Below are 57,671 nucleotides of genomic sequence, written 5' to 3' on the forward strand. Positions count from 1 at the left end.
ATCAACTGTTTGTGGTGTACTGCCTTGGTCGTCACTAATTGTAATTGTCCCTGCTGAACCTAAACTAGTTAAATCAACTTCTACTAAAAATTGATCACCATTAGCACAATCGCTAACCGTTGAAAATATTGCCTCAGCGTCTACACAAGTGTTTTCAGTAATTGTTAATGTATATGGTGTACTTTGAGGCGATGGCCATGTTGAAATTACTATATAATAGGTTGTTCCACTTGTAACAGTGTAATTATCTATCAGCATATCTCCTCCGGCAAATCCATTTACAGCTCCTGTTTCACATTGCGAACCTATGTTAGCACAATCTGTATATACAAAGATACCTGTGTAAGTACCTACACCTGATAATGCAATATCAATTGAAGTATCAACTGCTGGTGTATATGAATACACAACATCGTCTCCTCCTAAATATCCTGAAGTTGAACCACAGTTAGCTCCTGGTCCTCCAGTGTAATCATCTCCATAATTAGAAGTATCATCTGTTGTTACATAAGGTAATGGTGTGGTTACCATTATTGGGTTGCTACAAATAGAACCTGCAGGTGGCTCTTCTCTAGTTGTAAAACTTAACTCAGCACATCCCTGAGCATCTCCATTAGAATTATATGGTGTTACATTAACAAAATACTCAGTACTATAAGCTAACGGAGTGCTTGGTGTATAAGTTAACACGTTTCCTAAATCTAGGTCATTTACAATATCGACACCTCCTGTAGATGTTCCTATAGAAATTCTATATCCTGTTGCTCCACCAGTAGCTTGAGTCCAATTGATAGCTGTGTCTTCAAGTACATCAATCGAATCGTCAACTGGAGTGGTAAAAGTAGAACAAGATGGAGGGTCTACTAATTCTACAGCATTAAATGCTGTAACATCAAAATCTAAGTCATTTGGTGATCCCCATTGCCCAATTGCAATGTAAACGGTTTCACCTGCTCCAACATTTGCTAAAACTGTCTGAGACACATTACCTGTTGTTGAACTTGCAGATGCTAAACACCCTTCTAGAGCAGTACCATTACAATCAGAAAAGATACCAATACCATTCCAACCATTTCTGGTAAAAATAGTCATAGATATTTCTTCATCGTTAGCTCCAGCGGTATACCCAAAAAGGTACACATCGTCATCCCAGTAGAATGCATTTGAAGTACATGAATCTGGATTTGGGTCATTCCAATCTTCAATTCCAGCTGTTCCTGGTGTAGTTATCCCGTCAGCTGTATAACCATCGGTTATCATAATAGGGGAATCGCAGCTAAATTGCGCTATTGATGTTTGGCAAAATGCCAACAAAAAGCTTAAACTTAGCCAAATAGTAATTTTTTTCATTTGGTTTTAGCAGTTAATAATTGAACAAATTATTTTATATAATCTCAAGATATTGATTGTTAATACCTTAATACTATGTTTATAAAAATTAATCTGGGGTTATAAACAATCATAGTATTTAAGCAATACCTGATAAGCTACCGAAGATAAAAAAAAAGTATCTTAACAACCCATTAACATTATGATAATAGATTAAATGCATTTATCTCCGATAAAATGATTAAGCACTTTTTTAATATGTTTTTTTTAACTCAATAAATACTGGAAAATGATCACTAAATCCGCCTTTGTATTTTTTTCCAACAAAAGTTCTGTAAGGCTGACCTTTATACTTACCATTATATTGTGTTAAAAATTTTGAGTCAAAAATATTGGCGTCAGAAAATTTTAATGTACTTGGTTTAGTTTCAAGAAAATTTATTGATACCATTATTTGGTCAAAAACATTCCAATTAAAATCATGATTAAGACTTCCTTTGTCAATGCTTCTTAAATTTTGCATTGGATTATAAAGATTTGCACCTGCCACTAACTCTTCAACACTATCGTCATCTGGGTTATCATTAAAATCGCCCATAACAATAATTTTTGAATTAGGGTTCTCTTGTTTTAAACGGTTAACAACTTCAATATTCTTTTGAGCAGCCAACACTCTTTTATATGATGATGCTTCTTCACCTTCTCTTCTTGATGGCCAATGGTTAACTATAATATGTATTTCTTCTTCTCCCAACATACCAGAAACCAAAAGAACATCTCTAGTGAAATCTATTTCACCATCTTCATCTGTGATGAAAATATTGAAGGTTTCAGAAGAATTTACTGTAAATACATCCTTATTATATATAAGAGCAACATCTATTCCTCGTTCATCAAGTGAATTATAATGCACATAATCGTAATTAATGGATTGCAAATCTTTACTCGCAAGCAAATCTTTTAATACACGCTTATTTTCAACCTCAGCTAAACCAACAATTGCTGGAGGTGTAGTATTCTCATCAGTTCCAATCTGTGAAATTACCGATCCAATTTTGTAAATTTTCCTATCGTATTTTTTTTGAGTCCATCTTTTATCCGAAGTTGGTAAAAAATCATCATCATTAGTAAATGGATCATTATGAATGTCGAATAAATTTTCAATATTATAAAACGCTATCGTGTATTGCATTGAATGTAGTTTTGCTTAAAAGAATAGACTAAAGGAAGCTCTAAAAATAAGAAAATTAAACTGCAAACAATTGTGTAACTTTGTGCTTTAAATTAATATATGCTAGAAAAAAAGGACATAACGTTAGAAAAAGCAGTTTTAATAGGTGTAATTACTAAAGAACAAGACGAGTCTAAATCCAAAGAGTATCTCGATGAGCTTGAGTTTTTAACCTATACTGCTGGTGGCGAAGTGGTAAAACGTTTTACCCAAAAAATGGATATGCCAAACCCAAAAACTTTTATTGGGTCTGGTAAAATGAATGACGTACAAGAATTTATTAATGAAAATGAAATTGGTACCGCAATTTTTGATGACGAGTTATCTCCAGCCCAAGAGCGCAACATAAGTAAAATACTTAACTGCAAGGTCTTGGACAGAACCAATTTAATTCTCGATATTTTTGCGCAACGTGCACAAACCAGTTATGCAAGAACACAGGTTGAGCTTGCTCAATGCGAATATTTACTACCTAGACTTAAAGGAATGTGGACTCACCTTGAGCGACAAAAAGGAGGAATTGGTATGCGTGGTCCTGGTGAAACCGAAATAGAAACTGACCGACGTATTGTACGTGATAAAATTGCGTTGCTTAAAGCCAAGATAAAAACCATTGACAAACAAATGTCTGTGCAACGAGGTAACAGAGGTCAAATGGTTAGAGTTGCACTTGTAGGTTACACCAATGTTGGAAAATCTACCTTAATGAATGTTGTAAGTAAAAGTGAAGTATTTGCCGAAAACAAACTATTTGCAACGCTAGACACTACTGTACGAAAAGTAGTTATTCAAAACCTTCCGTTTTTAATGACTGACACAGTAGGATTCATTAGAAAACTACCAACTCAATTAGTTGAAAGTTTTAAAAGTACTTTAGATGAAGTTCGAGAAGCTGATTTATTACTTCATGTGGTTGATATTTCGCACCCTAATTTTGAAGAGCATATTGAATCGGTAAATAAAATATTAGATGAAATTCATAGCTCTGACAAACCTACTATAATGGTGTTTAATAAAATTGATGCCTATGAAGCCGAACCATTTGATGAAGACGATTTAATGGAAGAACGCACTAAAGCACATTACTCTCTTGAAGAGTGGAGAACCACTTGGATGAATAAAATAGGTGATTACGCTTTGTTTATTTCAGCATTGAATAAAGAGAACCTAGAAGACTTTAGAAAACGTGTTTATGATGAAGTTAGAAAAATTCATATCACACGCTTCCCTTACAATCACTTTTTGTATCCAGATTATTCCAACGAAGATTTTGAATCATAAAAAAAGCACGCTAGTTAGCGTGCTTTTTAATATTATATTCTATTTCAATTAGAATTTATAGCTTAATCCTAATGTCCAATAGGTTTGTAAATCATTATCTACATTACCAAAAGAAGGCTCGTCATCTCCAGATAAAGGATCAAAATTACCTAAAGCATAGTTTAACGCTTCTTGTTTGTTGCTTCTTAAACCAAAGTCAAAACCAACACCAATCATTTTCCATAGTGTGTAACCAAAAGAGTTTGTCCATGTCCAGTTAGAAAGGTCAGAACTCTTATAGCTTTGGAACATTGATAAGTTAGATTTAAAGTTTACAGCTCCTATTTGTCTTGTATAGTCTGCTACAATTTTAGCACCAAGAGATGAATCAAAAATTGCATCATTATCAGCAAATACAAAGTTGTAGTTTAAAGGGTGAACAACAACTATTAAATTATCAACAGGAGTCCAAGTAAAACCAACACCTACATCTAAATATCCAGGATCGTTAAAGTTGTTTAAAAGTGTCGTTCTGTACTCTAATAATGCAGAAGCTGCTAATTTGTTGGTGATATTTCTACCATATAAAGATGATAAGTTAAACACATCTGTTGTTGGGTTAAAATCATCATCATCTAAATCAGTATCCTTATCATCAAGTTTAATCCAGTTAAGGTTTGCGGTTAATGCATTTCTCCAGAAATATTTTTCTTGAATTAAATTAGCATAACCGTTAAAAGATACACCTATACTACCTGATGAGTTATTTGGTGTTCCTTGTGCATACCAATTGTTAAAGTTAGAAATGCTTCCTCCAATTGTACCAAAAGCACCTACTCTCCATCCTGGAAGCGCATCAATTTGAGCTTGTAGAGCATTAACTCTACCTTGTATAGCTACAATCGAATCCTTTTTTGCTGCTTGTTCAGCCTTTAGTTCTTCCATTGTTTGAGCGTTAGTTGTAAACGCTACTGTAATTAAAGCAATTGTAAATAATAGTTTCTTCATTATACTTCTTTTTAAATCAAATTTTTACTGTACAAAAATAGTCTTTTTCTTAGACTCAACTTTATTACAAAAGTCACATTTTACCTTTCTTATATAAAGGTACAGTTGAGCAAGCTTCACCATACATAATAGATTTTGCTATAGGTTGTAATTTTGAAATAAGCAATGTGTAAGCAGATTCAGGGATAGGTTTGTTGGCACATCCTTTTATAATAAGAGGTTTTTCAGAATAGTCTGAAACATCTAATTGCGATATAATATCTTGGTAAATTGCTGTTTCTAAAGTCACCAAATCACCAACTACAATTTTTTTGGCATAAGCCGAAACATGCGATGTAATAAGTAAATACGCCCAAGATGGAATTATGGCATCTACCGAACACGTTAATGCTAAATAAGCATCTTGATATTGTGACCAATCGTGCTCCTTAACAAAAGATCTAAAATCAGATTCTTTTAAAATAAGTTCTTGAAACAGCCAGTCTTTTATATCAAATAACACGCGTTGCCCTTTTGGATAGTAGTCTTCCAAATCTATAGTAACAAGTTTACTATTTGCGACTCTGTTTATAATTTCTTCTGCCATACTACAAAGATAAATTGTTTTACTCGATAATCGAGTGTTTAATATGTTGAAAGCTATTGATAACCTTCGGCTTGAAGTGTAAATAATTCAGCATATAACGATTTGTTTGCCATTAAGGCTTCGTGAGTTCCTATTTCAAGAACACGACCTTCTTCTAGAACCAAAATCCTATCGGCTTGTCTAACTGTGCTAAATCTATGCGAAATAATAATGCTTGTTTTTCCTTCGGTAAGTCCAATAAACCTTGTGAACACATCACTTTCAGCTTTGGCATCAAGCGCTGATGTAGGTTCGTCTAAAATCATTACTTCGGCATTTTTCATATATGCTCTTGCCAAAGCTACTTTTTGCCATTGTCCACCAGAAAGTTCCATACCGTTTACAAAACGTTTTCCTAATTGTTGGTTGTAACCGTGTTTTAGCTCTGAAATCACATCATTTGCTAAACTTAATTCAGCAGCATTTTCAATTTTTTCTTGATTGTTCAGTTCGTCAATATCACCAATAGCTATGTTTTCTTTTACAGTAAATTCATACTTAAAGAAATCTTGAAAAATCACTCCAAAAAACTCTTGGTATTCGGCTTTATTAAAGCGATTTATATTAATACCATCTAATAAAATTTCTCCAGAAGTTGGTTCGTAAAAACGTAATAACAATTTGGTTAATGTGGTTTTTCCTGCACCATTTTGACCGACAAACGCTAGTTTTTCGCCAGCTTGTAATATAAACGAAATGCCTTTTAATATTTCAACTTCAGAACCTGGATACGAAAAACGCACATCTTTAAACTCAAAACCTTGTTTAATCTGTTTTGGTAATGGCACATCTTCTTTGGTTTTTGAAGCCACAGAAATATCAACAAAATCAAAATAATCTTTAAGATATAAAGCACTTTCAGAAATACGTGTGAATTTTGAAAAGAAGTCTTGAAGGTTTTTCATAAGCCTATTGAAAGACCCAGAAAGAAACGTAAGTTCACCTAGTGTAATAGCACCAGAAAGCACACGATAAATGATAAACACATAAGCACCATAATAACTTAATGAACCCAAAACGTTAAACACAAAACCTAAAGCTGAACGTTTTATAGCAAGGGTTTTGTTGAGTTCATAGTATTCTTCTGAAAGATTTTTAAACCGATTTACAACAAAATCTGTAAGTCCAAAAAGCTTTATTTCTTTTGCTGTTTTATCATTGGCACCAATAAATCGTAAGTAATCCAACTCTCTACGTTCAGAAGTCCAGCTTCTTGCCAATGAATATTGTTGTTGACTAAAGCGAACTTCGTTAATAAACGACGGAATTATACTCAACACCAACAAGATGATTAAATACGGTTCAAAATAAATTAAACCTGCCACAAGTGTTGCAATAGAAATGGCGCTTTGTGCTTGTCCTAACACGTTAGACATAAGTCCAACACGACCTGTGCTTTGTGTTCTGGCACGTTCTAGCTTATCGTAAAAATCGGCATCTTCTAACAGGCTAATGTTAATTTGATTGGTCTTTTTTATAATAGTAACCGAGGTTGCAATATTATATTCATCGCCAAGTAAACCATCGGTTAGTGAAATAGCGCGACTTACCAAGTCTGATAAAATAACTAGGGTAAATTCTACAGCAACATAGGTCCAAAGTTGGGTGTAATCTGTAACCTCTAATGAGGTTTGAAGAATAATTTCATCTATAATGAGTTTTCCAACCCATAAAATGATAACAGGAAGCAATGCGCCAATTAATCTGCAAAAGGCAGCAAGTATAAAAAGTTTTTTGTTTACGTTCCAGATTTCTCTAAAAAACCTAGGAATGTAAACAAGCGCATTAAAAGACGACTTAAGATTAGGTTTTTTATCGTCTTTTAATGAAGTAGGCGTACGTCTTGGCATTTATAAAACCTTATTAAAGCATACCAAGTTCTAACTTGGCTTCTTCGCTCATTAAATCTTGACTCCAAGGCGGATCAAAAGTAATTTCTACTTCAGCAGATTTTACTTCGTCTATTGATTTCACCTTTTCTTCAACTTCCATAGGCAATGTTTCAGCAACAGGACAATTAGGTGTTGTTAAAGTCATTAGGATTTTTACATCATAATCTTCGTTAACAAAAACGTCGTAAATTAATCCAAGCTCATAGATGTCTACAGGAATTTCTGGGTCAAAAATAGATTTTAAAACCTTTACTATTTTTTCGCCCAAAGCATTTGTATCTATTGTGGTTTCCATATTAATTTAATTGTGTTTGGTACGCAACTGCATACATTTTTAATTGTTTTATCATACTTACTAAACCGTTAGCTCTAGTAGGTGATAAATGTTCTTTTAGTCCAATCTCATCAATAAAATCTGTATTAGCTTCTATGATGTCTTTCGGATGTTGGTTTGAGAATACACGAATTAAAATAGCGATAATACCTTTGGTAATAATAGCATCACTATCTGCTGTAAAAACAACTTTGTCTGCTTCTAAATTGGCATGTACCCAAACTTTACTTTGGCATCCTTTTATAATAAAATCGTCGGTTTTGTATTGTGCATCAATTAGTGGAAGTGTTTTACCTAAATCTATCATGTATTGGTAACGCTCTTCCCAATCATCAAACATTGAAAATTCGTCTATAATCTCGTTTTGTATCTCTTGTATTGTCACAGTCTTTCTTTTATGCAAAAATACGAATAGTTATACAGCTTTTCAATTATTTACCCATTTCGGCAGTTGCCAATAATTTTTCAATTAAAGGCGCAACATATTTATTAGGGTTTCCAGCATCAAACGCAGGTGTTTGATAGGTTTTTCCTTTATATTCAATTATTAATCGACCTATTGGAGCACCATCATATTGATGAGCTTTTGAAGGTGATTCTAGTGTATTTAATTTTTCTAAATCTAATTCTTGAATCAATTTATTTAAAGTAGCTAAATCTTCTTCAGAACACGTTTTTTTAGCTTCTTTTAAATCTCTTCCTTTTAGAGTAGTCATAATACCATTTTGCAATTTTAACGAATTATGAAATCCTCTTGTAGTTGCAGAGTACTCAATTATATAATCGCTTTCTTGTGCAACTTTATTAGACTTTGTTTCGGTTTTAGAAGCTTTTAATATCACTGTGTCTCCACTCATAAAACTCAACTCTTCATTTGCAAAAACCAACGTTTGGGTTTTAGATAATGCACTTAGCATTTTTCGTTCAATTGCATTAATACTGTCCATACAAAATCGCTTTGTAGACATTAGAGGTCCAAAAGTAATTGAATCATTTTCAAACGTATAATCTCCCATAAATTGATTACAACCAGAATATCCTGATACTTTATTTGTCTTATTATCAAAGGAAATGGTCAAATCGTCAGGTAATGTCTCGTTTTCATCAATGGCTACTATTTTATAAGTTCCTGATAACGTCACTTTTTCTCTATTCATAACGTTCTCATTACTATTTGTAAGCGAATCTTGTTTTGATGCTCCACAAGAGTTCAATAGTACTAGGTTTAATATGAGTAAAATTAATTTCATCTTCTACGTATTTTTGGTTTAGATAATTAATAATACAAAAAAGACGCCAAAATTGACGTCTTTTAAAAAATTATATAATTTAAAGGTTTAGTTTACCATAGCACTTCTTGGTCCTCCAGATGCAAAAATTGAACGCATTCTTGATTTTTGCCCTTCAGTGAACATATACATACATGCATCGTCTACATAATCCATATAATTCATTGTCATGTCATTTGAACGACAGTTAACCGTTGGATAAGATGGACATCCATAATTTGGTCCATCAGAAGAAGGAGTATCAGATACAAAATCGTCTTGACGACATCTTCCATCTCCCCAAATATGACGTAAATTTAAGTAATGTCCTACTTCATGTGTAGTAGTTCTTCCTTCATCAAAAGGAGCAGAAAGATATCCTGTTGTTCCGAAAAAATTAGGCCCTACAACAACACCATCGGTAGCAGTTGGTCCACCAGGAAATTGAGCGTATCCTAAAATACCTCCACCTATGTTACAAACCCAAATATTCAAATGTGTTTCAGGAGTTATAGGAGGATAAGTACTTTTAACTAAATCATTAGTTCCCCAAGATGTTCTTGAGTTAGAATGTCTAAACACGCCTGCTAATGAAAATGTGATTTCAGAATCTGCAACAAGACCTGCAAACTCTGTTGGTACTTGACTAGCATCGCTATTTGTTGCTCTAAAATCTTCATTTAAAACATCAATTTGAGAATTAATTTGATTATCACTAATGTTTTCGTTTGAGTTACTATAAACTACATGTACATAAACAGGAATGTTAATTATTCCAAGGTTATCATCACCAGAGCCTCCATCTCCACCAGAGCCTCCTCCGTTTCCATTTCCGTTTCCGTTTCCAGCTCCATCAGGTTTTTTTGCTGCAATGGTTGCTCTTGAATGATATTCGATATTATACATTTCTTTTTCCAGACTAGGATTTTCATTTAAAAGCCTGTTTAAATTCACCATTGAATAACATGCTTTTGAATTACCTTCAGATATTCTTGAAGCCTCATCAGTATCAGCATCGGTATAGAGATAAAAATCACTCATATCAACTTTGGATTGATCGGTATTAGAAACCTCATTTTGATCGTCATTACATGACGTAAAAAGTAAAGCCAAAGCAGCCATACCTAAAAGTGTTTTTTTCATAATTATGTAGTATTTAATTTAAAATATTGCCGAATATATAATTATTTAGCAATTTTTTAACATAATTAATAAAAAAATATTTAATTTTTCGACAAAATACATCACCCTCTTTTAGTTAAAAAAGAGTTAAAACAATGTTAATTAATTGATAATTAATGAATTGTTATTAAGATAACATCATTTGTGCTTTTTTGACACCTTCTACTAAAGCATCAATCTCTTCTTTAGTATTATAAAATGCAAATGAAGCTCTAACAGTACCAGGAATTTTGTAGAAATCCATAATAGGTTGTGCACAATGATGACCTGTACGAACAGCTATACCTAGTTTATCTAGAATAGTACCTACATCATAAGGATGAATTCCTTCTAAATTAAAAGAAACAACTGATGTTTTGTGCTTAGAAGTTCCGTAAATTTTAAGTCCATCGATAGCTAGTAACTTTTCAGTAGCATACTCAAGTAGCTCATGCTCATAGTTTGCAATAGCATCAAAACCTATTGCATTCATGTAATCAATTGCAGCTCCAAAAGCAATGCCTCCACAAATATTTGGTGTTCCTGCTTCGAATTTGTGAGGTAAATCGGCATAAGTTGTTTTTTCAAAAGTAACTTCAGCAATCATTTCGCCACCACCTTGATATGGAGGCAACAGGTTTAACCATTTTTCTTTTCCGTAAAGAATACCAACTCCTGTTGGACCACACATTTTATGCGCTGAAGCGACATAAAAATCAACATCTAAAGCCTGAACATCTGGTTTAATATGTGGACACGCTTGAGCTCCATCAATTAAAACCGCAGCATCTACTTGATGCGCTTTTTCAATGATAGCCTCAATTGGGTTAATGGTCCCTAGTGCATTTGAAATATGATTAACGAACACCAATTTGGTGTTTTGAGACAATAGCTTGTCAAATTCTGACATAACCAACTCACCATCTTGGTTCATTGGAATGACTTTTAGCGTTGCTCCTGTACGTTCACACAACATTTGCCAAGGCACAATATTACTGTGGTGTTCCAAGGCAGAAACAATAATTTCGTCACCTTTTTTTAATAGTGATGAAAACCCATTAGCTACTAAATTAATACCATGTGTAGTACCAGAAGTAAAAATAATCTCGTGAGATTTTTTGGCATTAAAATGCGCTTGTATTTTCAGTCTAGCTTCTTCATATTTGTCAGTTGCTTCCTGACTTAGTGTATGAACACCTCTGTGTATATTAGCATTATAACCACTGTAATAATCAACAATACAATCAATTACCTGCTGTGGTGTTTGCGAAGTTGCAGCGTTATCAAAATACACTAATGGTTTACCATTGACTTTTCTTGAAAGTATTGGAAAGTCTTTTCGTATGTTAGCTACATTTAAAGACATAAACCGTTATAAATCAAACCCAATATTAACGCCTAATTTTTTAGCGATAAGCTTAGTAATGCGTTGTTTTATTTCTGGGATTTTTACCGAATTCAATACATTGTTACTAAATGCATACATTAAAAGCGCTCTAGCTTCTTTTTCTGGTATTCCTCTTGAACGCATATAAAACATAGCACTTTCATCTAATTGACCAATAGTACAACCATGTGAACATTTTACATCATCAGCAAAAATCTCCAATTGAGGTTTAGAGTTTATGGTTGCTTTGTCACTAACTAAAATATTGTTGTTAGACTGGTAAGCATTGGTTTTTTGTGCTTCTTTTTCAACAACAACTTGACCGTTAAACACACCTGTAGCACTATCTCCAAAAATACCTTTGTAATCTTGATGACTTTCGCAATTTGGTTCTATATGATGTACTAAAGTATTATGGTCAACATGCTGCTTATCTCCAATAATTGTGATGCCTTTTAAAGTAGAATCTATACGCTCACCATTTTGGTAGAAATTAAGATTGTTTCTTGTTAGTTTTCCTCCAAATGAAAACGTATGTACAGACACATGACTTTCTTGTTTTTGCTTGATAAACGTATTATCAATTAATGAAGCGTTTTGATTATCGTTTTGTATTTTATAATAGTCAGCAATGGCACGCTTGTTTGCAAAAATTTCAGTTACTGAATTGGTTAATACAGGGTTATCTGTAAGACTTTGATGACGTTCTATGATTTGCACATGAGAATTTTCGTCAACAACAATTAAGTTACGTGGTTGCAACATTAAAGCGGCTTCATTTCCTGTTGAAAAATGCACGATTTGAATTGGTTTTTCAACCAACTTATTCTTAGGAATATGAATGTATGCACCTTCACTAGAAAATGCTGTATTTAGTGATGGTAAACTGTCTTTTGTTGCAGCTTTATTAAAATAGTTTTCAATAACTAATCTGTATTTAGGCTTAGCCAAAGCAGCAGACATTAAACAAACGTCAATACCATCGTGTGTGGTTTGAGACAAATGTGAAGAATACTTACCGTCAATAAAAATAATTTTATAACTATCAATATCGTGGATTAGGTAAGGCTTGATATCTTTATACTCAATAGCATTTTCAGTCTTTGGGAAAAGGCTGTAATCGTGTTTTAAAACACTATTAAGAGAAGTATATTTCCAAGCTTCTTCTTTTTTAGTAGGAAATCCTTTTTGCTCAAATGTTTTTATAGCTTCATTTCTTATATCATGAATTGGAGAAGCATCTTCTAAATGATCTTCAAAAGCAAAAAACGATGAGACTAATTTATCTTTTAATTCCATTTTTTACAGTTTGCAGTTTCAGTTTGTGATATCAACTACCACTTACTGTTAACTGATTACTGGCATTTATGCGCCAACTTCTTCTTTAATCCAATCGTAACCTTTTTCTTCTAGCTCGTGAGCTAATTCTTTTGGTCCTGATTTTACTATTCGTCCGTTATGTAAAACATGCACATAATCTGGAACGATATAGTCCAATAAACGTTGGTAATGCGTAATAACAATTACAGCATTGTCTTTACTCTTTAACTTGTTTACTCCATTAGCAACAATACGAAGAGCATCAATATCTAAACCTGAATCGGTTTCATCCAAAATAGCCAATTTAGGTTCTAACATTGCCATTTGGAAAATTTCATTACGCTTTTTCTCTCCACCTGAAAAACCTTCGTTTAATGAACGTGATAAGAACTTACGGTCAATTTCTAAAAGCTCAGATTTTTCACGAATTAATTTCAGCATTTCATTAGCTGGCATTTCTTCAAGTCCTTTTGCTTTACGTGTTTCGTTGATGGCTGTTTTCATAAAATTGGTAACCGAAACACCTGGTATTTCAACAGGATATTGAAAGGATAGGAAAATACCTTTATGTGCACGCTCTTCAGCAGCTAGCTCATCGATATTTTCACCTTCAAGAATGATTTCACCTTCTTCAACTTCATAGTCTTCTCTTCCAGCAATTACTGATGCCAAAGTACTTTTACCTGAACCATTTGGTCCCATAATAGCATGTACCTCTCCTGCTTTAACCTCTAGGTTAATTCCTTTTAGTATTGCTTTGTCCTCAACACTTGCGTGTAAGTTATCTATCTTTAACATATCTTATTTTGTTCCTAATTTTATAACGTTATTCTCATCTGCTTTAGAAGCAGAAACTTTTAGTATTTCTTTAATTTCTACTCTGTAATCCCAACCTTCCTCATTTTGTGGTTTCGGAATTATTTTCCCTCTAACCTCAACAGTCACATAATCTGTAGCTTCTTTTTTGTATTGTTGAGCCATATCGTTTAGCTCATGCATTTTTTTATCGATAACAACTCCATACACTGTATTTTTGGTTTGAATAACAGCTGCATCAGCATAGTATACAAACTCTCCAACCACAAGCGTCAATCCATCATTTTGCTTTGCTGTTTTACCGTCAACATTTTCGGTAGTTGTTTCGGTAGAACTTGTGTCGTTCTTAGAATCGTTTTTACATGAAAACAATACTGCAGATACTAAAAGTGCTAAAAAGATTTTTTTCATCTGTTTGTTGTTAGTGTTTATCCAACTGAGCCTTCTAAACTTATTTCTAATAACTTTTGTGCTTCAACAGCAAACTCCATTGGTAACTTGTTTAATACTTCTTTGCTAAAACCGTTTACGATTAAGGCGATTGCTTTTTCGGTATCAATACCACGTTGGTTACAGTAAAATATCTGGTCTTCACCAATTTTACTGGTTGTTGCTTCGTGCTCTATTTGAGCCGATTTATTTTTAGCTTCAATATATGGGAATGTGTGCGCTCCACACTCATTACCCATTAGCAAACTATCACATTGTGAAAAATTACGAGCATTGTCTGCACGAGAACTGATTTGAACTAAACCTCTGTAAGAGTTTTGAGATTTTCCTGCTGAAATACCTTTGGAAATAATGGTTGACTTAGTATTTTTTCCTAAGTGAATCATTTTAGTTCCTGTATCTGCTTGCTGAAAATTATTAGTTACAGCAATAGAGTAAAACTCACCTACTGAGTTATCTCCTTTTAACACACAGCTTGGATATTTCCAAGTAACAGCACTTCCTGTTTCAACTTGTGTCCAAGAAATTTTTGAGTTTTTCTCACACAATCCACGTTTGGTTACAAAATTGAAAACGCCTCCTTTACCTTCGGCATTTCCTGGGAACCAGTTCTGAACTGTTGAATACTTTATCTCAGCATCTTCCATAGCAATAAGCTCAACAACTGCTGCGTGCAATTGGTTTTCATCTCTACTTGGAGCTGTACAACCTTCTAGGTAACTTACATAGCTACCTTCGTCTGCAACCACAAGTGTTCTTTCAAATTGTCCTGTTCCTGCTTGGTTAATTCTGAAATAGGTTGATAATTCCATTGGGCAACGTACGCCTTTAGGAATGTAACAAAACGACCCATCACTAAATACTGCACTGTTTAACGCTGCGTAAAAATTATCGGTTTTTGGAACAACCGTTCCTATATATTTCTTTACAAGTTCTGGATGTTCTTTAATTGCTTCTGAAATTGAGCAGAAAATAATACCTTTTTCTGCTAATGTTTTTTTGAAGGTTGTTGCAACAGAAACTGAGTCAACAACAACATCCATTGCTACTCCTGCAAGTTTCTTTTGCTCATCCAAAGAAATCCCTAGCTTATTGAACGTTTCTAATAATTCAGGATCAACCTCGTCTAAGCTTTCGTATTTAGGCTTTTTGTTAGGTGCTGAATAATAAGATATGGCTTGAAAATCTGGTTTTTCGTAGTTTACATTTGCCCATTCTGGTTCAACCATTTGTTCCCAAACTCTAAAGGCTTCCAAACGCCATTCAGTCATCCACTCTGGTTCTTCTTTCTTTTTAGAAATAGCACGAACAACATCTTCGTTTAAACCCACAGGAAAAGTATCAGATTCTATATCTGTATAAAATCCGTACTCATATTCTTTGGTTTTTAACTCTTCTCTTAAATCGTCTTCGGTATACTTACTCATTAGTTATCTCGCTTCAAAAAATTACAGTGAAAATGATTCACCACAACCGCATGTTCTATTAGCATTAGGGTTGTTAAATACAAATCCGCTTCCGTTTAAACCTCCTGAATACTCAAGAGTTGTTCCTATAAGGTATAAAAAGCTTTTTTTATCAACAATTATTCTTACACCATTATCTTCGAAAACCTTGTCTTCTTCATTCTGCGCTTTATCAAACTTTAAATCGTATGATAAACCAGAACAACCTCCACTTTTAACACCTACACGAACAAAGTCTGTTGCTGAGTTGAAACCATCTTCGGTCATTAACTCTACAACTTTCTTTTTAGCTGTATCTGATACTTTAATCATAATTGTTTTAATTACGTCTAAATTGACTGCAAATATACAATATAAGAAGGGTTTTACCATACAACCTAACATTATATTAGCAAATAGTTGCATAAGCTAAACAGATAACACAGCTGCTTACTCATTAATTTATAAAATGGCATAAGTTTTTACTACATAATCTTTAAATTTGCAGCATGATAGAAGATAAAAACCAACAACGTACTCCACTTTCAGAATTAGGAGAATTTGGACTTATAGATCATTTAACAAAACACTTTGATGTTAAACATAAATCAACCATTAAAGGTATTGGTGATGATGCTGCTGTGCTAGACTTTAAGTCTAAACAAATTGTACTTACAACCGATATGCTAGTTGAAAATGTGCATTTTGATCTTAGCTACATGCCTTTAAAACATTTAGGCTACAAGAGTGTAATGGTCAACCTTTCTGATGTGTATGCTATGAATGCCAATGCAACACAAATTACGGTTTCTATTGCTGTTTCTAATCGCTTCCCTGTTGAAGCGCTTGAAGAGCTGTATAGTGGTATTCAAACTGCTGCTGCTGTTTATGGTGTTGACGTTATTGGTGGTGACACCACCTCTTCAACTACTGGTTTAATTATTTCGGTTACTGCTGTTGGTGAGGTTGCAGCTGATGAAGTGGTTTATAGATCAGGAGCAAAACCTAACGACTTACTTGTTGTAACTGGTGATTTAGGTGGCGCATACATGGGTTTACAAATTTTAGAACGCGAAAAAGAAGTGTTTAAAGTGAACCCTCAAAACCAACCAGACTTGGACATGTACACGTACATTATTGAACGTCAATTAAAACCTGAAGCTAGAAAAGACATAGTAAAACTTCTAAAAGACTTGGAAGTAAAACCTACATCTATGATTGATATAAGCGATGGTTTGTCTTCTGAAATTATTCATTTGTGCAAACACAGCGATGTTGGTGTTGAATTGTATGAAAACAAAATACCTTTAGACCCTCAAGTAATTTCAACTTGCGAAGAGTTTGATATAGACAGTACAACTGTAGCTTTAAATGGCGGAGAAGATTATGAACTTTTAATGACGATTTCTCAAGACGATTACCCTAAAATTAAAGCAAACCCAAATTTGAGCGTTATAGGATTTATTACAGAAAAAAGCAGCGGAATGCATTTGGTAACTAGAGCAGAAGCTAAAATTCCAATAGTTGCTAAGGGTTGGAACGCTCTTAATAATCAGGAATAAGCGCTTTTTGTTTTTTGTTGTGAACTCTTCGGTTGTGTATACGCTCTAAAACCGAATTTATTTCTTTGTATTTTGGTGTTAAAGGAATCATTTCTCCTTTACCATTAATGGTCGTTTGTGCATTACAGTTTTTGCACTTGTATTCTTTTACATGATACGTAACTTTTTTAGCTACTTTGTACTCATGACCAAATAAAGAACAGTAGAGATTTTTCACTTGACTTGCTATTTTAGTTATTACTTTAGAGGATTTCTAAATATATGAAAATCAAGTAAAAACTTACAAGCAATTGTTAATATATCGATGAACTGAGTGTTTTTGACTTTAAACGTATCATCCTTCTTGTGTAAATCTCTTCAAGGATAGTATTGATTTCTTTGTACTTAGGCGTAAGCTCAGTTAAATTTCCGTTGCTATTTGTGGTAAGTTGCTTTTTACAGCGTTTACACGTATATTCTTTTACATGTGAAGTTACTTTTTTTGATACTTCATATTTGTGACCAACTATATCACAAACAAGTTTAGAGGCTGGGTTAGTTGTAGTTTTTTTCATGTTATCGAGATTTGGGACTGTTAACTTAGAAAAAAACAAAATAAAAACTGTTTAAAAGCTCTAATTTTCGATAAAATGCAAAATATTGTAAGTTAATTCTTTCGTGTTTTCGATATGACTCATGTGTCCATCAGGAAATTCAACAATTTTTACATCAGAATGTTCAACATGAGATACCGTTGTATTAAACTCTAAAACAGGATCTTTACGTCCAACTATAAGCATTTTGTTTATAGGAAGCGAATTAAAAAACCGTGTTCTGTCTTTACGCGTTTTCATGCCTTCTAATGCTGCAACAATACCTTGAAGCAAAGTCTCCAAAGCTTGTTCTTTAACAAAATCAATTGCTTCTTTTAACGTTTCTCGATTTTCGGGAGCAAACAAATTGGCAACAGACATACTCACAAAGGCTCTATGATTTTGTTTAACTGCTTTTATAGCTCTGTCTCTGTTTAGCTTACGTTCGTCACTATCCTCTTGAGCGGTAGAATTCATTAAACACAAACCTGTAACATCACTAGTGTAGTTTTCTGCATAAGCTAAAGCAACATATCCACCCATTGAATGACCAACAAATTTTGCTTGTTCAATCTGCAAATGTTCTAATACAGCTTTTACTGCTTCAGCCATCATTTCCATAGTATGGATATAACCAATACTATCTGTTTGTCCATGACCAAGTAAATCTATGGTTACAACTCTGTGGTTTTTAGAAATCTCTGGAGCTAAATTAGTCCACATACTAGAGTTTTCTAAAAAACCATGTAACAAAACTACTGCTTCGCCTTTACCTTCATCAGTAAAGTATAAATTTATGTTCTTATATTTTATTGTCATTATTTTATAAAGAAATGCAAAGATAGTGTTATGGGAGAATACTTAAAAACCTTTAATTTTGAACCTATACCTTATTTACTATGAAATCACTTTCGCTATTTGTTCTTTTATCCTTATTAATGTTTAGTTGTTCAAAAAAACCAACCAATCATTTAATAGACAAAAACGCTACTGCTGAAACCATAAACCTTTTTAATAATTTAAAAGAAACTTCTAAAAAACACATTCTCTTTGGACACCAACATGCCACTGAATATGGTCATGGCTGGAAAGGAGATAAGGACCGAAGTGATGTAAAATCTGTTGTGGGTTCTCATCCAGCAGTTATAGGTGTAGATTTTATAAATTTTTCAGGGATTAGCGAACGTAGAACACAACAAGTAATGCATGAATTGAAAAAAAATGTAGAAGACACTTACAATAGAGGAGGCATTACCACAATTGCATGGCATTTTAATAATCCTGTTTCTGGAGGTGGTTTTTATTGGAAGGATTCTATCTCAAAACCTGCTGTAAAATATATTATTCCTGGTGGTGAAGCTCATCATGAGTATAAAAAAATCCTTAAAAGAATTGGGTATTGGGCAAACAACCTAAAAGGAGCTGATGGAAAATCGGTTCCTGTCATTTTTAGACCTTTCCATGAGTTTGATGGTGATTGGTTTTGGTGGGGAAAACCTTATTGCTCAAAAGAAGAATTTATTAGTTTATGGCAATTTACCGTTAGTTACTTGAGGGATGAATTGGGTGTTCATAATTTTATTTATGCTTTTTCTCCTGATAACAGATTTACTACCGAAGAAGAATTTTTAGAACGTTATCCTGGTGATGAATGGGTAGATATGGTTGGAATGGATAACTATGCCGATTTAGGTCGTGATAGATATGATATAGAAACTGCTGCCAAAAAGCTAAAAATTGTTTCGGATTATGCTAAAAAGAAACACAAACTAGCTGCTTTTACCGAAACAGGGTTAGAGTCCATCCCTAACACGACTTGGTGGACAGACACCTTACTACAGCTTTTAAAAACAAACGACTTAGAGCTGTCTTATGTACTTGTGTGGAGAAACGACGAAAACAGTCCTACACATTACTATGCACCATTTCCTGGACAAGTAAGCGAAGAAAATTTTAAAGCCTTTTATAACGATGAATTTACACTGTTTGAAAACGACCTTAAAAAGATTTACGACTAACTTTTTAGACGTTTAATTACCGAAAAGGCTTTGTCAACCACTTCGTCTTCAACCAAAACCGTAAACTCGTTGGTAGTCGATACAACTTCGTACAATGCGATACCTTCCCAAGCTAATCGCTTAAAAATCTGGTAGTACAATCCAGTAACTTTTGAATTGTTCTCAGGAAGACTAATGCTTATTGCTGAAAGATGTTCTTTTAAACCTAGTAAGGTTTCATCTTTAAAACTTTCTTTTATATAAGCATTTTGAGAACTCGAAATGATAATATTACTCTCTAGAATTCCTCTAGTAAACGCATAAAACACATTACTTTGCGCATCAATATGTTGCAAAACCTTAGAATGACTTAGTATAAGCGTTTTAGAATTTTGAAATGTAAAATCACTTAAATTAGACCTCACTGTAATGTCTCCCAAACTTTCAATAACGCGTTTTAATCGTGGTGAATTTCCTAGATCTTTTGGTGGACTATAACGTCTTAACGCCATCATTATCGCTCCTGTTTTTACAGGCTTTCTAAGCATTTCGCTAACAGGATCTGCCAATTCTTCTGCCAAAGCGGAATAGTTAATTATATTTCTAGACAAGGCTTCTTCTAAAAAAGGTTGCGCTACTAAAAGCTCTTCAACACAAGCAGCAATAGTTTTCATTTTGTTAATTATTTAACAGTGTGTGCAAATTTAGTTTAATTTTTTAAATTTCATGTGTTTAAACTCTTTTGAATATAGCTTTGCTTCAAAATTAATTGAACAAGACTATGCAAGTTTTAAAATTTGGCGGAACATCAGTTGGGTCTATTGAAAATATGACCAACGTAAAAAACATTATTAATGATGGTTACAGAAAGATTGTAGTGCTTTCAGCAATGTCTGGAACAACTAATGCGCTGGTGGCGATTTCTGAAGCTATAAAACACAATAATGTCAACCTAACACCTCAACTTATTGAGAATTTACGCTTAAAATATGTTGATGTTGTTAATGACTTACTGCAAGATTCGCAATTGCATAATGAAGCTCAAGCTTATGTTCAATCAGTTTTTAAATGTTTGTGTCTTTTAGCTAAAGAAACTCACACTGAACTTTTGTATAATAAAATTGTATCTCAAGGCGAGCTTTTATCTACTTTCTTGTTTAGTAGATTTTTACAACAGGAAGGTATTAATGCACAATTGATTTCAGCACTCGATTTTATGCGTATCGATAAAAGCCATGAACCAGATAATTTTTACATCAAACAAAACTTAACTCGTTGTATTGAGCAATTACCACAAGCAGACATTTACATTACACAAGGTTTTATTTGTTTGGATTCTGAAGGCGAAGTTGCCAACCTACAACGTGGTGGAAGCGATTATACTGCAACTATTATTGGAGCTGCAATTAATGCTACAGAAGTACAAATTTGGACAGATATTGACGGTTTTCATAATAACGACCCACGTTATGTTGAAGACACGCAAGCCATCTCAAACTTGTCGTTTGACGAAGCTGCTGAATTAGCTTATTTTGGTGCTAAAATCTTGCATCCGCAAACGGTTATGCCAATTAGAGAGCAAAACATTCCGTTGCGTTTAAAAAACACTATGGCTCCACAAGCTCATGGTACTTTAATTACAAATACTATTCATGGTGAAGGTATAAAAGCCATAGCAGCTAAAGATGGTATTACTGCTATAAAGATTAAATCGGCTCGTATGTTGTTAGCTCACGGATTTTTGAAAAAAGTCTTTGAGGTTTTTGAAAAATACGAAACTTCAATTGATATGATTACCACGTCTGAAATTGCAGTATCATTAACTATTGACGACACCTCTCACCTACAACATATTTCTGAAGAATTACAAAAATTTGCCTCAGTTGAAATTGATGATTACAGAACCATTGTTTGTTTAGTTGGCAACAACATTGTGTTTCATCCTGATACCCCTAAACTGTTCCAGATTTTACAAGATGTTAATGTGCGTATGATTGCCTATGGTGGAAGTAATAATAATATATCACTATTGATAAATACTAGCGATAAAGTAGAAACTTTAAAAAAGCTACAGCGTTATGTTTTGGAGGAAAGAGCTGTTGTGGTTTAATGTTATTAGGGTAAAACAAATTAAATACAAGGAGTTTATACAGAAAAGTCAAATTTATAAACTCCGTCACCAAGTAAAGAAACTTCTATATCTGTTCGACCATAGCTTTCCAAATGATGTCTTCTTACAGGTTGTCCAAGAGGAACACCAATTCTATTTCTAATGTATTCACCTAATTCTGCTTTTACAGGAAAAGAACTGATTTGTTTTGGATAAATTACACCTTCAACGGGTTGCGAGCCTTCCAAAAGACCTTCCATAGTTAAACCATCATCCCAAATTATCTCAATAGAATCATTGTGCCTTTGCATTCGTCCTCTACCATCAACTTCAAGCGGGTTAATTTGTTTTGGCGGAAAAAGATTTGGAAAATCCCTAATATGACTTGTTCTTAAAGCTATGTATGCATCGTTTGGTGTTGTATGATTATTAGGGTTTTGTCCCCAATTTAATCCTGCTGCATTTTGAACTTCTCCGTTTCTACCTAATAATGTCATTAAACAATGGTCAAATTGTTCACGTTCTTCTACAACTCTTTCCATTCCAACTTCTAAACAAGAAATTGAGTTGTTTAAAATATGAGCTATGTAGTCATTTAAAGGTCTGAATGTATCAAAGGTGGTTTCAGCTAAAATTTCTCTAAAAGGTGTAGTTAATCCATTGACTGAAAAATTTGCAGAACCAATTAAAGCGTGAATAATATCACCTCTTCTTCGCCATACATAACACTTTGAATGTACTGGTAAATTCGAATAAAATATATTTAGATTATCTACTTCCCCTTGAATGTTTGTTAGTGAATTATGTAAACTTGGTCTTATGCCTTCTGAACCATACATTCCATAAATTACAGTTGAGTTAAATGGCAGTTCTTCCAATCTTGCTACAGGTCTTGGTCCAAGATATCCTGAAAGTACGATTAGTTCATCAGTTTCGTGAAGTTGATGTCTATGAAATATTAGTTCTTCTAAATCTTGGGTATATAACATCTTTAATTGATAATTTCAGTTTCGAGTTTAAAAAGACCTTGTTTTTCAGTCATTTTTCCAATTAGTAATTCGTGTACTACTTCTGCTATTATTTTTGAAAACAGAGGCGGAACAGCATTTCCAATCATTTTGTATTGGTCACCTTTTGAACCCAAAAACTCAAAATCATCATCAAAAGTTTGTAATCTAGCAGCTTCCCTAACTGTTATTGAACGAGCTTGCTCTGGGTCAGGATGAATATGTCTTAAACCGTCTAAAAAGCTGGCATATTCAATGTGACTTGAGTATTTTTATAGAAAAGTTTAATTATGATAAAAATAGGTAGAGCTATAGAAGGAATATCTCTTAATGGCAAAGAATGGTTATTAGACTCAAATAATGAGCTAATGACTTTTGATTCTGTTAATGATGCTAAAGAGTTTCTGAAGGAAAATGGTTTTGACAGCCTTTCAGAAGATGAATTAGAAGATGCTTTTTTCTATGAAGAAGTAGAAGTTAACTGATAAATATTTCTTTCCTGTGAAATTCTAAAAAGTCTTCTCTTGGAAAAAATTTTTCAGGTGTGTTAATGGTGTTACCCTCAAATTTTTTAATGAAGTTTTCAAAACTTGATTTGTCCGAAAGCTTTTCAAGTCTACTAGAAAAAGCAATTTCAAAATTATTTGTAATAGTCATTAAACCTTTATCAAATAGTTTATCATATAATGGCGAAAGGCATATACCATTGGAAGGATTCAATCTTTCTTTCTTATTAGCAGACCAGGGAATAATATGACTAGCAATTAACAGTTCGGGTAAATCAATATTTGAAACTGCACATTTTTGTGAATAAATATTCAGAACCACCGTTCTAAAAAATGATTGATTCACTCGTGTTTTCACAACTCTTGAAATATCCTTACCCTCTTTTAGATTTTCCAGTTCTTTTATAGCTTGTTTTTGCAAAGAATCATTGCCCTCTTTTTCATTAAGTAAAATTTCACTTTCATAAATTAAATCATCCCAGTTATTCGAAAATTCTTGATAAATCTCTCTATCCAACTTTCCGGCATTTTTCATACCACTAACTCCTCTTTTTTGATGATACGGGTCAAGACTTGCAAAATTTACAAGTTTAAAAGCTACAGCGCTAGGTGTTCTTTGTATGAGATTTGCGAGATGGATTACTTCTTTTGTACGTTGATTGTATTTACCAAATGGTATTTTACAATATAGATTAAAGGCTAAAATTAATTCTTCTCTTGTCCAGTTTCTTCTCATTGCTACGCTGCGTTAGGGATTGAAGCAATTGTTTGAGCTCTTTTTGAGACGTTAGGAACAAAAAAGCGAGTGCGGAAAGCCCGACCCTTTAGGGTAACGCCCAAAACAAAATCGTCTGGGAATGATTGTAAACGAGCATTCTCTCTAACACTAGGAACTCTATTCCATTTGTAATGAAAATGATTTCTATGTCCTGTGTCGATTGTTTTTGAAGGTTTTAAGCTATGGTATCTAGTCCAAGCTTCATTGAATTTTCTTGAATCACCAACTCCTGGCGGTAAATCTTTGTGGTTACCACCTTCTGGTACTTGTGAAATAACATTAATAACGTGTTCGGTGTGTTTAGTTCCTAAATGATTATAAAGAACTTTATTACCATTACGCATTGTTTTCTGATAATCACTAAATGCCTTTTTATCATATTCAAGCTTTTCATCACCTAAATCAGAAACTAAATCAGGTAAATCGCCAATTGCATCTTTACAGCAAACATAACTTTCTGGTGAGTGAGTTGCTTCAGGGAATTCAAAAATTCCTAAATCCTTTCTTAATGCTACAAAAAATACTCTTTTTCTTATTTGTGGAACTCCATAATCTGGTGCATAAAGTAATTTTGGGTTGCAGTTATAGCCCATTTTTTCACAAAGTTCAATTATTTCTTTTTTCGCTTTGCCACCATAAAGAGTTAATAGACCTGGAACATTTTCTATAATAATAGCCTTTGGGTTTACTTTTTCCGCAAGTTTGAAAACAGAATAAAAGAGCGAATTTCTTTCATCATTTTCTTTTCTAGAGCCAGTTAAAGAAAATCCTTGACAAGGTGGACCTGCAATGATTACATCTACTTTGTTATTGTTCGTTACTTCAATTATTTTGTCAATTGAAGAATCTTCGTGAAGGTCTAGTAATAATGATTTGGAATTATTGTGGTTTTTCTCGAATGTTTTTAATGCAATTTCGGTATTATCAACTCCAAGTAAAACGTGAAAACCTGCTTGCTGAAATCCATATGAAAATCCTCCGCAACCTGAAAATAAGTCTATTGCTGTAAATTTTTTACTCATTGTCAAAATTGAATTGTCCTTGTTTTGTATTAGTGTTTTTCAAATAATTAGCTGTATCCTCTGCAACGGAAAAAATGGAATCCGAACATTTATATTTGAATGCTTCTCTTGCAAATTTGTCAGCGAAAAATAGGTCGGTTATTAGTTGTAGTTCGATATTAAATAACTTTGAAAGTTCTTTTAGTTTAGATTTGCTAAATTTTTGACTACCATTTTCGATTCGACTTATAGCACTCGTATTTATTCCGATTTTTGCTCCAAATTCAGTTTGTGTCCACTCTCGTTTCTCTCTTTCAGTCTTTAAAAAATGTCCGAAACTTGCCATGTTTATGATTTAATCAAAAAATGATTTGATCTATTTTTAGCAAATGTATAAATAATTTGCGATTTTTAGGTCAACCTTTTTTCTATATTACCTCTTATAAATCGCTCCAGTAGCAAAATCAACAATAAGACCAGGTGCAAAAAGTAGAATATCTGCAATAAGCCATCCCACTCTAACATCGCGTTGTTGTTGTCCTGGTGCAGGTTTTGTTTTTTGACTCGATGAAATTGGTCCACCTAAAATAGTGGCACATCCTGTGGTGCTAAAAAGCAAGCTTAAACAAAGTAAGCCTATGCAAATACGTTTCATATATAATCAGTTTTTGGTTATTATGCGTTCATCAACTCCTCAATCTCTTCTGCTTCAATTGGGATATTACCCATTAAGTTAAAAGGTTCTCCGCTTTCTTGGATTACCACATCATCTTCCAAACGAATACCAAGCCCTTCATCTGGAATATAAATACCAGGTTCTACGGTAAAGACCATGTTGGCTTGCATTGGTTCGTGTAGTAAACCATAATCGTGCGTATCTAAACCAATATGGTGACTGGTACCATGCATAAAGTATTTTTTATACGCAGGCCAATCAGGATTTTCGTTCTGCACATCAGCTTTATCCAATAGTCCAAGACCTAATAATTCAGAGGTCATGAGCTTACCAACTTCAACATGGTAGTCTGCCCAAATAGTTCCTGGAACCAATAGTTTAGTCGCTTCATTTTTTACGCGTAACACTGCATTGTAAACCGCTTTTTGGCGTTCAGTATACTTTCCGTTTACAGGAATGGTACGGCTTAAATCACTAGAGTAATTCGCATATTCGGCAGCTGTATCAAACAGGATTAAATCTCCATCTTTACACTGTTGGTTGTTTTCAATATAGTGCAATACATTAGCATTGTTTCCTGAAGCGATAATTGGTGTATACGCAAAACCTTTAGAACGATTTCTTAAGAATTCGTGCATCATTTCAGCTTCAATCTCAAACTCCCAAACACCAGGTTTCACAAACCCTAATACTCTACGAAACGCTTTTTCGGTAATATTACAAGCCTGCTGCATGAGTTCAATTTCTATTGGGTCTTTTACTGAGCGTAAACGTTGTAAAATAGGATTACTCTTGGCTACTGAATGCGCAGGATATTTATCTTTAAGCCATTTAGTAAAACGGTCTTCGCGTGTTTCAGTTTCTACATTGGCTCTGTAATGTTCATTAGTATTTATATAAACCGTATCGCATTGCGTCATGACTTCGAACATAATTTTCTCTAAGTCTTGTAACCAATACACGGTTTTGATTCCGCTAGTTGTAAAAGCGGCTTCTTTTGTTAGTTTTTCACCTTCCCAAACTGCAATATGCGCGTTGGTTTCTTTTAAGAATAACATTTCACGATGTTTAGGATTTGGACAATCAGGGAAAAGCACTAAAATGCTTTCTTCCTGATCTACTCCACTTAAATAAAAAATGTCTCTATGTTGCTCAAAAGGCATCGTGCTATCTGCACTTACAGGGTAGATGTCGTTACTATTAAAAACCGCCAAACTACTTGGTTTCATTTGCGATATAAAATTTTTACGGTTTTTTATAAAAAGTTTGCTATCTATTGGATGATATTTCATAAGAAAAATTTATTTTTTTATTCCCTTGAAAATGGGAATCTTATTAATATTCAGTTATCTGTCACGCTGAGTTTATCTAACTGTTTTTCTATTAGATTAAAGCTTTAGATTCGACAAGCTCAACTAGACAATAACGTTTCATTTCTTCAAAAATAAGCAAACAAAAACGCAAGCCCAAGCTTGTTATGATATTCTGTTAAACTTTTAATCCAAATTTTGCAACTAGCAGTATTATCGTTAATTTTCATTCCAAGAAAACCAACATCATGAAATTTAAAAACACGCTCTTCTTAAGTACAGCACTTTTTTCACTTTTTTGCTTTAGTCAACAACCCTCAACCAATGCTGATGTTGTTGAAAAAGCGTTTCAACAAAAAAACAAATTAACTCAAAACTCATTGGTTAAAAACATTGTTTTTGAAAACATTGGACCTACTGTAATGAGTGGTCGTGTTACTGATGTTGATGTCAACCCTAATGACCCAACCGAGTTTTATGTGGCTTATGCTTCAGGAGGTGTTTGGCATACAACAAACAACGGTTCAACCTTTACACCAATTCTAGATAATGCAAACACACAAAACGTTGGAGATATTGCAGTAGACTGGAACAACAAAACCATATGGGTTGGTACAGGAGAAAATAATAGCTCTCGTTCATCTTATGCTGGAATTGGAATTTTAAAATCGACTGATAATGGTAAAAACTGGACCAATGTAGGTTTAAAAGATTCTCATCATATTGGGCGAATTCTTATAAACCCTAATAATCCTAATGAGGTTATTATTGGTGTTACAGGACATTTATACTCTCCTAATCAAGAACGCGGAATTTACAAAACTACTGATGGTGGAAATACATGGTCACAAAAATTATTTGTTGACGATATGAGTGGAATTATTGATGTGCAACATTCTCCTAACAACTTCAATATCATGTATGCTGCATCGTGGACTAAAGACAGAAAAGCTTGGAATTTTGATGGAAGCGGAAATAATTCTGCAATATATAAAAGTACTGATGCTGGAGAAACCTGGACTAAAATTTCAACTGAAAAAAGTGGTTTTCCAACAGGAACTGGAGTAGGTAGAATTGGTTTAGCTATATTTAATGACAATGTCGTTTATGCATTGCATGACAGTCAATTCCGAAGAACTTCTGAAGGTAAAAAAGAAACTTCAAACACGCTTTCAAAAGACGATTTTAAAACCATGACCACTGATGCGTTTTTAAAACTTGACGACAAAAAGCTAAACGAGTATTTAAAAACCAACGGTTTTCAAGAAAAATACAGAGCACAAAACGTAAAGCAACTGGTAAGCAGTGGTACTGTAAAACCAATAGACTTAGCAAGATATCTTGAAGATGCTAACTCCATGTTATTTGATACTCCTGTTGTTGGAGCTGAAGTCTACAAAAGTGAAGATGGTGGAGCAACTTGGAAAAAAACTCACAAAGATTACATTGACGATTTATACTATAGTTATGGTTATTATTTTGGAGAAATACGCGTTGACCCACAAGATGTAAATGGTATTTACATTTTAGGCGTACCAATTTTAAAATCAAAAGATGGTGGAGCAACTTTTAAATCTATTAGTGCAGAAAACGTTCATAGCGATCACCAAGCACTTTGGGTAAACCCTAAAAAATCTGGTCATTTAATTAATGGTAATGATGGTGGTTTAAACATGAGCTATGACGATGGTGAAAGTTGGGAAAAACTTAATGTAAATTCAGTAGGCCAGTTTTACACTATCAATGTAGATAATGCAAGTCCTTACAACGTTTATGGAGGATTGCAAGACAATGGTGTTTGGGTTGGATCTCATACTGCAAGAGAAGATAAAAGTTGGCATCAAAGTGGTCAATATCCATGGAAAAGTATCATGGGAGGAGATGGTATGCAAGTACAAATTGACAGTAGAAACCACAACATCGTTTACACTGGTTATCAATTTGGAAACTATTTTAGATTAAATCTAGAAACTAACGACCAAGCTTATATTCAACCAAAACACGAATTAGGAGAAAACCCTTATCGTTTTAACTGGCAAACGCCTATTTTACTATCACCTCACAATCAAGACATCTTGTATTTAGGAGGAAACAAGTTAATGCGCTCCATGAATCAAGGAACCGATTGGCAAGCCATAAGTGGTGATTTAACCAATGGTGGAAAAAAAGGAAATGTTGCCTACGGAACCTTAACAACTATTAGCGAGTCACCTTTTCAATTCGGACTAATTTACACAGGTAGTGATGATGGTCTTGTACAAATCACTAAAGATGCTGGCGGAAGTTGGCAAAACATATCAAGCACATTCCCTAAAGACCTTTGGGTAAGTCGTGTTATTGCTTCGCAACACAAAAAAGAACGTGTTTATGCTACGTTGAATGGTTATCGTTGGGACGACTTTAAAGTGTATGCCTATATGAGTAACGACTATGGAAAAACTTGGAAAAATATCGGTTCAAACATTCCTGCTTCTCCTGTAAACGTTATTAAAGAAGACCCTAAAAACGAAAACATCCTGTACTTAGGAACCGATAATGGAGCTTATGTATCTTTTGATATGGGAAACTCATGGGAAGCGTTTAGTAATGGCTTACCTAATGTTGCTGTTCATGATATTGTTATTCAACCTGAAGCAAATGATTTGCTATTAGGAACGCATGGTCGTAGCATCTATAAAACCAATATTGCGCATTTACAGCAAATGAACTCTAAAATGCAAACCAATGCTATTACCTTATTTGATGTAAACGATGTAAGACACTCTTCGCGTTGGGGAAGTTCTTGGGGACAATGGTACGATACTTTTGAACCTGAAATTGAAATTGCATTTTATTCAAACTCATCTGAACCTAAGAACATAAAAATTGTATCAGAAAATAATTCTGAATTAAATACTATTAAAATCACTTCAAGTAAAGGATTCAATTACGCTAGCTACGATTTAACTATAACCGAAAAAGGTAAAAAAGCATTAGAAAAAGAAAACTCTAGCTTAGACATTAACAAATCTGAAAACGGAAAGTACTATTTACCAAAAGGAACTTATACTGTTCAAATTGATGGCACAAGTACTAAGTTTGAAATAAAATAATGCATGAAAACGAACACTATTTTACTGTAAAACCAAATAATAAGGCTTTACAGCAATACATTGCATATTATTATTTTAATGCCTCTAATACTGAAGGTTTTGTTAAGTCGTACATTTTTTATCCACATTATAGAAATGCTATAACAGTTTACAAGCAATCTAAAATTAGTTTCTCTGGTTCAGAGTCAAGAGTAACGCCTTGTGCAAAACAGTCTTTTGAGATTATTTATACTGGTATTCATTTAACTGCAAGATCAGGAATTATACAAGCGCCTTTTGATAAAATAGGAATTGTGTTTCAGCCTTTAGGCTTAAATCATTTTTTGTCACAACCCTTATCAACAGTTGTCACAGAGACTCCAAAAGTGAATTTTGATTATTTCGGAAAAGACTTTGAGCAAGTACTAACTCAGGTTTACAGCACTAATTCAACCCGTGAAAAAGCAAACCTATTAGACGCTTTTTTCAGCTCTAAAATTACTCATTTCCAAGATGAGCTATTTTTAAAAGCTGTTGATTTACTATTCAAAACAGAGTTAAATATACAAGAGGTTTCAAATACTTTAGGAATCAACCGAAAAACCCTGTTGCGTTTATTTCAAAAACACTTAAACTGTTCTCCTAAAGCGTTTTCTACGCTCATAAAATTTAGAAAAGCTATTGACATTTATCAAAAGCAAAAACCAGCTTTAACCGATTTGGCTTATCAAAACGACTATTATGATCAAGCCGATTTTATCAAACACTTTAAAAAAGTAACTGGATTTAACCCAAAAGCCTTTTTTGGCAATTTATCTCATCTTGGTACAGAAGATACCTTTTGGACTATTTTAAATTCGTAAACATTTCAAAAGTTAAAGATTGAGACACTGTCCCATTTCTACAATTTTTTAATCATAACAACTGCTAGTTTTGCTTTATGATTATAAAACTCATCTCATCAATGAAACGAACAATTGCATTTATTATCGTGCTTTTTTTAAGCTATTCAACGGTAGCTCAAGAATACTCAGGCACTTCAAAAACACACACAATCGCATCTAAAGTTTTTGAAGACGCTCGCGAAATAAGAGTGTTTTTACCCTATTCATACACTGCATCGCAAGAGCAAACTTATCCTACTATTTATTTATTTGACGCACAATTTGACGCCATGTTTGATATGACTAGTGGCATTACAGATTACTTGGCTCAAATTGGTGAACTTACCGAGTTTATAATTGTTGGTATTAAAACCAAACATAGACCTAGAGAGTTTACACCAAAAAGTATCGATGAACGCACTGTTTCCGATTGGGAAAACACTGAAATTGGTAAAGCCTATCTATTGGAAAATTATTTATTACAAGAGGTGTTTCCGCTTGTTGAATCATCATATAGAACAAAGCCTTTGCGTTTAGCTATAGGTCATTCTTTAGGCGGAACTTTTGTGCTGAATTCTATATTATCGCATCCCGAAATGTTCAAAGGCATTATTGCAATTAGTCCAAACGTTTCCTACGATTATGAACAATTAGTGCATCGATTCGATGCTTATTTCAAAACTCATGACACGCTCAACAAATTCATTTTTGTAAGCGCAGGAACTGTTGGAAATATGGAAAATAGATTTGCTGCATCATTAAAAAAATTAGATGATGTTATTTCCTATCATAAACCAAAAGGTCTTAAATACAACTACAAAGTCTTTCAAGATGAAAACCACTCTACTTCACCTTTACCAACAATATCACAAGGACTGATGGCTTTTGGTGACCTTTGGGTAATGAGTGAAACTCAAAAACAAAATTATTTAAACGATGATAAACAAAGCTTTTTAAGTCATCTTAAAGCATTTTATTCTGACTTGTCCGATTGGGCAGGATTTGAAGTTTTGCCCACTGTTGATGAAGCTAACATGTTTGGCTATGATTGTTTAAATAAAGATCCAAAAGCTGCTCTCAACGTTTTTGATTGGGCTTTAAATCTTTATCCAAATGATGCAAACTTACATGATAGTAAAGCTGAAGCTTATGAAAAAAACGGAGACTTAAAAAATGCAAAATTATACTACAAAAAAGCCTTGAACGTTCTAGAAAAAAATAAAGCAACATTGCATCCTGAAGACTATGCGTTTTATCTTGAAAAGTTCACAGAGCATTTAAAAAAATTGGATTAAACGTACTTTTCTTAGTATTTTAGAGTTATAAAGAAAAACCAAATCTCATGAAAACTCTAAATCTTTTTACTTGTTTAATGTGTCTACTATTGTTTGCGTGCAGTGAAGATAATGATGACACTCAACAACCAAACAATCCAAATTTAGTCATAAAACTAAAATTTGACCCAAACCAAGAACGATTAAACAATATTGGAGAACCAGCAACTATTCCATCAGGAAATGCTGCACAGTCGCCAAACGTAAACCGTATGAGTGCCAACTATATTGAATTGGCTCCTGGAGCATTTACAGCGCTTGGTGATGGTGAAGTTATTTTTTCAGGAGACGAAACAACTGCTGGAGGAAACAATGCAATTAACTTCCAAAATGCTCAGTTTGCTGGTGACAATGAAACCTTTTTAACTATCCCTCTAAGTGATGTCACAGCAGGAACTTATGAGTGGGTTCGTGTCTCATTAGCTTACCAAGAAGGAGAAATTGATTTTCTATTAAATGGTACAGATTATACTGGTACCTTAGGTAGTTTTGTAGGCTACAATACCTACATCACATCTTTTGATTTGAATGGTGAAACCATAGACGTAAATGGAAATAGACTACAAGGCTTTTGGGCTTTTGAAGCCGAAGGGTTTGTTACCCAAGGACAAGCTCCAGAAGGTGCTACAACAGTTCCAAACCCATTATTTGACTCATCACCTATACCTCAAGGGTCTTGTGTGGTTACTGGTGAGTTTGAAAATGGATTTACTATAACAGGAAATGAAACCCAAGATATTGTAGTAACATTATCATTTTCAATAAACAACAGTTTTGAATGGACCGAAGTTAACGCTGACGGAAAATACGAACCAAGTACTGGAGAGCAAGTGGTTGATATGGGACTTCGTGGATTAATTCCTATGGTTTCAAATTAATTTCTGTTTAAAATCATTCTAAATACACAATTATAACGTTTGAGCTTTGTCTAAAACAGCAATGTAGCTTATCTTTGTTGGGATAAAAATTAAACTTCAACAATGAGCGGAATTCTAAATTCTTCGATTGGAAGAAAATTTGCCATGGCACTTTCGGCATTCTTCCTTATGATTTTCTTATTACAGCATTTTGCGATTAATATTCTTTCAGTTTTTAGTGCAGACGCATTTAACGAAGCTTCTCATTTTATGGGAACGTTTTGGGCTGTACAGTATTTATTGCAACCTGTATTAATTTTTGGTGTAATCTTTCACTTTGTGATGGGTTTTGTACTAGAAATTAAAAACAACAAAGCAAGACAAATAAGCTATGCTAAAAACAATGGAGCTGCAAATTCATCTTGGATGAGCCGCAACATGATTTGGAGTGGTTTAGCAATTTTAGCTTTTATAGTGCTTCACTTTATTGATTTCTGGATTCCGGAGATTAATACAAAATATATTGTTGGTGATATGTCTGGTATGCACAATGGTGAGTTCAGATACTTTCACGAATTAGTAGAAAAATTCCATAGTCCACTTCGTGTTGGAGCTTATGTAGTAGCATTTGTGTTTTTAGCATTGCACTTACTGCATGGTTTTAATTCGGCATTTCAATCGGTTGGTGCTAACAACAAGTACACAAAAGGATTGAAAACATTTAGTAAAATTTATGCAATAGGTATTCCAGCAGGATTCATCTTTATTGCATTGTTTCATCATTTAACAGGACATTAAAATATCTAATATGGCTTTAGATTCTAAAATACCTCAAGGTCCAATTGCAGACAAATGGACAAATTATAAAAATCATATCAATCTTGTTAACCCAGCAAACAAGCGTCTTATTGATGTTATTGTTGTTGGTACAGGATTAGCAGGTGGTTCTGCTGCTGCAACTTTAGCAGAGCTAGGCTACAATGTAAAAGCATTTTGCTTTCAAGATTCACCAAGACGTGCGCACTCTATTGCGGCTCAAGGTGGTATTAATGCAGCAAAAAACTATCAAGGAGATGGTGACTCTACATACCGATTATTTTACGATACTGTAAAAGGTGGTGATTACCGTTCTCGTGAAGCAAACGTATACCGTTTGGCTGAGGTTTCAGCAAATATTATTGACCAATGTGTGGCGCAAGGTGTGCCTTTTGCACGTGAGTATGGTGGACTTTTAGACAACCGTTCTTTTGGTGGTGTATTAGTATCGCGTACATTTTATGCAGCAGGTCAAACAGGTCAGCAGTTATTATTAGGTGCTTACTCTGCTATGAACCGCCAAATTGGTCGTGGAAAAATAAAAATGTACAACCGTCACGAAATGCTAGATGTTGTTATCGTTGATGGTAAAGCACGTGGAATTATAACACGTAATTTAATTACAGGTGAAATAGAAAGACATTCAGCACACGCTGTTGTTTTAGGAACAGGTGGTTATGGTAACGTATTCTTCTTATCAACTAATGCGATGGGAAGTAATGTTACTGCAGCTTGGAAAGCTCACAAACGTGGTGCTTACTTCGCTAACCCTTGTTATACACAAATTCACCCAACATGTATTCCGGTTTCTGGAGATCATCAGTCTAAACTAACGTTAATGTCTGAATCTTTAAGAAATGATGGTCGTATTTGGGTACCAAAGCACATGAAAGATGTAGAAGCTATTAGAGCTGGTCAATTAAAACCAACACAAATAGCTGAAGAAGATAGAGATTATTATCTAGAGCGTCGTTATCCAGCGTTTGGTAACCTTGTACCTCGTGATGTTGCTTCTCGTGCAGCTAAAGAGCGTTGCGATGCTGGTTACGGAGTAAATGCAACTGGAGAAGCCGTTTATTTAGATTTTGCTTCGGCAATTCAACGTTACGGAAAAGAGCAAGCGCACATTAAAGGTTTAGATGAAAACGATGCAGCTTTGGTAAAAAAGTTAGGTCAAGAAGTTGTAAGAGTTAAGTATGGTAACTTATTCCAGATGTACGAAAAAATCGTAGATCAAAACCCATACGAAACACCAATGATGATTTATCCTGCGGTACACTATACTATGGGAGGAATTTGGGTAGATTATAACTTAATGACAACCGTACCTGGATTATATGCTATTGGAGAAGCTAACTTCTCTGATCATGGTGCTAACCGTCTTGGTGCTTCGGCATTAATGCAAGGTTTAGCTGATGGTTACTTTGTATTACCATACACCATTGGAGATTATCTAGCTGATGATATTAGAACAGGACCTATTTCTACAGACACTAAAGAGTTTGAAGAAGCAGAGAAAAATGTAAAAGATAGAATAGCAAGTTTAATCAACAACAACGGATCACATTCAGTAGATTACTTCCACAAGAAATTAGGAAAAATCATGTGGAACAAAGTAGGAATGTCTCGTAACGAAAAAGGATTAAAAGAAGCTATTGAAGAGATTTCAACACTTCGTAAAGAGTTCTGGGCAGATGTAAAAGTTCCAGGAACAGCTGATGAATACAACGAAGAACTTGCAAAAGCAGGTCGTGTAGCAGACTTTTTAGAGTTAGGAGAATTATTTGCTAAAGATGCTTTACACAGAACAGAGTCTTGTGGAGGTCACTTTAGAGAAGAGTCTGTTGAAGAAGACGGTCCTCAAAAAGGTGAAGCAAAACGTGATGACGAAAACTTTACGTATGTAGCAGCTTGGGAATACAAAGGAGAACCTAAAGATGCAGTGCTTCATAAAGAAGACTTGGAATTTAAAGATATTGAATTAAAACAACGTTCGTATAAATAAGAAAGACTATGAATTTAACCTTAAAAATTTGGCGTCAGAAGAACGCAAGCGATAAAGGAAAAATGGTAGATTATTCAGTAAGTGATATTTCACCAGATATGTCTTTCCTTGAAATGTTAGATGTTTTAAACGAACAACTTATCGAGCAAGGTGAACAGCCTGTAGCTTTCGATCATGACTGTCGTGAAGGTATTTGTGGTATGTGTTCACTTTATATTAACGGAGAAGCACATGGACCAGATCGTGGTGTAACAACGTGTCAGTTACACATGCGTATGTTTAAAGATGGTGATACCATTACTATAGAGCCATTTAGAGCAACAGCTTTCCCAGTAATTAAGGATTTAGTTGTAGATAGAAGTGCTTTTGATCGTGTACAACATGCAGGAGGATTTATTTCTGTAAACACCTCTGGTAATACTATTGATGCTAACGCCATTCCTGTAAATAAGCACGATGCAGATGATGCATTTGCTGCTGCAACATGTATTGGTTGTGGTGCTTGTGTAGCGAGTTGTAAAAACTCGTCTGCAATGTTATTTGTTGGAGCTAAAGTATCGCAGTTTGCATTATTACCACAAGGTCAAGTTGAAGCAACTGATCGTGTACTAAACATGGTGAAGCAAATGGATGAAGAAGGCTTTGGAAACTGTACTAATACAGGTGCATGTGAAGTTGAGTGCCCAAAAGGTATTTCTCTTGAAAACATTGCTCGTATGAACCGCGAATACTTAAAAGCGGCTTTTAAAGGCTAAAAGTGAAGCTGTCAGACTTAGCTTGTCGAAGTCTTCAAACTTATATAAAATCAAAAAATCCCAAGGTAAATTTATATCTTGGGATTTTATTTTGAATAAAAATTTTAAATGCAAGACCCAAATAAATTTTACAGAACTCAGTTAGAGCAGCATAAATCAGAATCAAAACGCATTTATAAAAAAATGAGTTTGTTTAGTGTTTTAAGGTTATCGACTTTTTGCGTAACAATTTTTGGCGTCTATCTAACCTATCAAAATTGGCAAGTTGCAGCAATTATAGCTGTGATTGGTATTGCTGTATTTCTGTTTTTATTGTCTAGATATACAGATCTTAAAACCAAACGCGAACTACACAAACGATTAGCCACTATTAATGAAGATGAAATTAAAATAGCCTCAGGTGATTTTTATGATAGAGCAGATGGAAAAGTATTTCAAAATCCTGCTCATGCCTATAGTTTAGATATCGATTTGTTTGGAAGAGGTTCTTTCTTTCAGTACATCAACAGAACAACTATAAATGAAGGTACACAATCACTTGTTAATTGTTTGTTGGAAAACGATATTACTAATATTGAAGCACGACAAAATGCGATTAAAGAATTAGCTGATGAGCCTGAATGGAGGCAATACTATTCTGGTGTAGCGCAAGGTGTAAAAGTGGAACATTCTGCAAAATCTATTATTGAATGGCTAAAGGGTTACAAACCATTTTTAAACGCAACATTATATTGGTTCACAATAGGTTTTAGTGTAGCTTCAGTAGCGCTTTTGGTCTTAGGATTTACTGAAATTATTCCAATAAAATATGCTGGATATTGGTTGCTTTTAGGCTTAGCGATTACTGGAAGATTTTTAAAATCAATCAATAATGTTGCCCAAAACACCGAAAAAGCTAAAGACACCTTTAGGCAATATGCTTTATTACTGAAAGAAATTGAACAGAAAGAATTTCAGTCTGAGTTATTGCAACAACAGCAACAAAAAATACAGTCTGAAGGTGAAAAAGCCTCACAAATATTTACAAAATTCTCAAAAGCTTTAGACGCCTTAGATAACCGAAATAACTTTATCTCAGCCATTTTTGGAAATGGGTATTTGCTTTGGGATATAAGGCAAACGTATCGCATAGAGCAATGGATAATCAAGTATGCGCACAAGGTTGAGGATTGGTTTGAAGTGGTGACGTTTTTTGATGCGTACAACACTTTAGGTAACTACGCTTACAATCATCAAGACTTTAGTTATCCTGAAATTACTTCAGAAAATATTACAATTAAAGCAGAAAGTTTAGGACATCCTTTACTAAATGCTGAAAAACGAATTGATAGCGATTTAGAATTGTTACAAGAGCAATTCTTTATTGTAACAGGCGCAAATATGGCAGGCAAGAGTACGTTTTTAAGAACCGTTGCGTTGCACATTGTTATGGCAAATGTTGGTTTGCCTATTTGTGCTAAAACAAGCAAATACAAGCCGATTAAACTCATTACAAGTATGCGCACTACAGATTCGTTGACAGATGATAGTTCGTACTTTTTTAGTGAGCTCACACGACTAAAATTTATTGTAGACACTATTGCTGAAGACAAAAACTATTTCGTGATTTTAGATGAAATCTTAAAGGGTACCAATTCAACAGATAAAGCCATTGGCTCAAGAAAGTTTGTAGAAAAATTAGTGGGTCAAAAGGCAACAGGAATTATAGCAACGCACGATTTAAGTCTTACTGAAATTGAAACCGAATTAGAAGCTGTAAAAAACTATTACTTTGATGCCGAAATTAAAAATGACGAACTCTTTTTTGATTATAAACTAAAGAAAGGTGTTTGCCAAAACATGAACGCGAGTTTCTTATTGAAAAAGATGGAAATTGTATAATAAAAAACCCTTTCCAAAAAATTAGGAAAGGGCTCTTAATCAATTTAAAAAAATAACTCAGCGATTATTTTAACTTTAGAGAATCTAAGGCATGATAGAAAAAATCTTGTTGATCATTCATAGACACAAACAATCCGTTTGGAAATTTTTTACCAAGGGATTCTGTTACTACATCGCAACCATCGGTTTCTATCGTTCCTAAGTTTATCGTTTTAACAAAACTATTATCACTTCTTTTAAAAATATTGAAGCTGTGATCTTGCTGGTTGGACACAATCAAAAATCCATTATCTCCACCGTAAGTTGCTATAGCAATACCTTCAATATCATCTTTAAAATATTCACTGCCAAACAATGCTATTTCTTTATCTCCTTGTTTTGGATCAGCGTGGTATTTTCTAATTCCAACACCTTCATCAGAATAATACACATATCCTAAAGCATCGTCAACAGCAATAGCTTCAATTTCTTTTTGTCCACTAAAAGTTCCTAGCTTTCTCAATAAATTAGCATGTACTCCCAATGAATCACTTACCAAAGCATATTGATAAAGATAACCTTGAGTTGGTCCTGCTTTTCTGCTTACAAATGCTGAAACTTCACCTGTTTTTGGGTTTTTATAGATTGAAATTCCCATAGGTCTTTTCATTTCTATATTAGTTTCATCAGTAAATACTTTATAACCTCCATTATCTAAAGGTTTCATATCTGGAACTGAGTATAAACGGATTTGGTTTTTCTCTCTTTCAGTAAACATCATAATATCTGTTTCAGTAGAATCAGTCAATTTAAAACCATATTCTATATCAACGTTATTAGGATAGCTAACTCCTGTAAGGCTTTTTTCTTTTATGATTTTTCCGTCTAAATCAAAAGCATAAACACCTCCATTTACCTCATCTTTATCGGTTCCAAAGACAATACTTTGCTCAGGATTTTCACGATTTATCCATATTGCTGGATCATCACTATCGTGTGGTAGTTTTTCAGTTTTTAGTGTTGGCGCCACTTCTGGCAATCCGTTTCCACAAGAAAACAGTACTAAAGCAATAGCGCCTAATATAAATGTGTTCTTCATCTTCTTACTTCTTAAACAAATCATACTTTAAACCAAATGTTAAACGCTTTTCGTAGTATTCCATTTGCATGGTTCTACTACTTACACCTTGATAATAACGTAACGGTTGGTTGGTAATGTTGTTGATGTTAAGGTATAAGCTCAAGTTTTTGTTGATAGCAACATTAGCATTAAAATCTAAGAAAAGTTGCTCATCATAATATCTATCTTCAAACGCATTTCCACCAATTTCATCAATGTAAGCATCAGAATAGTTAGCTGATAAACGTAAACTAAAGTTTTTACCTGCATACCCTAAAGAACCGTTGAACATGTTAGGTGCTGTTTGTGGTAAATCTAAGTCTGTACGCTCTTCACCATCTTCATTACGAATACCATCTGTACTAGATGTTAAGTACGTATAGTTTAAGTAAACACTAAAGTTCTTTGCAAATCCTGGAAGGAAATCTAAACGACGTTGAAAAGAAACCTCAGCTCCAAATACTGATGCATCGTCACCATTTAATGGTTGATATACTTCGAATCCATCTTCGTTTTCACTTTGGAAAGTGTACACAAAATCTTGAATATCTTTATAGAATAATCCACCTGAAATGATACCTACTGATTTAAAATAGTGCTCAGCCATAACATCAAAGTTCATAGATGTTGTTGGGTCTAACTCAGAGTTTCCTAAGAAAATTTCTTCGTCTTCGTTATTGATTTCTCTATAAGGTACTAAATCAACATAATTAGGTCTAGCCAAAGTATTCGTCCATGCAAAACGTAATATTGTGTTGTCGTTAAGGTTATACTTAAAATGAACACCTGGTAAAATATTAGTATATGAGTTTTTGTCTTTTACAACGTTAATCCCTGAAACATCACCTTCAGTATCAAACTCAAGTTCATTTCCTTCACTTTCAATAGAAGTATGCTCCAATCTTACACCTGCTAGTACGCTTAACTTATCTGATAAATCTTGGTTTAACATTGCGTAACCAGCATATACGTTTTCGTTTACATCAAAGTTTGCAGTAATATATTCTTCTGGAAGGTTTTCAGCTTCAAACAAGTTAGAGTCATTTAAGTTTAGACCTCCTAAAAATTCAGGACTTGCAAAATTACCTACTTGGTATTGACCACCTGCAAGAAAATCAGAATCAGAATAGTTTCTTGTTGGCACCATTCCTAAAAACTCTAAAGCTCCAGTCTCGTCACCATATTCTGTAAAGTCGTTTTCACGATTTTTGTTTTTCAATCTGGTTTTTGCTCCAAATTTTAAGAATCCATCCCTACCGTTTACAACAGACATTGGTACTTGTGCATTAACAAATAAGTTAAAGTCTTTTTCTTCGGTATATTGGTTTTCTTCAGTTAATTCACCAAACTCAAAATCTTCATAATTAGCATCAGTTGCACTTACAGGTGAAAACAATGGTTTGTCTTGATTATTATTAAAGTTAACTGCATATTCACTTTCATACTCTAAATAACGCTCATTTAAACGTTCTTCTGAAGCTTTTGAAAACGAAGCCATCCAATCCATTTGAACTTTACCAAACAAGTGCTCACCACCTAAGCTGTAGTTTTGCATACGTTGGTCTTCTAATCTTGCATTTTTATTTCGCTTGCTGTCAATTCCTCCTTTTGATTGACGCTTAGCTTCTACAGGAAACATCGTTAAGTTTCCATTAGCATCAACCGAAAAATCTCCTGCTCCAATATCTTCTCCATCTAAAATTTCATGCTCTAGCCTAAAACGGTTTTCTCTATCGTCTCTCCAGTTATAGATAGATTTAAAGTAAACTGTGTTATTCTTATCTAACTTATAATCTAAATTTGCTGAAAAACTTCTACGCACACGTTGTACTAAATACTCTCTAATTTCAAATACGTTTGCATAAGGGTTTACGTCAACTTCTTCAAGGTTATCTTCATCTCCATTGTTAAACTCAAACTCATCAGTCCACTCTGCTTCGACATTGTCACTTCCAAAGTCGTTATCGTTGATAGATGCTGAAACCATCCATCCGAACTTATTGTTTTTGCTACGATCTCCTACTAAGAAAGATCCGTTTAAAATTCTCTTGTCAGTAATAAAGTTAATACCAGAACCTGCTGTTGCAGATAAACGGAATCCTTGAGGTGACGTTTTTGTAATAAGGTTTACCGAACCACCAAGTGCATCTCCATCCATATCAGGAGTAACTGCTTTGTTTACTTCAATAGTTTGGATCATGTCTGAAGGAATTAAATCCATTTGTACGTTACGGTTATCACCTTCAGCCGAAGGAATTCTGCTTCCGTTTAATGTTACTGAATTTAATTGAGGAGAAAGACCACGAACAATAATGTTACGCGCTTCACCTTGGTCAACCTGCATTGTAATACCAGGAATACGCTTTACAGCATCTCCAATATTAGCGTCTGGGAATTTACCAATTTGATCAGTTGATACAATATTAGTAATGTTTGTTTTATTTTTTTGAGTGTTTAGTGCTCTGGCTTGACTTCCAAAACCATAAGCCACAACTTCTACTTCATCAAGCTCAGTACTTTTAGAAGTTAGTGTAATGTTCAATTCTGTTGTTTGAGAAGCAGTCACTGTTACTTCTTGCTTAAAATCGGCATAACCCAAATATTTAATTAAAAGGTTATACGTGCCTTCAGGTATATCTACCATAGTAAATTTACCGTCAAAATCGGAAACGACAGCTTTTTTAAGCTCTTCAATCATTACAGTTGCTCCTGGAACTGTAATTCCGTTGTCATCTGTTATAATACCTTGTAGATTTCCTGACTGAGAAAACCCATAAAAGGATACAGATATAAATAATAGTAAAGTAAATAAATGTTTCATTGATAGGTTAATTTTGTTTTAGACAAAACTAGACCTAAGCCATGTTTTGTAGCTTTAGAATGTGTTAACAAATAGTAACTAACCCTTGAAAAACAACTATAAAACATAGCAACATTTACAATTACTTAACACTCGATAAAGATTTGGAAAACATTTCCTATAAATTGAGTAAGTAGGCTTGCAAATCGTCTTTGGAGTCTAATGGCATTTTTTTTCTTAGTCTGTATCGAGCAATTCTAACGCTATCAGAAGTAATACGAAGTATCTCTGCGATTTCTTTAGATGATAAATTTAATCTTAGTAATAAGCATAAGCGCATTTCAGAAGACGACAACTTTTCTAAAGCAGATTGTTTTAAAATTTTAAAAAACGCTGGATGAATTTGACCAAAATAACCCATAAGTTCTGTCCACTCATTATTATTGTTTAAGTCAGCTTCAATTTCACTTGCTAGTTCCTGTAATTTGGTTTTTACTAGCTCACTATTTCTTCCTTTTAATTTGGTAAGTGTTTTTGAAACATCAGAAAGCATTTTGTTTTTATGCGCAATGTGTAAACTATAATTAGTTAACGAAGATACTTTTATATCTATTTCGCGTTTTAGAGCTTGTTCTTCGGCTGTTTTTTTGTCTAAATCGGCTTGTAGCAACTGTTGTTGATATTCTAAAATGTGTTTCTCGTGTTTTCGTCTCTTTTTCCAGTACAAAAAACCAACTATAAGTGCTAAAATAATGGCTCCAGTAATAGTTAAGATAATATACTGCCTTACTTTATTAATCTGGTTTTGCTTGTTTAGAAGTTTAACTTCGGCTTCTTTTTCTTTTACCTCATATAGTACTTGCATTGCACTTACTATTTCGGCATTGTTTTGTCTAAGTTCTTGTTCGTTAACTATGCTTTGGTTATTAAGGTAACTGTATGCTTTTTCATAATCTCCCAAATCAGCATAAGTTCTTGCTAAATCTTTTAAAGCACTTTCTATTTGAGATTCATTATTAGTTTTTTGAGCTAGCATTAAAGCTTGCTCAGTATACCCAAGCGCTTTACTATAATTACCTGTTTTACGATTGACATCACCAAGGTTATTAATGATGTTAATTTGAAGGTCGATTTCACTATTCTTAGCAAATGTATTTGCAGTTTTAAAATATTGATATGCTAAGTCATACTGCTCTAAATCTTCATAAATGCTTCCAATATTTTCATTGGTGCTTGCTAAACCTGTACTGTCATTTAGCACATTAAAAATAGAAAGACTTAACTTTTGAAATTCTAAAGCCTTTTCATAATTACCTTGTTTTTCTGCCACACTACCCAACAAAGCATTTGCTTTTGCTTTTCCTCTTGAGTAATTTATGTCTTCAGAAATTGTTAAGCTATTTTGCGCATACTTGTTGGCTTCACTATACTTTTTTAAATCAAGGTTTATTGTTGAAAGTGCATTTTGAATATAAACCAGTCCTGAATCTTTAGTTTTATGAATATCAAGATACGCTTGATAGTTCTTTATCGCTTCACTATAGAGTTCTAAGCGACTGAAAAAATCTCCTAGTTTAACATGCACCTGTGCTGTTTTTGAAGTGTTGGAACTGGTTTTAGCCAACTCAAGTTCCTTTTTTAAATCATATAACTTAGTGTCGATCTCATTTGTAGTATTGATTGACATTTGAGCACAAAGAGACACAGATATAAAAAAAGCAAATATTGTAATGGTTTGTTTATAAGTAGACAAAATGCAAACTATTTTATAAACCTATAAAGAAACGCTACAAGTGTTACCCAAACTTATTGTTTGTATGATGTTAATGTTATGAAATAAAAAAGCGGCTTAGAAATACATCTAGCCGCTTTAATTTTTTAAAAGAACTGTTTCTTAAGCCTCGAAAGGTTCTACAGAAACGTAAGATTTACCACCTTTTTTCTTTTCAAACTTTACAATACCATCTACTTTAGCGTGTAAAGTGTGGTCTTTCCCAGCATACACATTCTCTCCTGGATTGTGAGCTGTACCTCTTTGTCTTACGATGATGTTTCCAGCTACAGCAGCTTGACCACCAAAAATCTTAACACCTAATCGTTTCGATTCTGATTCTCTACCGTTCTTGGAACTACCTACTCCTTTTTTATGAGCCATTGTATTAAGGTTTTATATTGTTAATATTAAATGATACAGAAATTATTTTTCTATACCACCATCTAATTTGTCTTGTAATTCTTTTAATTCATCCCATTTCCCATCAGCTGCTAATTTAGCTTGCTTTGGCCAAGTGTCTGGTACATGACTACCACGAACGTCTGCGATGATTTCTGAAATTTGCTCTGGTTTAGCTTTAGCTAAATCTGCATAAGTTGCAATACCAGCTTCAATTAAAGTTTCAGCGATTTTTGGACCAATACCTTCGATTTTCTTTAAATCGTCAGCTTTTCCTGCTGCTTTTTTTGGTGCAGCTTTAGCTTCTACTTTAGGTTCAGCTTTTTTAGTTTCTTTTTTTGGAGCAGCTTTCTCAGCTTTTTTAGCTGGCTTAGCTCCTGAAGCTACGATGCTTTCAATAACGATTTCAGATAAGGCTTGTCTGTGACCATTTTTTACACGGTAACCTTTTCTTCTTTTCTTTTTGAAAACAATAACTTTATCACCTTTTAGGTGCTTAACGACTTTTGCTCCTACTTGAGCTCCGTCTATAGCTGGGGCGCCTACAGTTACATTGTTACCATCACCAATTAAAAGAACGTTATCGAAAGAAACTTTCTCACCTTCTTCTGTTGCTAAACGGTTAACAAAAACTTTTTGGTCTTTTTCAACTTTAAATTGATGCCCTGCTATCTCTACAATTGCGTACATAGCGTAACGTTTAAGTTTGTGTTAATAATTTTACTCAAAAATGAGTGCAAATATACGCCTAAATCTTTAATCTACAAACCTTTTATGCTTTTTGAGAGATATTATAGCTTTTTTTGAGTAATTGCATGAATGTTAAGGTGAGCACAACGGTTGAAGCCAATCCTTCAATTAAGATAATAAACACTAAAATTCCAGTGCCTTCTCCATAGTTACTAAACCATTCTCCTAAAAGCGTTTCAGTAAATTTTGGGTCTATATGAAACATGTAAATAGCCATAAAAGCTGTAAATAAAACTGTTCCTACAAAACCTGTTATTAATCCTGTTTTAAAACCGTCAATATAAGTAAAGCTGTCACTAACAGATAACTTATAATATTTTATGCCGTAATAAATACCTGTGGCCATAATAAGCCCATTAAAAAGTCTTAACCAAATATTCTCATGAAGATTAAACAATCTTACAAACAAAAAATAGGCTATTAAAGTTACCGCAATAAAAATTCCATATTTTAATGCTACCGATAAAGATGTTTTCATAATATAAATGTTTGAAATCAAGTCCTTTAAATTTCGTGAAAATTTGCGTATATAAATAATTTTATGCCTCTTTTTTACATTTATTTCACACAATGCGTAGTATGATTTACTATTTTTGTGAAACTTGTAACATTTTTCGCAACTCGAAGACTTACAATTTATATTATAAACTAAAAACAAACTCACAATGAAAAAAAGCTTATTTACTTTAGCTGCATTTGTATTAGCTGGTTTTGCTACATCTGCACAAGAAGTTGAATTTGAAGAATTTGATCTAGATAACGGATTACACGTTATTTTGCATCAAGATAATACTGCTCCAGTTGTTATCACCTCAGTTATGTACAACGTAGGTGGAAAAGATGTTGGAGGAACTCCTGATGCACCTCGTACAGGGTTTGCACACTTTTTTGAGCACCTTTTATTTGAAGGGTCTGAAAACATTGAGCGTGGGGAATTTATGAAAATTATTCCTGCAAATGGTGGTACATTTAATGCTAATACTTCTCAAGACAGAACGTACTACTATGAAATTTTTCCTTCAAATAAATTGGAGTTAGGGTTATGGTTAGAGTCTGAAAGAATGCTTCATCCAGTTATTGACCAAGTAGGTGTTGATACTCAAAACGAAGTTGTAAAAGAAGAAAAACGCCAACGTTATGATGCTCCTTATGGTGGAATTTTAGAGGCTATTGGATCAAACTTGTTTAAAGTTCACCCATACAAAGACCCTAATATTGGCTACATGGAAGATTTAGACGCTTCTACATTAGAAGAGTTTAATCAGTATTTCAAAGATTATTATGGACCAAATAATGCGGTTTTAGTTGTTGCTGGAGACATTGACATTAATAAAACCAAGAAAATGGTTAGCGATTATTTTAGTGAAGTAAAAAGAGGTCCTGAAGTAGTAAGAAACTTCCCCAAAGAAACTCCAATTACTGAGACTATCAAAGCTCAAGCATTTGACAAAAACATTCAAGTACCAGCAATTATAGCTACTTATAGAACTCCTGGTTTTGGAACAAGAGATGCTTATGTTTTAGACATGATTTCTTCTTACTTAAGTGGAGGGAAAAGTTCTGTATTGTACAAAAAGCTAGTTGACGAACAAAAACAAGCTTTAGCTGTACAAGCTGTAAACCTTGGTCAAATGGATTACAGTGTATTTGCTTTATTTGCTATTCCATTAGGAGAAGTTGATTTAACAACACTTTTAACTGAAATGGATGAGGAAATTGCTGTAATGCAAACTGAATTAATCTCTGAGCGTGATTACCAAAAACTTATCAATCAATTTGAAAATCAATTTGTAAACTCTAACTCAAGTATTGCAGGTATTGCAAGCTCATTAGCTACATACTACCTACTTTATGGAGATGTAAATTTAATCAATAAAGAAATTGATATTTACAGATCAATTACTAGAGAAGAAATTCGTGATGTGGCAAAAAAATATCTTAGCCCTAATCAGCGTGTAGAATTGGAATACTTACCTCAAAAAGACGAAAACTAAGATGAAAACGATATATAATAACATGAAAACAAAACTATCTGTATTAATTGTACTGTTTTTTGTGACAGTAAGTGTTACTGCTCAAATAGACCGTTCTAAACCACCTAAAGCAGGACCAGAACCAAAAATTTCGTTGGAAGTTCCTAGTGAGTTTGAATTAAAAAACGGATTAAAAGTATTGGTTGTTGAAAATCATAAATTACCAAGAGTATCGTATTCATTACGTATTGACAACAACCCAATAGCTACTGGTCAAAAAGCAGGTGTAGAAAGCATCTTAGGAAGCATGTTAGGAAATGGTACTACTTCTATTTCTAAAGATGAGTTTAATGAAGAAATAGACTTTTTAGGTGCTAGTCTTAACTTTGGGTTTAGTGGTGGATTCGCTAGCTCTTTATCAAAATATTCTGATCGTGTTTTAGAATTAATGGCAGATGCTGCAATTAATCCTTTATTAACTGAAGAGGAGTTTGAAAAAGAAAAAGTAAAACTAATTGAAAGCCTAAAACAAGAAGAAAAAAGTATTGACGCTATTAGTAGTCGTGTACGTAACGTATTAGCTTATGGAAAAAATCATGCTTATGGTGAATACATAACAGAAGAAACTATTAACAATATAACTTTTGGAGATGTAGTTGCTTTTTATGAAAAGTATTTTAATCCTAACAACGCTTATTTAGTTGTTATAGGTGATATTGACTACAGAACTATTAAAAAGCAAATTGAAGCTCACTTTAATGGATGGGAAAAATCTATTGACGTTTCTAATAAAGTCCTTCCTGCTGCACCTAATGCGCAATACACTCAAATCAATTTTGTGGATTTCCCAACAGCTACACAATCAAGCATTACTGTAACTAACAATGTTGATTTAAAAATGAATGATAAAGATTATCATGCAGCTTTAATTGCAAACAACATCTTAGGAGGTGGTGGAGAAGGTTATCTGTTTAAAAACCTTCGTGAAGAGCATGGATATACTTATGGTGCTTACTCTAGTCTTGGAGCTAGTAGATATGGTTTAGGACGTTTCAACGCTTCTGCTAAAGTTAGAAACATGGTAACTGACAGTGCTGTAGTTGAAGCATTAAAAGAAATCAATCGTATTAAAACTGAACCTGTAGACCCACAAACACTTAGAGACGCTAAGGCAAAATATGTTGGTAACTTTATTATGGGATTAGAGCAACCACAAACTGTGGCTAACTATGCTTTAAACATTAAGTTAAACAACTTACCTAAAGATTTCTATACTACTTATCTTCAAAAAATCAACGATGTAACTGTTGAAGATGTACAAAGAGTATCTAACAAATACTTTAAAACTGAAAATGCTCGTGTAGTAGTTGTAGGTAAAGGAAGTGATGTTTTAGAAAACCTTGAAAAAACAGGTATTCCAATTAAATATTACGATGCATATGCAAACCCTGTTGAAAAACCAAACTATGATGTAGCAATGCCTGAAGGTGTAGATGCTAAAAAAGTTATTAATGACTATTTAGAAGCTGTAGGTGGAAAAGCAAAAATTGAATCTACTAACTCTATATTAGTCTCTTACGAAGCATCAGCAATGGGAGCAACTATTGTAAGTGAAGAAAAACGTCTTGATGGAAAAGCTTCTCAAAGCATTTCTATGAATGGTAGCCCTATGATGGCTGTTGTAATGACTCAAGAAAAAGTTACAATGAACAAAAACCCATTACCAGAAAATATGGCTAAAGACATGAGCATTATGGCTGGTTTATTCCCAGAATTAAATATGCTTAATGCTGATAATGTAAAATTAGCTGGAATTGAGTCTATTGATGGTAAAGATGCTTATAGAGTTGAGGTTTCAGGAGAAGTAATTTCTCTAGCGTATTTTTATGATGTTGAAACTGGATTAAAAGTAAAAGAGATTCAAACAACTAATATGCAAGGTCAAACTCAAAGCCAAGAAACCGATTTAAAAGATTACCAGTTAATTGAAGGATTGAAGTTTCCTGGAGTTAGATCTGGAAGTCAAATGGGACAAGTTATTGAGTTTAAACTTAAAGAAGTTAAAATCAACGAAGGTGTATCTGATGCTGATTTTGACTAATTAAGTCTTTAAATAATTTTTTAAAAACCGAAGTGTATACACTTCGGTTTTTTTTATGCAATACTACTGTAAATCACAAAATTCGTTAATTATTTCACTAAAAACAGCAATATTTATTAGATTTGTTTCAAATTAAAATTCACTAAATACCCTAAAGGAGAAAAATTTAATTCATTATGAAAACAATAAAAAATATATTAGTTGTCTCTGTTTTAGCACTTTTTATAGTGTCTTGTAAAAACGATGCAAAACCTGAAGTTAAAACTGTTGATACCAATGTTGAAGAAACTTCAGTAAAGTTGGACCCAAATGCTACTTACGCAAAAGCTGAGTTTGGTATTGAAGGAATGACATGTGCTATTGGTTGTGCAAAAACCATCGAAAAGAAACTTGCTAAAATGGAAGGTGTAAAATCTGCTACTGTAGATTTTGACAAGCATTTAGCAATGGTTGAATATGACGAAGCTAAAGTTACCACAAGCTCTTTAGAAGAAGCGGTTACTAAAGCTGGTGATATGTATAAAGTTAATAACATGAAAACGGTTGAATCGTTCTCAAACAAATAAAAAGGTTAGTTACTAACTACAATTAAATAAAAAAGCCACTCAAAAATGAGTGGCTTTTTTTATTATCGTAAAGGAAACCCTTTTGCTGCCCACCAAGGATGGATTTCAATTTCCAGTCGTCCTGCTTGTACCATTGGATCAGCATTTGCTAAACTGTCGGCCATTTTTTGTGTTGGCACATTATATATGGTAATACCTCTTATATCTCCATCGTCACCAAAAGGTCCTGAAATATCAGCATAACCTAAATCGTACATTTTTTGTAAATGTGCTAAATGCTCTTCCTGTAAAATTGCAGCTTCCTCTTCATTTTGATTTCGTATTGTACCTCGCTTTAAAAAAGCAATAAAATACTGTTGCATGATTATAGTGTCTTGCGTCTTTTCATCAACATAATCAAAGGTCTTAAACCCTTTTGCAGTAAGTTCATTTTTTAACTCACTAATAGACTTTTCAGGTGTTACCTCTTCCTCTACTTCAATTAGGGTTGAGTCCTCAACAGCTTCAAAAGGTTCTTCTATCTCAGTAGTGGTTTGTTTAGGCTCTTCTTTGCATGCAACATATAATAATGCTACAACGCACAATGGTATTAGTCTTTTCATAACTTCCAGGTGTTGTATGGTTTTTTGCTTATTTGTGAATTATAATATTTAATGTCTCCTGTTACTTCTTCTCCTAACCAATCGGGTTTTTCAAAATGTTCATCTTTGGAGCTTAGTTCAACTTCGGCAATAATTAAGCCTTCATTATCTCCAAAAAATTCATCAACTTCAAAGATATGTTGTGCAACTTTAATCTCATAACGCATTTTGTCAATCACTCCTTTTTCGCAGAGTTTTAAAAGCGCTTCAGCATCTGTTTTATCGATGTCTTTTTCCCATTCAAAACGCGATAATCCATCACTTGTAGATGGTCCTTTTACAGTCAATACACCTTTATCACCTTTGAGTCTTACTCTAACTGTTCGTGCTTTGTCAGTATTTAAAAACCCTTGTACTATATGCATTTTTGAATACGCTTGGTTTTTAAACGCATGAGAAGTTACTAAAAATTTACGTTCTATTTCAATCATAGTTTTGACTAAATGAGCAGGATATCAATTCACGCTTTAAAATACAAATTTTGAGATTCCTGCCTTCGCAGGAATTAGTAAATTTACACTATGCAAAACGATTTACCAATACGAAAGATTATTCATGTAGATATGGATGCTTTTTATGCATCTGTAGAGCAAATGGACAATCCTGAATTAAAAGGTAAACCCATTGCTGTTGGTGGTAGTAGTAAACGTGGTGTTGTAAGTGCTGCAAGCTACGAAGCCAGAACATTTGGTGTAAGAAGTGCTATGAGTGGTGTTAAAGCAAGACGTCTTTGTCCTGAGCTTATTTTTGTGCGTCCGCGTTTTGATCGCTACCATGAAATTTCTAAAAAAATCAGGAAAATTTTTCATGATTATACCGATTTGGTAGAACCGTTATCGCTTGATGAAGCTTATCTTGATGTTACCCAAAACAAAAAAGGACACCCAAGCGCAACACTTATTGCTAAAGATATAAGGCAACGTATTTTTAATGAAGTTGGCTTAACTGCTTCTGCAGGAATTTCTATCAATAAATTTATTGCAAAAGTAGCTAGCGATTACAATAAACCTAACGGACAAAAAACCGTGAATCCTGAAGAAGTGCTTGAGTTTTTAGAAGCTCTAGACATTAGAAAATTTTATGGTGTTGGTAAAGTTACTGCCGAAAAAATGTACCAAAAAGGCATTTTTACAGGAAAAGATTTAAAAGCAAAATCGCTGGAATATCTAGATGCACATTTTGGCAAATCTGGGCGTTACTATTACTATGTGGTTAGAGGCATTCATAACAGCGAAGTAAAGCCAAATAGAACCAGAAAATCTTTAGCTGCTGAACGCACCTTTAGTGAAAACCTGTCTTCTGAAGTGTTTATGCTTGAAAAACTAGACCATATTGCTGAAGAAGTAGCACGACGTTTAAACAAAAGCTCAGTTGCTGGAAAAACTGTAACCTTAAAAATAAAATACAGCGATTTTACACTACAAACACGTAGTAAAACCTTACCTTATTTTATTAGTGATAAGAGTATTATTTTAGAGACTGCTAAAGATTTATTATACCAAGACAAGTTAAGCAATTCGGTACGTTTATTGGGTATTTCATTATCTAATTTAAACACTGAAACTTCTAAAAAAAGCACTGTAAAAACACCCGAAAAAGCAGTGAGTGTACAATTGCAGTTTGAGTTTTAAGGTATTTGAATTTATCAAAAAAATATCGACCTTAGTTTAACTGTGATATTGATGATTAAAACTATCCATATCTTTATCATTTACTCAGTCAAAAGACATACTCGCTCATTTTAGTTTTTAGTAAACGTAATTCAACATTAAATTTGAAAATCAAAATGTAAAATTCATGAAAAACATTTTAGTCCTAATTTTCCTGCTTTTCAGTTCAATTACTTTTGGGCAAAAAGTTATAATCAAGGGAGTTGCAATTGATACTACTAAAAACAGGAATAGAGTTAGAATTTCAGTTAACGATACACTTTCAAAATATTTTTCAGCAGATTTACCAAAATACAATAGACATTCAGAAATTACTAAAAACAAAGATTTATTTGTGACAGCAGATGAAAATGGAAATTTTAAAATAAAGGTAAAATTGACTGACTCATTATTTTTCAAATCTCCGCAACACATAACTGAATCATATCTTGTTTCAGATTTGGCTAAAAGAGATAGTATAAGAATTGAATTAAAACCAAAAGTTTGCACTGAATATATTCCTTGCAAAGAAAAACCTAAAATGCTTTATGCGTTTATTGGAAAAAAAATAAATGTAGAACCTGCTGATGACGTTTATTATTGCAATATAATCTCAATGGATTCAAAGTATGATGCTAAATATAAAATCCTTGAAAATTTGCATGGTGATTATCCTAAAGATACAATAAGTTTTATTTCGTATGACCATTTTTCTATAAAAAAATATAGCGATTTTGAAAATGTATTAATATATGTTGCTGATTATTGTGGTGAGTTAATTCATGTCAAATATCAATATCACAATTTATATAAAACTATTGACGGAAAATGGGCTTCGCCATATAATCCTTATATCTATAGAAAAATTGATTCAACATTTCACATAAAGCCAAGAAAAATTGAATTTGAAAAACCAATGGAATTTGAGTTTAAAGAAGAGAATTTGGAATTAATAAAAGAAAAATACCCTGAACCTTATTATGAGATTAAAAATGGAAAGGTTAAGGTTTTATATGGTAATTATCCGAATGAACTTTTTGAATTAAAAAAACTCACAGTTCTGAAAGAATTAGGTTTTTTTAAATAAAAACTACTGGTAACAACGTGTATAATCTATTACTCGCTTATTGCTAAACCAATAACAAGCTACTATCTCCTAAAATAAAAAAGCCACTGTAAAAACACCTGAAAAAGCAGTAAGTGTACAATTGCAGTTTGAGTTTTAAAGTGTTGACTTTATCAAAAAAATAGTCGTACTTCGTTTAACTTAAGCTAAAAACTAGTCTTTAAGAAAGTTATTAGTTGTAATTTTTTTAAAAACTTAACGCAACCATTTAATAATATTTACATCTATATCATGAGAACCACAAATAACTAAATTATGAGAAAAACATTATTTCTATTACTGCTTAATTCATTTCTCTCTTGTTCTAATGACAATTCATTAGAAAATAATGAAAATATTTTTGTTGGTGATGTCAATTTATTGACTCAAGAGGAGGTAGAGTCTTTTGGTTCAAATAATTATACTGAAATTACAGGCGACTTAAATATTGGTGACCCAGATTTTATAACTGATATAAATAACTTAGGATTTTTATCCTCATTAGAAGAAGTTGGTAATTTATCTATTTCTGTTGATGATTTAGTTAACCTTAATGGACTAAATAATTTAACAGTTATAAATGGTGATTTTTATATTCGTTCTATTAATACTATGGAAAATTTTAGTGGTCTTGATAATTTAACTGAAATTAATGGTGATTTTAAAATTGTGCGTTCTTTATTTCAAAATCTTATGGGTTTAGATAATCTGAATACTATTAATGGAAATTTAGAGATTTCTTCGGGTTATGCATTAACTTCTCTTTCAGGTCTTTTATTATCAACAATTGGAGGTGATTTAATGATAGAAAACTGTGATTTTCTGACTAATTTATCAGGTGCAGAAACCTTGACAGCTATAAATGGAAATTTATATATTCAGAATAATGATAATTTAACTTCATTAATTGGGTTAGAAAACTTATTAGTAACAGATGATATTATAATTGGAGGTGAAACACAGTTTGGTTGGGATGCACCAAATGAATTATTGTCTGATTTCTGTGATCTAACAAATCTCTTCAATAATGGCATCTATGGAGAATTAGTAATTACAAATAATCTATATAATCCTTCTTTGGATGATATTCTAAATAATAACTGCAGCCTATAAACTATAGCTAACAATTACTGCAATTTATTGTGATCAAAATTCCTGTCGGAATTTCAACGCAATTTTACTGCCTTTCGGCTATTATGGAAAAGGTCTTGAGAATTTTTTCGCAACTTTTTTCATATACAAATATGTTAAACGAAAACCACTTTCTAGCACTCGTCTATGACAAGTTGCTATGTTCCTAAATAAAAAAGCCACTGTAAAAACACCCGAAAAAGTAGTGAGTGTACAACTACAGTTTGAGTTTTAAGGTATTTGAATTTATCAAAAAAATAGTCGTACTTCGTTTAATTGTGATATGGATAATTAAAACTGTCCTTATTTTTACTATTAGCTACAATAACTCAAATGATATCGCATTCACTTACAATTGGAGAAATAATTGACAAATTAAAAACTAAAATTTTTGATTTCGAAAGTCCAACTGATATTCAAAATGACTATCTGGAGCGCGAAAATGGCATTAAAAGAACAATAGATAATTGCATGATGCTGATGAAGGAATTTGCAATTACGCCAGGTCTAGATAAACTTACAAAACGACAGGAACTCAAAACTGAAAAATGCATCGAAAACTTATCTAGATATGTGAAACAATTAATGGAGGAGTTAGATGAAGACAAAATCAAGATTTATTGTGATAACTTAAAAAAGGAAAAACAATTCAGTATCAGTCCGAACAGACCTTTTGAACCAGACCTTACATTCATGTTATCGAATTCTTTTCATATTGCGATTAGAACAGAAATTCTATGGTCAAGAAGAGTAACTGTTTTACAAGCAATTCAAATATCTAAAGGAGAATTGGATTTAAATGATTTAGGAAAACATTTACCAGATTTACTAAAAGAAATCAAAACTAAAATTATTCCAAACGTCAAACATCACGAATTTTATCTTTCATTCGCTGACAGCATTAATGAAGCTGTTAAATGTTATGATAAAAAGCTATTTAGAGGATGCAATTTAATCCTAATTACAACCATTGAAGGAATGGTAAGACAATTAGCTAATTTTCTTTCAATACCTCACGAACTAGGAGAAAACTTTTCTGAAGATAAGTACATGTCATTAAATAGATTATTAAGAGATGTAACTTGGAAAAAAGATATAATTATCGATGAAACAAGACTGTCATTAATGCTAGGAAAGAATAAAACTTTAAAAGAATATCGAAGCGAATTTGGAATAGATAGAGAAAATGTACTAATTGATTTAGACACGCGTTTAGATTTTCTTAAAGGCAGGTTTAAAGATGACAGAGATTTAATTTTACATGGTTCTTATCAAGAGTACAATAAGAAATGGAATTTATATCTTAATTTTTCTGCTTTTGAGGAAACTTATGAAGTATGTGAATATTATTTAAAAAAGTACAGTAGCTAACAACGTATAAAATTGCTTTAGCAAGTGCCAGAGCACACAACCACTCATCAATAACAAGCTACTAAAACAAAAAAGCCACTGAATTATCAGTGGTTTTTGTTTGCGTTAGCGATTGCAGCATTGTTGGAGCTCCTCAAAGAGAGCGACTGCGGAAAGCGCGACCCTTGTGGTAACGCCCAAAAAATAGTTTAAAAACTACAGCTTGTAATTTCAGTAACTCTTAGTGTATTTACCATACCTTTTTCTTGTATAGGCATTGCAGCTAGACTTACCAGCATATCTCCTGTTTCTAGATAGCCTTTTTTACAGGCAATAGCGTTAACGTCTTCAATGGTTTCATCTGTACTTACAAACTTGTCGTAATAAAACGCTTTAACTCCCCAAAGCAAGCTTAATTGTGTTAAAATACGTTTGTTGGATGTAAATACCAAGATGTGAGAACTTGGTCTCCAAGCCGAAATTTGAAACGCTGTGTAACCACTATTGGTTAATGTAGAAATGGCTTTGGCATCAATTTCGTTTGCCATATGTGCTGCATGGTAGCAAATAGATTTTGTAATGTAACGCTTGGTACGAATGTGTGGTGGCGATTGTGGTACTTGTATAAGTGGCGAATCTTCAACACTTCTAATAATGTTTGCCATTTGCCTAATAACTTGTACTGGATAACTCCCAACCGATGTTTCTCCTGAAAGCATTACTGCATCTGCTCCATCCATAACCGAGTTTGCCACATCGTTAACCTCAGCACGTGTTGGTGTTAAACTAGAAATCATGGTTTCCATCATTTGCGTAGCAATAATTACAGGAATTCTTGCGCGTTTTGCACGTAATACCAATTGCTTTTGGATAAGCGGAACTTCCTCGGCAGGAATTTCTACACCTAAATCACCACGAGCTACCATTAATCCGTCGCAATAGGCAACAATTTTATCGATATTCTCAACAGCTTCAGGTTTTTCAATCTTAGCGATAATTGGAATTTTATGCTCGCTATGTTCTTTGATAAGTTCTTCAAGCTGAATTAAATCTTCAGCGTGACGCACAAAGGATAACGCAATCCAATCTACTTGCATTTTTATTGCAAAAATGGCGTCTTCAATATCCTTTTCAGTAAGTGCAGGTTGCGAAATATTGGTGTTAGGAAGGTTAACTCCTTTTTTAGATTTTAAGGGTCCACCTTGAATAACGCGTGCTTTTACTTCCGATTTTTTATCGGTTGAAACCACTTCAAAAATTAATTTTCCGTCGTCTAAAAGTATGCGTTCTCCTGGTTTTGCATCTTGTGGAAAACTGTCATAAGTCATGTAAACACGCTCTTTTGTGCCTTCAAAACGCTTTCCGGTTGCAAAAATAATTTCGTCACCTTCATTAACGATGACTTCGCCTTTCATTACGCCAACACGAAGTTTTGGTCCTTGCAAATCACCTAAAATGGCTGCATTGTATCCAAACTCATCGTTAAGCTCTCTTATCATTTTTATGCGCTGTTCAACATCTTTGTAGTCGGCATGTGAAAAGTTAATTCTAAACACATCAACACCTTCCTCTAGCATGCCTTTTAAAACATCTTTTGTACTGGTTGCTGGTCCTAATGTTGCTACTATTTTGGTTTTCTTTCTTTTTGGCATTAATTAAAAAATTAAGTGGTCTTTAGATTTTAG

At 33.5% G+C, this 57,671-nt stretch carries 56 protein-coding genes (1 of these 56 running past the window's edge); 20 read left to right on the top strand and 36 right to left on the bottom strand.

What is annotated here, in order from left to right; translation table 11 throughout:
* The coding region (locus A8975_RS00005) for an Ig-like domain-containing protein (protein WP_134198229.1) at positions 1 to 1,350 on the bottom strand (1,350 nt) is incomplete at its 3' end.
* Between the two features lie 232 nt (positions 1,351 to 1,582).
* Positions 1,583 to 2,521 carry an endonuclease/exonuclease/phosphatase family protein gene (locus A8975_RS00010; protein ID WP_134198230.1) on the bottom strand — a complete coding sequence of 313 codons (939 nt, stop codon included), beginning with the start codon at positions 2,519 to 2,521 and terminating at the stop codon, positions 1,583 to 1,585.
* A gap of 99 nt (positions 2,522 to 2,620) precedes the next feature.
* Here A8975_RS00010 and hflX point away from each other — a divergent pair, with 99 nt between their 5' ends.
* Complete coding sequence (hflX, locus tag A8975_RS00015) at positions 2,621 to 3,841, top strand: GTPase HflX (protein WP_129759935.1); 1,221 nt, start codon at positions 2,621 to 2,623, stop codon at positions 3,839 to 3,841.
* 48 nt (positions 3,842 to 3,889) lie between these two features.
* On the opposite strand, the gene A8975_RS00020 is transcribed toward hflX, so the two are convergent.
* From A8975_RS00020 to A8975_RS00080, 13 genes are all read right to left on the bottom strand, one after another.
* Complete coding sequence (locus tag A8975_RS00020) at positions 3,890 to 4,828, bottom strand: DUF3078 domain-containing protein (protein ID WP_129759934.1); 939 nt, start codon at positions 4,826 to 4,828, stop codon at positions 3,890 to 3,892.
* 73 nt (positions 4,829 to 4,901) lie between these two features.
* Positions 4,902 to 5,414, bottom strand: a complete 513-nt coding sequence (locus A8975_RS00025) for a DUF2480 family protein (protein ID WP_134198231.1) — start codon at positions 5,412 to 5,414, stop codon at positions 4,902 to 4,904.
* Positions 5,415 to 5,467: 53 nt separating this feature from the next.
* Entirely contained in the window at positions 5,468 to 7,303 is a 1,836-nt protein-coding gene (locus A8975_RS00030) for an ABC transporter ATP-binding protein (RefSeq protein ID WP_134198232.1), read from the bottom strand.
* Positions 7,304 to 7,316: 13 nt separating this feature from the next.
* Complete coding sequence (locus A8975_RS00035) at positions 7,317 to 7,640, bottom strand: SUF system Fe-S cluster assembly protein (protein WP_129759931.1); 324 nt, start codon at positions 7,638 to 7,640, stop codon at positions 7,317 to 7,319.
* 1 nt (position 7,641) lies between these two features.
* Positions 7,642 to 8,064, bottom strand: a complete 423-nt coding sequence (locus A8975_RS00040; protein WP_134198233.1) for a SufE family protein — start codon at positions 8,062 to 8,064, stop codon at positions 7,642 to 7,644.
* 46 nt (positions 8,065 to 8,110) lie between these two features.
* Positions 8,111 to 8,929 carry an META domain-containing protein gene (locus A8975_RS00045; RefSeq protein ID WP_134198234.1) on the bottom strand — a complete coding sequence of 273 codons (819 nt, stop codon included), beginning with the start codon at positions 8,927 to 8,929 and terminating at the stop codon, positions 8,111 to 8,113.
* A gap of 87 nt (positions 8,930 to 9,016) precedes the next feature.
* Positions 9,017 to 10,090, bottom strand: coding sequence for a zinc metalloprotease (locus tag A8975_RS00050; RefSeq protein WP_134198235.1), 1,074 nt, complete (start codon positions 10,088 to 10,090; stop codon positions 9,017 to 9,019).
* 166 nt (positions 10,091 to 10,256) lie between these two features.
* Positions 10,257 to 11,474 carry an aminotransferase class V-fold PLP-dependent enzyme gene (locus tag A8975_RS00055; RefSeq protein ID WP_134198236.1) on the bottom strand — a complete coding sequence of 406 codons (1,218 nt, stop codon included), beginning with the start codon at positions 11,472 to 11,474 and terminating at the stop codon, positions 10,257 to 10,259.
* A 6-nt stretch (positions 11,475 to 11,480) separates the two neighbouring features.
* A complete protein-coding gene (gene sufD, locus A8975_RS00060) occupies positions 11,481 to 12,794 on the bottom strand; it encodes a Fe-S cluster assembly protein SufD (protein WP_134198237.1) in 1,314 nt (437 codons plus the stop codon).
* A gap of 66 nt (positions 12,795 to 12,860) precedes the next feature.
* Positions 12,861 to 13,613: a Fe-S cluster assembly ATPase SufC gene (gene sufC, locus A8975_RS00065; RefSeq protein ID WP_129759926.1), complete on the bottom strand. Its 753-nt coding sequence runs from the start codon at positions 13,611 to 13,613 to the stop codon at positions 12,861 to 12,863.
* A gap of 3 nt (positions 13,614 to 13,616) precedes the next feature.
* On the bottom strand, positions 13,617 to 14,042 hold the full coding sequence (locus tag A8975_RS00070; protein ID WP_134198238.1) for a hypothetical protein: 426 nt from the start codon (positions 14,040 to 14,042) through the stop codon (positions 13,617 to 13,619).
* Positions 14,043 to 14,059: 17 nt separating this feature from the next.
* Positions 14,060 to 15,508, bottom strand: a complete 1,449-nt coding sequence (sufB, locus tag A8975_RS00075) for a Fe-S cluster assembly protein SufB (RefSeq protein ID WP_131506495.1) — start codon at positions 15,506 to 15,508, stop codon at positions 14,060 to 14,062.
* A 21-nt stretch (positions 15,509 to 15,529) separates the two neighbouring features.
* The gene (locus A8975_RS00080) at positions 15,530 to 15,859 is read right to left on the bottom strand and encodes a HesB/IscA family protein (RefSeq protein ID WP_129759923.1); all 330 of its coding nucleotides are present in this window, start codon (positions 15,857 to 15,859) and stop codon (positions 15,530 to 15,532) included.
* 176 nt (positions 15,860 to 16,035) lie between these two features.
* On the opposite strand from A8975_RS00080, the gene thiL reads away from it, so the two are divergent.
* Positions 16,036 to 17,088 carry a thiamine-phosphate kinase gene (thiL, locus tag A8975_RS00085; protein ID WP_134198239.1) on the top strand — a complete coding sequence of 351 codons (1,053 nt, stop codon included), beginning with the start codon at positions 16,036 to 16,038 and terminating at the stop codon, positions 17,086 to 17,088.
* Here thiL and A8975_RS00090 read toward each other — a convergent pair.
* The 3 genes from A8975_RS00090 to A8975_RS00100 form a co-directional block, all read right to left on the bottom strand.
* The gene (locus A8975_RS00090) at positions 17,072 to 17,305 is read right to left on the bottom strand and encodes a hypothetical protein (RefSeq protein ID WP_129759921.1); all 234 of its coding nucleotides are present in this window, start codon (positions 17,303 to 17,305) and stop codon (positions 17,072 to 17,074) included. The genes thiL and A8975_RS00090 overlap by 17 nt on opposite strands.
* A gap of 76 nt (positions 17,306 to 17,381) precedes the next feature.
* Positions 17,382 to 17,642 (bottom strand): DUF1660 family phage protein, encoded by a 261-nt coding sequence (locus tag A8975_RS00095; protein ID WP_134198240.1) that lies wholly within the window; start codon positions 17,640 to 17,642, stop codon positions 17,382 to 17,384.
* Between the two features lie 60 nt (positions 17,643 to 17,702).
* Positions 17,703 to 18,479: an alpha/beta fold hydrolase gene (locus A8975_RS00100; RefSeq protein ID WP_134198241.1), complete on the bottom strand. Its 777-nt coding sequence runs from the start codon at positions 18,477 to 18,479 to the stop codon at positions 17,703 to 17,705.
* An 80-nt stretch (positions 18,480 to 18,559) separates the two neighbouring features.
* Here A8975_RS00100 and A8975_RS00105 point away from each other — a divergent pair, with 80 nt between their 5' ends.
* Positions 18,560 to 19,678: a glycoside hydrolase family 26 protein gene (locus A8975_RS00105; RefSeq protein WP_134198242.1), complete on the top strand. Its 1,119-nt coding sequence runs from the start codon at positions 18,560 to 18,562 to the stop codon at positions 19,676 to 19,678.
* Here A8975_RS00105 and A8975_RS00110 read toward each other — a convergent pair.
* The gene (locus tag A8975_RS00110) at positions 19,675 to 20,331 is read right to left on the bottom strand and encodes a hypothetical protein (RefSeq protein ID WP_134198243.1); all 657 of its coding nucleotides are present in this window, start codon (positions 20,329 to 20,331) and stop codon (positions 19,675 to 19,677) included. The genes A8975_RS00105 and A8975_RS00110 overlap by 4 nt on opposite strands.
* 107 nt (positions 20,332 to 20,438) lie before the next feature.
* On the opposite strand from A8975_RS00110, the gene A8975_RS00115 reads away from it, so the two are divergent.
* Positions 20,439 to 21,767, top strand: coding sequence for an aspartate kinase (locus tag A8975_RS00115; RefSeq protein ID WP_134198244.1), 1,329 nt, complete (start codon positions 20,439 to 20,441; stop codon positions 21,765 to 21,767).
* Between the two features lie 35 nt (positions 21,768 to 21,802).
* Here A8975_RS00115 and A8975_RS00120 read toward each other — a convergent pair whose 3' ends face one another.
* Both A8975_RS00120 and A8975_RS14740 read right to left on the bottom strand, forming a co-directional pair.
* Entirely contained in the window at positions 21,803 to 22,756 is a 954-nt protein-coding gene (locus tag A8975_RS00120; RefSeq protein ID WP_134198245.1) for a restriction endonuclease PLD domain-containing protein, read from the bottom strand.
* A gap of 2 nt (positions 22,757 to 22,758) precedes the next feature.
* Positions 22,759 to 23,031 carry a DNA cytosine methyltransferase gene (locus A8975_RS14740; protein WP_134198246.1) on the bottom strand — a complete coding sequence of 91 codons (273 nt, stop codon included), beginning with the start codon at positions 23,029 to 23,031 and terminating at the stop codon, positions 22,759 to 22,761.
* A gap of 33 nt (positions 23,032 to 23,064) precedes the next feature.
* On the opposite strand from A8975_RS14740, the gene A8975_RS00130 reads away from it, so the two are divergent.
* Positions 23,065 to 23,259, top strand: a complete 195-nt coding sequence (locus A8975_RS00130; protein ID WP_134198247.1) for a hypothetical protein — start codon at positions 23,065 to 23,067, stop codon at positions 23,257 to 23,259.
* Here A8975_RS00130 and A8975_RS00135 read toward each other — a convergent pair.
* The 5 genes from A8975_RS00135 to A8975_RS00155 all read right to left on the bottom strand — a co-directional run bounded on the left by A8975_RS00135 (position 23,252) and on the right by A8975_RS00155 (position 27,027).
* Entirely contained in the window at positions 23,252 to 24,016 is a 765-nt protein-coding gene (locus A8975_RS00135; RefSeq protein ID WP_134198248.1) for an HNH endonuclease, read from the bottom strand. The genes A8975_RS00130 and A8975_RS00135 overlap by 8 nt on opposite strands.
* 2 nt (positions 24,017 to 24,018) lie before the next feature.
* Complete coding sequence (locus A8975_RS00140) at positions 24,019 to 25,080, bottom strand: DNA cytosine methyltransferase (RefSeq protein WP_134198249.1); 1,062 nt, start codon at positions 25,078 to 25,080, stop codon at positions 24,019 to 24,021.
* Positions 25,073 to 25,405 carry a multiprotein-bridging factor 1 family protein gene (locus tag A8975_RS00145; RefSeq protein WP_134198250.1) on the bottom strand — a complete coding sequence of 111 codons (333 nt, stop codon included), beginning with the start codon at positions 25,403 to 25,405 and terminating at the stop codon, positions 25,073 to 25,075. Before A8975_RS00145 ends, A8975_RS00140 begins: the two co-directional genes overlap by 8 nt.
* An 87-nt stretch (positions 25,406 to 25,492) precedes the next feature.
* A complete protein-coding gene (locus A8975_RS00150) occupies positions 25,493 to 25,714 on the bottom strand; it encodes a hypothetical protein (RefSeq protein ID WP_134198251.1) in 222 nt (73 codons plus the stop codon).
* A 20-nt stretch (positions 25,715 to 25,734) separates the two neighbouring features.
* On the bottom strand, positions 25,735 to 27,027 hold the full coding sequence (locus A8975_RS00155) for an aminopeptidase P family protein (RefSeq protein ID WP_134198252.1): 1,293 nt from the start codon (positions 27,025 to 27,027) through the stop codon (positions 25,735 to 25,737).
* A 266-nt stretch (positions 27,028 to 27,293) separates the two neighbouring features.
* Here A8975_RS00155 and A8975_RS00160 point away from each other — a divergent pair, with 266 nt between their 5' ends.
* The 8 genes from A8975_RS00160 (at position 27,294) to A8975_RS00195 (ending at position 38,648) form a co-directional block, all read left to right on the top strand.
* The gene (locus A8975_RS00160; RefSeq protein WP_134198253.1) at positions 27,294 to 30,137 is read left to right on the top strand and encodes a VPS10 domain-containing protein; all 2,844 of its coding nucleotides are present in this window, start codon (positions 27,294 to 27,296) and stop codon (positions 30,135 to 30,137) included.
* On the top strand, positions 30,137 to 30,979 hold the full coding sequence (locus tag A8975_RS00165) for a helix-turn-helix domain-containing protein (RefSeq protein ID WP_134198254.1): 843 nt from the start codon (positions 30,137 to 30,139) through the stop codon (positions 30,977 to 30,979). The genes A8975_RS00160 and A8975_RS00165 overlap by 1 nt, the downstream gene beginning before the upstream one ends.
* Positions 30,980 to 31,080: 101 nt before the next feature.
* Complete coding sequence (locus tag A8975_RS00170; protein WP_166667424.1) at positions 31,081 to 32,295, top strand: alpha/beta hydrolase-fold protein; 1,215 nt, start codon at positions 31,081 to 31,083, stop codon at positions 32,293 to 32,295.
* A gap of 47 nt (positions 32,296 to 32,342) precedes the next feature.
* Positions 32,343 to 33,212, top strand: coding sequence for a hypothetical protein (locus A8975_RS00175; RefSeq protein WP_134198256.1), 870 nt, complete (start codon positions 32,343 to 32,345; stop codon positions 33,210 to 33,212).
* 102 nt (positions 33,213 to 33,314) lie between these two features.
* Positions 33,315 to 33,989 carry a succinate dehydrogenase cytochrome b subunit gene (locus tag A8975_RS00180; protein ID WP_134198257.1) on the top strand — a complete coding sequence of 225 codons (675 nt, stop codon included), beginning with the start codon at positions 33,315 to 33,317 and terminating at the stop codon, positions 33,987 to 33,989.
* Between the two features lie 10 nt (positions 33,990 to 33,999).
* Positions 34,000 to 36,012, top strand: coding sequence for a fumarate reductase/succinate dehydrogenase flavoprotein subunit (locus A8975_RS00185; RefSeq protein ID WP_134198258.1), 2,013 nt, complete (start codon positions 34,000 to 34,002; stop codon positions 36,010 to 36,012).
* A gap of 8 nt (positions 36,013 to 36,020) precedes the next feature.
* The gene (locus tag A8975_RS00190; RefSeq protein WP_134198259.1) at positions 36,021 to 36,767 is read left to right on the top strand and encodes a succinate dehydrogenase/fumarate reductase iron-sulfur subunit; all 747 of its coding nucleotides are present in this window, start codon (positions 36,021 to 36,023) and stop codon (positions 36,765 to 36,767) included.
* 108 nt (positions 36,768 to 36,875) lie between these two features.
* Complete coding sequence (locus tag A8975_RS00195; RefSeq protein ID WP_134198260.1) at positions 36,876 to 38,648, top strand: MutS-related protein; 1,773 nt, start codon at positions 36,876 to 36,878, stop codon at positions 38,646 to 38,648.
* Between the two features lie 64 nt (positions 38,649 to 38,712).
* On the opposite strand, the gene A8975_RS00200 is transcribed toward A8975_RS00195, so the two are convergent.
* The 6 genes from A8975_RS00200 to A8975_RS00225 all read right to left on the bottom strand — a co-directional run bounded on the left by A8975_RS00200 (position 38,713) and on the right by A8975_RS00225 (position 45,948).
* Positions 38,713 to 39,726 (bottom strand): phytase, encoded by a 1,014-nt coding sequence (locus A8975_RS00200; RefSeq protein ID WP_134198261.1) that lies wholly within the window; start codon positions 39,724 to 39,726, stop codon positions 38,713 to 38,715.
* 4 nt (positions 39,727 to 39,730) lie between these two features.
* Positions 39,731 to 42,568: a TonB-dependent receptor gene (locus tag A8975_RS00205; protein WP_134198262.1), complete on the bottom strand. Its 2,838-nt coding sequence runs from the start codon at positions 42,566 to 42,568 to the stop codon at positions 39,731 to 39,733.
* Positions 42,569 to 42,725: 157 nt separating this feature from the next.
* On the bottom strand, positions 42,726 to 44,300 hold the full coding sequence (locus tag A8975_RS00210) for a tetratricopeptide repeat protein (RefSeq protein WP_134198263.1): 1,575 nt from the start codon (positions 44,298 to 44,300) through the stop codon (positions 42,726 to 42,728).
* A gap of 141 nt (positions 44,301 to 44,441) precedes the next feature.
* On the bottom strand, positions 44,442 to 44,702 hold the full coding sequence (gene rpmA, locus A8975_RS00215; protein ID WP_129759897.1) for a 50S ribosomal protein L27: 261 nt from the start codon (positions 44,700 to 44,702) through the stop codon (positions 44,442 to 44,444).
* Between the two features lie 42 nt (positions 44,703 to 44,744).
* Positions 44,745 to 45,410 carry a 50S ribosomal protein L21 gene (gene rplU, locus A8975_RS00220; RefSeq protein WP_129759896.1) on the bottom strand — a complete coding sequence of 222 codons (666 nt, stop codon included), beginning with the start codon at positions 45,408 to 45,410 and terminating at the stop codon, positions 44,745 to 44,747.
* 82 nt (positions 45,411 to 45,492) lie between these two features.
* Positions 45,493 to 45,948: a DUF4199 domain-containing protein gene (locus A8975_RS00225; protein WP_134198264.1), complete on the bottom strand. Its 456-nt coding sequence runs from the start codon at positions 45,946 to 45,948 to the stop codon at positions 45,493 to 45,495.
* A gap of 187 nt (positions 45,949 to 46,135) precedes the next feature.
* On the opposite strand from A8975_RS00225, the gene A8975_RS00230 reads away from it, so the two are divergent.
* The 3 genes from A8975_RS00230 (at position 46,136) to A8975_RS00240 (ending at position 50,110) form a co-directional block, all read left to right on the top strand.
* Positions 46,136 to 47,464 (top strand): M16 family metallopeptidase, encoded by a 1,329-nt coding sequence (locus tag A8975_RS00230; protein WP_131506474.1) that lies wholly within the window; start codon positions 46,136 to 46,138, stop codon positions 47,462 to 47,464.
* A gap of 22 nt (positions 47,465 to 47,486) precedes the next feature.
* A complete protein-coding gene (locus A8975_RS00235; RefSeq protein WP_134198265.1) occupies positions 47,487 to 49,544 on the top strand; it encodes a M16 family metallopeptidase in 2,058 nt (685 codons plus the stop codon).
* A 176-nt stretch (positions 49,545 to 49,720) separates the two neighbouring features.
* Complete coding sequence (locus A8975_RS00240; RefSeq protein ID WP_131506472.1) at positions 49,721 to 50,110, top strand: heavy-metal-associated domain-containing protein; 390 nt, start codon at positions 49,721 to 49,723, stop codon at positions 50,108 to 50,110.
* Positions 50,111 to 50,172: 62 nt separating this feature from the next.
* On the opposite strand, the gene A8975_RS00245 is transcribed toward A8975_RS00240, so the two are convergent.
* A complete protein-coding gene (locus tag A8975_RS00245) occupies positions 50,173 to 50,712 on the bottom strand; it encodes a YciI family protein (RefSeq protein ID WP_134198266.1) in 540 nt (179 codons plus the stop codon).
* Positions 50,709 to 51,182: a CYTH domain-containing protein gene (locus A8975_RS00250; RefSeq protein ID WP_134198267.1), complete on the bottom strand. Its 474-nt coding sequence runs from the start codon at positions 51,180 to 51,182 to the stop codon at positions 50,709 to 50,711. Before A8975_RS00250 ends, A8975_RS00245 begins: the two co-directional genes overlap by 4 nt.
* Before the next feature lie 90 nt (positions 51,183 to 51,272).
* Between A8975_RS00250 and dinB the strand changes: the two genes are divergently transcribed.
* From dinB to A8975_RS00270, 4 genes are all read left to right on the top strand, one after another.
* Positions 51,273 to 52,382 carry a DNA polymerase IV gene (gene dinB, locus A8975_RS00255; protein ID WP_134198268.1) on the top strand — a complete coding sequence of 370 codons (1,110 nt, stop codon included), beginning with the start codon at positions 51,273 to 51,275 and terminating at the stop codon, positions 52,380 to 52,382.
* 166 nt (positions 52,383 to 52,548) lie between these two features.
* The gene (locus tag A8975_RS00260) at positions 52,549 to 53,487 is read left to right on the top strand and encodes a hypothetical protein (protein ID WP_134198269.1); all 939 of its coding nucleotides are present in this window, start codon (positions 52,549 to 52,551) and stop codon (positions 53,485 to 53,487) included.
* A 294-nt stretch (positions 53,488 to 53,781) separates the two neighbouring features.
* Positions 53,782 to 54,618: a hypothetical protein gene (locus A8975_RS00265; protein WP_134198270.1), complete on the top strand. Its 837-nt coding sequence runs from the start codon at positions 53,782 to 53,784 to the stop codon at positions 54,616 to 54,618.
* Between the two features lie 351 nt (positions 54,619 to 54,969).
* A complete protein-coding gene (locus A8975_RS00270; protein ID WP_134198271.1) occupies positions 54,970 to 56,007 on the top strand; it encodes a hypothetical protein in 1,038 nt (345 codons plus the stop codon).
* A gap of 188 nt (positions 56,008 to 56,195) precedes the next feature.
* On the opposite strand, the gene pyk is transcribed toward A8975_RS00270, so the two are convergent.
* On the bottom strand, positions 56,196 to 57,638 hold the full coding sequence (pyk, locus tag A8975_RS00275; RefSeq protein WP_134198272.1) for a pyruvate kinase: 1,443 nt from the start codon (positions 57,636 to 57,638) through the stop codon (positions 56,196 to 56,198).
* Positions 57,639 to 57,641: 3 nt separating this feature from the next.
* Positions 57,642 to 57,671, bottom strand: the final stretch of a protein-coding gene (locus A8975_RS00280) for an IPExxxVDY family protein (RefSeq protein WP_131506464.1). The gene runs 450 nt beyond the window's last position; the window shows 30 of its 480 coding nt (coding positions 451-480); its start codon lies off the right edge, out of view — the gene reads right to left on this strand; it ends in the stop codon at positions 57,642 to 57,644.

Origin of the sequence: Meridianimaribacter flavus (assembly GCF_004366715.1) — a bacterium.
GTDB lineage: Bacteria > Bacteroidota > Bacteroidia > Flavobacteriales > Flavobacteriaceae > Gaetbulibacter_B > Gaetbulibacter_B jejuensis.

What these genes read in the sequence shown, in the direction of transcription:
- A8975_RS00115 (WP_134198244.1), top strand. Translation starts at nt 20,439, where the DNA reads ATGCAAGTTTTAAAATTTGGCGGAACATCAGTTGGGTCTATTGAAAAT.
- A8975_RS00175 (WP_134198256.1), top strand. Translation starts at nt 32,343, where the DNA reads ATGAAAACTCTAAATCTTTTTACTTGTTTAATGTGTCTACTATTGTTT.
- A8975_RS00025 (WP_134198231.1), bottom strand. Translation starts at nt 5,414, where the DNA reads ATGGCAGAAGAAATTATAAACAGAGTCGCAAATAGTAAACTTGTTACT.
- thiL (WP_134198239.1), top strand. Translation starts at nt 16,036, where the DNA reads ATGATAGAAGATAAAAACCAACAACGTACTCCACTTTCAGAATTAGGA.
- A8975_RS00105 (WP_134198242.1), top strand. Translation starts at nt 18,560, where the DNA reads ATGAAATCACTTTCGCTATTTGTTCTTTTATCCTTATTAATGTTTAGT.
- A8975_RS00070 (WP_134198238.1), bottom strand. Translation starts at nt 14,042, where the DNA reads ATGAAAAAAATCTTTTTAGCACTTTTAGTATCTGCAGTATTGTTTTCA.
- A8975_RS00205 (WP_134198262.1), bottom strand. Translation starts at nt 42,568, where the DNA reads ATGAAACATTTATTTACTTTACTATTATTTATATCTGTATCCTTTTAT.
- A8975_RS00030 (WP_134198232.1), bottom strand. Translation starts at nt 7,303, where the DNA reads ATGCCAAGACGTACGCCTACTTCATTAAAAGACGATAAAAAACCTAAT.
- A8975_RS00100 (WP_134198241.1), bottom strand. Translation starts at nt 18,479, where the DNA reads ATGACAATAAAATATAAGAACATAAATTTATACTTTACTGATGAAGGT.
- A8975_RS00240 (WP_131506472.1), top strand. Translation starts at nt 49,721, where the DNA reads ATGAAAACAATAAAAAATATATTAGTTGTCTCTGTTTTAGCACTTTTT.
- sufD (WP_134198237.1), bottom strand. Translation starts at nt 12,794, where the DNA reads ATGGAATTAAAAGATAAATTAGTCTCATCGTTTTTTGCTTTTGAAGAT.
- hflX (WP_129759935.1), top strand. Translation starts at nt 2,621, where the DNA reads ATGCTAGAAAAAAAGGACATAACGTTAGAAAAAGCAGTTTTAATAGGT.
- A8975_RS00120 (WP_134198245.1), bottom strand. Translation starts at nt 22,756, where the DNA reads ATGTTATATACCCAAGATTTAGAAGAACTAATATTTCATAGACATCAA.
- A8975_RS00180 (WP_134198257.1), top strand. Translation starts at nt 33,315, where the DNA reads ATGAGCGGAATTCTAAATTCTTCGATTGGAAGAAAATTTGCCATGGCA.
- A8975_RS00225 (WP_134198264.1), bottom strand. Translation starts at nt 45,948, where the DNA reads ATGAAAACATCTTTATCGGTAGCATTAAAATATGGAATTTTTATTGCG.
- A8975_RS00045 (WP_134198234.1), bottom strand. Translation starts at nt 8,929, where the DNA reads ATGAAATTAATTTTACTCATATTAAACCTAGTACTATTGAACTCTTGT.
- A8975_RS00165 (WP_134198254.1), top strand. Translation starts at nt 30,137, where the DNA reads ATGCATGAAAACGAACACTATTTTACTGTAAAACCAAATAATAAGGCT.
- A8975_RS00150 (WP_134198251.1), bottom strand. Translation starts at nt 25,714, where the DNA reads ATGAAACGTATTTGCATAGGCTTACTTTGTTTAAGCTTGCTTTTTAGC.
- pyk (WP_134198272.1), bottom strand. Translation starts at nt 57,638, where the DNA reads ATGCCAAAAAGAAAGAAAACCAAAATAGTAGCAACATTAGGACCAGCA.
- A8975_RS00235 (WP_134198265.1), top strand. Translation starts at nt 47,487, where the DNA reads ATGAAAACAAAACTATCTGTATTAATTGTACTGTTTTTTGTGACAGTA.
- A8975_RS00050 (WP_134198235.1), bottom strand. Translation starts at nt 10,090, where the DNA reads ATGAAAAAAACACTTTTAGGTATGGCTGCTTTGGCTTTACTTTTTACG.
- A8975_RS00110 (WP_134198243.1), bottom strand. Translation starts at nt 20,331, where the DNA reads ATGAAAACTATTGCTGCTTGTGTTGAAGAGCTTTTAGTAGCGCAACCT.
- A8975_RS00245 (WP_134198266.1), bottom strand. Translation starts at nt 50,712, where the DNA reads ATGAAAAGACTAATACCATTGTGCGTTGTAGCATTATTATATGTTGCA.
- A8975_RS00190 (WP_134198259.1), top strand. Translation starts at nt 36,021, where the DNA reads ATGAATTTAACCTTAAAAATTTGGCGTCAGAAGAACGCAAGCGATAAA.
- A8975_RS00010 (WP_134198230.1), bottom strand. Translation starts at nt 2,521, where the DNA reads ATGCAATACACGATAGCGTTTTATAATATTGAAAATTTATTCGACATT.
- A8975_RS00200 (WP_134198261.1), bottom strand. Translation starts at nt 39,726, where the DNA reads ATGAAGAACACATTTATATTAGGCGCTATTGCTTTAGTACTGTTTTCT.
- A8975_RS00080 (WP_129759923.1), bottom strand. Translation starts at nt 15,859, where the DNA reads ATGATTAAAGTATCAGATACAGCTAAAAAGAAAGTTGTAGAGTTAATG.
- dinB (WP_134198268.1), top strand. Translation starts at nt 51,273, where the DNA reads ATGCAAAACGATTTACCAATACGAAAGATTATTCATGTAGATATGGAT.
- A8975_RS00035 (WP_129759931.1), bottom strand. Translation starts at nt 7,640, where the DNA reads ATGGAAACCACAATAGATACAAATGCTTTGGGCGAAAAAATAGTAAAG.
- A8975_RS00130 (WP_134198247.1), top strand. Translation starts at nt 23,065, where the DNA reads ATGATAAAAATAGGTAGAGCTATAGAAGGAATATCTCTTAATGGCAAA.
- A8975_RS00160 (WP_134198253.1), top strand. Translation starts at nt 27,294, where the DNA reads ATGAAATTTAAAAACACGCTCTTCTTAAGTACAGCACTTTTTTCACTT.
- A8975_RS00155 (WP_134198252.1), bottom strand. Translation starts at nt 27,027, where the DNA reads ATGAAATATCATCCAATAGATAGCAAACTTTTTATAAAAAACCGTAAA.
- A8975_RS00145 (WP_134198250.1), bottom strand. Translation starts at nt 25,405, where the DNA reads ATGGCAAGTTTCGGACATTTTTTAAAGACTGAAAGAGAGAAACGAGAG.
- A8975_RS00020 (WP_129759934.1), bottom strand. Translation starts at nt 4,828, where the DNA reads ATGAAGAAACTATTATTTACAATTGCTTTAATTACAGTAGCGTTTACA.
- rpmA (WP_129759897.1), bottom strand. Translation starts at nt 44,702, where the DNA reads ATGGCTCATAAAAAAGGAGTAGGTAGTTCCAAGAACGGTAGAGAATCA.
- sufC (WP_129759926.1), bottom strand. Translation starts at nt 13,613, where the DNA reads ATGTTAAAGATAGATAACTTACACGCAAGTGTTGAGGACAAAGCAATA.
- A8975_RS00140 (WP_134198249.1), bottom strand. Translation starts at nt 25,080, where the DNA reads ATGAGTAAAAAATTTACAGCAATAGACTTATTTTCAGGTTGCGGAGGA.
- A8975_RS00135 (WP_134198248.1), bottom strand. Translation starts at nt 24,016, where the DNA reads ATGAGAAGAAACTGGACAAGAGAAGAATTAATTTTAGCCTTTAATCTA.
- sufB (WP_131506495.1), bottom strand. Translation starts at nt 15,508, where the DNA reads ATGAGTAAGTATACCGAAGACGATTTAAGAGAAGAGTTAAAAACCAAA.
- A8975_RS00270 (WP_134198271.1), top strand. Translation starts at nt 54,970, where the DNA reads ATGATATCGCATTCACTTACAATTGGAGAAATAATTGACAAATTAAAA.
- A8975_RS00230 (WP_131506474.1), top strand. Translation starts at nt 46,136, where the DNA reads ATGAAAAAAAGCTTATTTACTTTAGCTGCATTTGTATTAGCTGGTTTT.
- rplU (WP_129759896.1), bottom strand. Translation starts at nt 45,410, where the DNA reads ATGTACGCAATTGTAGAGATAGCAGGGCATCAATTTAAAGTTGAAAAA.
- A8975_RS00185 (WP_134198258.1), top strand. Translation starts at nt 34,000, where the DNA reads ATGGCTTTAGATTCTAAAATACCTCAAGGTCCAATTGCAGACAAATGG.
- A8975_RS00055 (WP_134198236.1), bottom strand. Translation starts at nt 11,474, where the DNA reads ATGTCTTTAAATGTAGCTAACATACGAAAAGACTTTCCAATACTTTCA.
- A8975_RS00250 (WP_134198267.1), bottom strand. Translation starts at nt 51,182, where the DNA reads ATGATTGAAATAGAACGTAAATTTTTAGTAACTTCTCATGCGTTTAAA.
- A8975_RS00260 (WP_134198269.1), top strand. Translation starts at nt 52,549, where the DNA reads ATGAAAAACATTTTAGTCCTAATTTTCCTGCTTTTCAGTTCAATTACT.
- A8975_RS00265 (WP_134198270.1), top strand. Translation starts at nt 53,782, where the DNA reads ATGAGAAAAACATTATTTCTATTACTGCTTAATTCATTTCTCTCTTGT.
- A8975_RS00195 (WP_134198260.1), top strand. Translation starts at nt 36,876, where the DNA reads ATGCAAGACCCAAATAAATTTTACAGAACTCAGTTAGAGCAGCATAAA.
- A8975_RS00170 (WP_166667424.1), top strand. Translation starts at nt 31,081, where the DNA reads ATGAAACGAACAATTGCATTTATTATCGTGCTTTTTTTAAGCTATTCA.
- A8975_RS00095 (WP_134198240.1), bottom strand. Translation starts at nt 17,642, where the DNA reads ATGAAAAAAACTACAACTAACCCAGCCTCTAAACTTGTTTGTGATATA.